Here is a 57,671-nt window from a genome sequence, read left to right on the forward strand (position 1 = left end):
ATTAAACCTTGACAATCCACCCAAAAACCACTATGATATCATAATATATAGGAAAATGCTGTGAAGAAGAGGAGTACATGCATAACCCCAACAGAGAGGACAGCCCACTGGTTGAGAGGCTGTTCAGGGAAAGTGTGGATGGAAGGTAGCTTCGGAGCGGGATTCCCCAAAGCGGAACGCAAGTAGGGAGTCACGGCCGGTCACCGTTAAAAGACTCAACGAGATTGCCGGAGTTCTATGGGATACGGCAGAAGCCAGGTGGTACCGCGGAAGATATTTCGCCCTTTGCATAATGATTGTGCAGAGGGCTTTTTTGATTGACAGTAAAAAGTTCGTGAAACGTGCTTTTTGTTGTCATTCACACTCACGCGAGGCGCTTCAAAAAGGAGGTGGAGGTTTGAAAAAACAGGGAGGACCGCAGAACTGCGAATCCTGCGGTAATTATATTTACGATGAGGATTATGGTTATTACGTCTGTGAGGCGGATCTGGATGAAGATGAAATGGCTTCATTTCTCGGAAATCACCGTTTTGAATGTCCTTACTACCAGACAGACGATGAATACCGCATTGTGAGGAAACAGATGTAACACCAGGCGAGGAGGCATCAGATGGCAGAAAAACGCCGGATGGCTGAAAACAGCAATACAGCAGGAAGAAAAACAGTGACAGCAGGCAGGATGGCCGTTGCTGCTGTAGTTTTCATGGTAATAACAGCCATGCTGCTGGCGGCATGCCGCAAAACCGGCGCCGCTACAGAGATGGCTGCTGCGCAGACGCCGGGAACGCTGGAAAACGGAGTATATCTGAGCGGAGACGGCAGGTTTACCGTTAAGGCCGATGAAGCAAAATGGCAGTCTACGGGAAGCGGAGAGTTATGGGAACTCAGTCTCCTGGAAGACAGAAGCGTCCATATTTCATTTTCTCCTGCAGAGGGCCTTAATAAGGAGATGATCGCTGACTTTGAGACATCTTTTGCAGACGGTTATGTGGAGGCCTTAAAAGAAGAATATCCCGATATTAAAAAGACGGATATCCGTGAAGTCAGCGAAGAGCTGGCGGGACTCGGCATGACAATGACAGGGCCGGGAGGCGGAGACAGAATGTATCAGCTTCTTTATCTGGCCTCGGACGGAGAAAACGGATATCTCATCACTGCGGCTTTTCCTGCAGAACAGGAGACGGTTCTGAAACAGGAAGTGATGCAGGTGATAGAATCGATTTCATTTATAGATAAAGAGCAGACGTAATCGCCGATATAAAACAAAATAATGATTTAAGAAAAAGAACAGAAAAGAGAAAAGGAGACACATATGAAAGAACTCGAAAAAACCTATAATCCGGCGGACATTGAAGAACGCCTCTACCAGAAATGGCTGGACAGCAAATACTTCCATGCAAAAGTAAATAAGGACAAAAAGCCGTTTACCATCGTAATGCCGCCGCCAAACATCACGGGACAGCTCCATATGGGACACGCCCTGGACAACACGATGCAGGATATCCTGATCCGTTACAAGAGAATGCAGGGATATGAGGCATTATGGCAGCCGGGAACCGACCATGCCGCGATCGCCACAGAGGTTAAGGTGATCGATAAGCTGAAAAGCGAGGGTATTGACAAGCATGATCTGGGCCGTGATAAATTCCTGGAGAAAGCCTGGGAGTGGAAAGAAGAGTATGGCAGCCGCATCGTAAACCAGCTCCATAAATTAGGTTCCTCCGCCGACTGGGACAGAGAGCGTTTCACCATGGATGAGGGCTGCTCCGACGCGGTTTTAGAGGTATTCACAAAACTTTATGAGAAAGGCTATATTTATAAAGGTTCCCGAATCATCAACTGGTGCCCAATCTGCCAGACTTCGATTTCCGATGCCGAGGTAGAGCATGAGGAGCAGGACGGCTTCTTCTGGCATATCAATTATCCGATCGTAGGCGAAGAGGGCCGTTTTGTGGAAATTGCCACCACACGTCCCGAGACGATGTTAGGTGACACGGCGGTGGCTGTAAACCCGGAAGACGACAGATATAAAGACCTGATCGGCAAGATGCTGACACTGCCTCTGACCGGCCGTGAAATTCCGGTTGTTGCGGACGAATATGTTGACAGGGAGTTTGGTACGGGCTGTGTAAAGATTACGCCTGCCCATGACCCGAACGACTTTGAAGTAGGAAAACGCCACAACCTGGAGGAAATCTGCATCATGAACGACGATGCTACGATCAGCGCTCCGGGTAAATATAAGGGAATGGATCGTTACGCAGCCAGAAAGGCAATCGTAGCCGATCTTAAGGAGCAGGGACTCCTTGTAAAAGTAGTGCCGCATTCCCATAATGTCGGAACCCATGACCGCTGCGGCACGACCGTAGAACCGATGGTAAAACCACAGTGGTTCGTAAAGATGGATGAAATGGCAAAACCGGCGATTGAGGCATTGCAGTCCGGACGTCTTAAATTCGTTCCGGAGAGCTTTGGAAAGACCTATCTCCACTGGCTGGAGGGAATCCGCGACTGGTGCATTTCCAGACAGCTTTGGTGGGGACACAGAATCCCTGCATATTACTGTGAGGAATGCGGTGAGATGGTAGTGGCGAAAGAAGCGCCTCACGCCTGCCCGAAATGCGGCAGCGCCCATCTGCGTCAGGATGAGGATACGCTGGACACCTGGTTTTCCTCCGCGCTCTGGCCGTTTTCAACTCTGGGCTGGCCGGAGAAAACACCGGAATATGAGTATTTCTATCCGACGGATGTGCTGGTAACGGGATACGATATCATTTTCTTCTGGGTTATCCGTATGGTATTTTCAGGAATTGAGCAGACGGGAAAAGAGCCGTTCCACACCGTACTGATTCACGGCCTGGTAAGAGACTCCCAGGGACGCAAGATGAGCAAATCCCTTGGAAACGGCATCGATCCGCTGGAGGTAATCGAGAAGTACGGCGCCGATGCCCTGCGTATGACCCTGATGACGGGTAATGCACCAGGCAACGATATGCGTTTCTACTGGGAAAAAGTGGAGGCAAGCCGTAACTTTGCAAATAAGATATGGAATGCAACGCGTTTCATCATGATGAATATTGAAAAAGCTCCGGCAGCCGATGTGAGCTTAAGCGACCTTACAATGGCTGACCGCTGGATACTGTCGAAGGTAAACACCCTTTCTAAGGATGTCACCGAAAACATGGATAAATACGAGCTTGGTATCGCGCTCCAGAAGGTATACGACTTTGTCTGGGAGGAATTCTGCGACTGGTATATTGAGATGGTAAAACCGAGGCTTTGGAATGACAATGATACGACGAAAGCGGCGGCGCTGTGGACGCTCAAGACCGTATTAATCAACTCCCTGAAGCTGCTTCACCCATACATGCCGTTTATCACGGAAGAGATTTTCTGCAACCTCCAGGATGAGGAACCGTCCATCATGATTTCCGCCTGGCCGGTTTATAAAGAAGAATGGAATTTCGCCGGTGAGGAGAAGGCCGTGGAGGTAATCAAGGAAGCGGTACGCGCAATCAGAAACGTACGTACTTCGATGAACGTTCCGCCGAGCAAAAAGGCAAAGGTATACGTTGTGTCCGACAGCGATGAAATTCTGGGCATTTTCGAACACAGCAGGGTATTCTTTGCAACACTCGGCTATGCGGGCGAGGTAGTCCTCCAGAAGGATAAGACAGGCATTGCGGATGACGCGGTATCGGCTGTAACGGCCCAGGCAACGATTTATATGCCGTTTGCAGAACTTGTGGATCTGGATAAGGAAATCGAAAGACTGGAAAAAGAGGAAGAGAAGCTTGGAAAAGAGCTGGCACGCGTTACCGGGATGCTGAATAACGAAAAGTTTGTCAGCAAGGCGCCAGAGGCGAAGATTGCGGAAGAGCGTGAGAAGCTTGAAAAGTACACCCAGATGATGGCTCAGGTGAAAGAAAGACTGGATCATTTCAGAAAGTAAGAATCAGAAAAGGCTCCGGAGCGGAGGATGCGGAAAAATTTCCATCTGACGGTCCGGAGCCTTTTTTCTGCGGACCGGCGGTGAAAGCTAAGAGCATGTTTTAACTTATTTTTCCGGCAGGAAAGATGTTAAGACACGCTCTGGCCGGACGTACTTTTTTTCGGTGAGGATTCCTGCGCCTCTTTGTTCTCCGGCGTCTCCTTGCGCTCCGGCGGCGAACAGAGTACCTGGTGCGCATCGATGGTAGCCAGGGTGTCCCCCAATTGGGAGAAAAGGGCGGCATACAGGGCGATTTCCTCCGAAGTTTTACCCTTGGCGATATTGCAGGCCAGGGCGGTTACAGTCATGGCGAATTCACAAGATTGCATAAATGACACCTCAATTCAGGATATGAACGGAGGAGAAAAAATAGAATGAGCCGGGCTGTTTTTGTGATATACTATCGATAGCAATACTACAGAAGGTGATATTTTCCGCATACAAAGGAGAAATGAAAATGTATATAGCAGATCTTCACATCCATTCCCGTTATTCAAGGGCCACCAGCCATGACTGCACGCCGGAAGCGCTTGAGCTGTGGGCGAGAAAAAAAGGAATACAGCTTCTGGGAACCGGAGATTTTACGCACCCGTCCTGGCGCGAGGAATTGAAAGAAAAACTGGTTCCGGCGGAAGAGGGGCTGTACACTTTAAAAGAGGAATACAGAATTCATGATAACAGTACGGATGACTCGCAGGCAGTAAGATTTGTTGTGACGGGGGAGATAAGCTCGATTTATAAACAGGGAGAGCGGGTGAGAAAGGTGCACAGCCTTCTGCTGCTGCCAAACCTGGAGACGGCAGAGCTTTTGTCCGCGAGGCTTGAACAAATCGGAAACATCCATTCCGACGGACGCCCGATCCTTGGGCTGCCCTGCCGCGATCTCCTGGAAATCATGCTGGAAGTGTGCCCGGATGCGGTCTATGTGCCGGCCCATATCTGGACGCCTCATTTTTCGCTGTTCGGGGCGTTTTCCGGCTTTGATACAATCGAAGAGTGTTTCGGAGATCTGACGCCCCATATCCATGCGCTGGAGACGGGGCTGTCCTCCGATCCGCCGATGAACTGGAGGTTATCGGCTCTCGATTCCTATCAGCTTATATCTAACTCGGACGCCCACTCGCCTGCCAAGCTGGGGCGGGAGGCCAATTTACTTGATACGCAGCTGTCATACCCGGCGCTCAAAAAGGCGCTTGATACAGGAGACGGCCTTCGGGGAACGATTGAATTCTTTCCAGAGGAAGGGAAATACCATCTGGACGGGCATCGGAAATGCCATCTGTGCTTAAGCCCGGCAGAGACCATTAAGTATGGGGGGAAGTGCCCAGTGTGCGGGAAAAAACTGACCATCGGCGTTTCGCACAGAGTGGAGGAGCTGGCCGACCGGGCGGAGGGCTATGTGCGGCCGGACGGAAAAGTTTTTGAAAGCCTGGTACCCCTGCCTGAGGTAATAGCGGCATCCACAGGAAAAACAGCAGCCAGTGTCAAAGTGCAGAGACAGTATCAGGATATTCTGTCCAAACTGGGAAATGAATTTTCTATTTTAAGGGAAGTACCGCAGGAAGACATCAAATTGGCGGCCGGAACCATGATTGCCGAGGGAATCAGCCGTTTGCGCCGCGGAAGTGTCTTGCGGAACCCGGGATTTGATGGAGAATACGGAACGATCCGGCTGTTCGAACCGTGGGAACTGGAGAATGTGGACGGGCAGATCAGCTTATTCCTGCCGTCCCGGGAAAGCTTGGCTGCAGCACCTAAGGGCGCAGGAGCAGATTCGGATACAGATAATGCTGTAAAAGAGACGGCAGCGTCGGTTGAATTGGAGTGTCCGCAGGAGGCAGGGAGTTCTGATAATGTGGAAAACAGGGACAACGGCCCGGCCGGCTCTTCCATACCCAATAAAAATTCCTTCCTGGCTCATCTGAATGAAAAGCAGAGAGAAGCCGCCGCCATACCGGCCCGCGCTATTGCGGTTACGGCCGGTCCGGGAACCGGAAAGACGGGAACCCTGACGTCCAGAATCGGTTATCTTCTGGAGGAACGCGGTGTAAAACCGTCCGAGATTACGGCTGTTACATTTACCAATAAGGCGGCGACGGAGCTCAGGGAGCGTCTGGAAAAACAGGTTGGAGGAAAAAGAATTACCCGCCTGCTGAGTGTGGGGACATTTCATGGCCTCTGCCTGGAACTCCTGAAAAAACATGGCTTTGACCGTATTCCGGCTCCGGAAGAGATGCTTTTAGAGACGGCTGCGGATATTGTAAGAGAATATAATTTAAATTTCTCGCCATCCGGCTTTTTAAGACAGCTGTCCCTGAAAAAGTCGCGAATGGAACTGTTCGATCCCGCCGGAAGAAGAACGCCGGCCTCCACGGCGGAAGGAGTTAGGAGTACCGCGGCTACAGAGGAAAACAGCAGTGAAGTGACCTTTCATGAAGCTGCACAGGAGTATCAGAAGCGGTTGATAGCAGAGGGGGCGTGCGATTTTGACGATCTGCTCCTTGAGACGTTAAAACTTCTTAAAACAGAGCAAAAGAATGAAATCAGAAAACAGCGTTTTAATTACCTCCTGGTGGATGAGTTCCAGGATGTTAATCCGGTTCAGTTTGAGCTCATCAGAGTATGGAACCGGGGCGGCAGGGAGCTTTTTGTAATCGGTGATCCGGATCAGTCCATCTATGGATTCAGGGGAACAGATGCCGCCTGCTTCGGGTATTTGAAAAAAGAGCATCCCTCTTTAATTCATATTGTCCTGAATGTAAATTACCGTTCAGTCCCTGCCATACTGGAAGGGGCGCAGGCCGTTATTTCGGAAAATCCCGGGCCGGAAAGAAGACTGGAGCCCGTATGCGGGGAGGGAGCGAAGATACGCCTTGTCACAGCGGAAAGTGCGATGTCTGAGGCTATTTTCATTGCAAAGGAGATCAACCGTCTCGTCGGCGGAATTGATATGCTGGATGCCCAGGAAAAGAGAATAACGGGACGCCTCACCGGTTTTTCCGATATCGCGGTCCTTTATCGGACCCACCGCCAGGCGGCGCTTCTGGAAAAATGTCTGCGAAAGGAAGGAATCCCTTACCGGGTGGCGGGAAGAGACGCATTTTTAGCGGATCCTGAGGTCAGGGGCAGTATCAGTTTTTTCAGGAGTCTTCTAAATCCGGAAGACCGGTTCTCGGCCAGACTCAGCCGCCGTCTTTTGTGGAACGATCTGGGAGATGGAGAGCGGGAAGAAAGGTTTGCCAGAGAAGCGGAACACTACCTTCCGCTTTTGAAAAAAGGAAAACCGTCGGATATCCTGGAACACTGGATCACTGCAGCAAAGGCCGATGACCGGGGGAAGAGACGGAGCGCCGATAAGAAGGGAATACAGAAATCAGGCGGGGAGGCAGAAGGCAATCCGAATGGAGATACGTCCGGCAGCCAGAATATGGAAAAATTATGGCAGCTGTCATTCATGTACCATAATATGAGGGAGTTTATGGAGGCGCTGGCTTTTGGCACGGAGGGTGAATTGATCCGACCGGGAAAAAAACAGTACCGGTCCGACGCAGTTACACTGATGTCTCTTCATGCCTCAAAAGGCCTGGAATTTCCGGCTGTGATTCTGTGCGGAGTCAGAAAGGGACTGATTCCGCTGGAACGGCAGCCGGCAGGAAAAGCGGACGAGACAGATGAAGAGGAGGAACGCCGTCTCTTTTATGTGGGAATGACCAGGGCGAAAGAGCAGTTGATTCTGGTAACGGGAAAGGAGCAGTCGGAGTTCCTGAATGCCCTGCCGGAGACCTGTCTTAAACGGGAAGAGGCAGGAAAAACGAAACGGGCGGAATCCGGTTTCGGACAGCAGCTCAGTCTGTTTGACTGGATGAAGGAGAAATAATAACCTGGGAAAGGTAGGCGCCGTACCCCTCGGATTCCATCTTGTCTTTGGGAATAAAACGGAGAGAGGCGCTGTTGATACAGTAGCGGAGTCCGCCTTTTTCCAGGGGACCGTCCGGAAAAACATGGCCCAGATGGGAATCGCCCTCCCGGCTGCGTATCTCAACGCGTTTCATACCATGGCTGGTGTCCGTAAGTTCCGTAACCGCCGAAGAATCGACCGGTTTTGTAAAGCTTGGCCAGCCGCAGCCGGAATCAAACTGATCGGAAGAGACAAAAAGCGGTTCACCGGTGACAATATCCACGTAGAGGCCAGGTTCATGATTGTCATAGTATTGTCCGGTGAACGGTCTTTCGGTGGCGGAATTTTGGGTCACTTCGTATTGCTCCACGGTCAGCTTTTCTTTCAGGGCCGCTTCCGAAAGACGGACTCTTACTTTGCCGTCGGAGCCTACGGTCAAATCGTCAAGTGTATTGAAATGGATGTGGCAATATCCGTTTGGATTTACCTTCAGGTAGTCCTGATGATAACTTTCAGCAGGATAAAAATGATTCAGGGGAGCAAGTTCTACGGCCATAGGGGCAGGCAGGCCCTTTTGTACGGTGTCCATGACGGTCCGCAGGGTTACGGTATCCTTCTCGTCGGTATAGAAAATACCTGTCCTGTACTGGCTTCCAATGTCGTTTCCCTGCCGGTTCAGACTGAGCGGATCGATAATCTTGAAATACTGTTCTGTCAGAATGCGGAGTGTGACAATGTCGGGATTATACCGGACAAGGACCGTTTCCGCAAACCCCGTCATGCCGGAGCAGACATCCTCATAGGAGGGATTAGCGCCATATCCGTTGGCATAACCGGAAACACAGTCTTGGACGCCGGGAATGCGGGAAAAATATTCTTCGACGCCCCAAAAACAGCCGCCTGCAAAGTAGATTTCCCTGAAATTTTTGTTTTGTTCTGGATTCATGAGAAGAACCTCACTTTCTTTTCGATATCGATTCTATTTTAATGATAGAATACCCATTTTATTTGTTACTATTTTATTAATATACAATGAGAGACAGACGGACCTTTTCTCTGACCGGTGAATCAATCTGAGAAAAAGTCCGCCCCTGTTTTAGAATCCGTGGAAATCATTCGGAAAAGAATTATTTAATTTATTCAGTTTCAGTTTCAGTTTCACTTTCCGGTGCCAGTATCTTTATCGCTTCGGCTTCAGTAAACCCTGAAGCCGTCAAAAACTCTAAACGTTTACCAACTACGATAATAGCATAGTTCTGGGAATTTTCTATGCAGGCTTTTGCATCGGATAAATCATCCATATTCTGTTTATCAATATATTTCTTTACCGATGAAGCGATCAGCTGCATATTTGTAATATAATTCTGGGCGGAATCCTTATAGTCCTTTATGTTGTCGCATTTTACAGAGTTGATGTTGCTCCAGTAAATCCTAAAGTTATTCTCGGCAGTTTTTGCAGTGTCATACAGGTCTACCAAGGAAACTCCCTCGGTTCCCATAACAGTGGTGAGAGTGGCATAATCGGCTTCGGCGGCTGTGATGATATCAAACAGTTCCTTGTCTGCCTCCAGAGCGGCGTCCCGGTTGTCGGCAACGGTGCTTTCCTCAGATGCAGCAGATCCGGTCTTAACGGCGTCGGTATCTTCCGTTCTGGAAGTTTTAGATTCCTGAGCTTCTGTGCCGGCCGGTTCAGAGGCGGTTCCGGAAGCATTTGGGCCATTCACAACGCCTATGATAAAAGCTATGGCAAAGAATATGGTCAGGGCGATTCTCACGGGCTTGCTGAACTTCTTATATTTCCACATTAGAAACAGCCCCACAGGGAAACAGCAGCAGAACATCATCAGGACAACAAACCAGCTCTGTGCATAAAAAGGTTCTTTTAAAGGCGGGGCGGCCTGCGGCCCGCTCATATCTACTCCGTTTAAAATAGGCGCTCTGTTCTCCTGTTTGGCAGTTTTGTTCTCCTGACCGCCCGTTTTGTTCTCTTGCCCAGCAGTTCTGTCCTCCGGCTCGGCCACTTTTTCCTTTTGTTCGGCAGATTGGACGGCTCCGGCCGGTTCTCCGCAATTTGGACAAAATTTTCCCTGGAATTCCTCTCCACATTTTCTACAGTACATACTTTTTCCCCCTATAACATAAATTTTTTACCACAGTTTAAACAGGTGACACGGACTTTTTTTGCTCCGATGTTGCCTGCAACTAATCCAAGCGGGCCGACTAAAGCTGCGCCGACAACCGCTTTCCCGATTCCAAATCCCTTTTTGTTGCCGGACAGGGACGTGGAACCACATTTCGGACATTTTGCCATTGAGGCATACTGCTGCTGTTGCAGCTCAAGCTGTTCCTGCTGGGCTTTCAGAGACATTGCCTGCATTTTGAGCTGGGCGCTCCGGGCCTGCAGTTCGTTTTGCTGGCTTTGCTTTTGCAGGGCGTATTCCGAAAGCGGAGACCGGCAGTTCGTACAGAAATTTGATCCCTTTTGATTTTCGCTTCCGCAGACCGGACATAAAATTATATTATCCTGTACTAGCTCTGTGACTTCCTGCTGAAGCCGTTTTCCGCATTCAGAACAGAAAACGCTGTCATCCGGCATCATGTTGTTACAATATGGACAAATCATACTTATCCCCCTTTATGTATTTTATTAAAAAGCCAAAGGCTGTTCTAATCATAGTCGATTCGTTTGATTTGAGGCTTAAAAAATACGATACCCGGTTATATAGGCCATGCGGACCGTTGGATACTTTCACGCTTACTTCACCGGTAGTCTCATATAAAATTCTACCGCAATTCGACAGAAAAGTCCAACAATATATTGCATATTCCAACAAAAAACATATAATAAATGGAAGAAATTGCTAAAACCACATCAATAGGGTGATAAACCACATTTTAAATCAGATAATTAAAAATGAAACAAAAACAGAAAATAGTAGAAACGGTTGGAGGCGGCAGATGAAAATCAGTGTCCACAAAATTTCAGGTACCCCCTTGTAAAAAATAGTCAATGAAGTACAATTAAATTGACCAAGTCAGTCAAATGACATATCGTCCTATCCTTTATAGAAAGGAAGCCTGAAATGAATGAACAGTTCTATGATCTTTCCGAAAAGCAATCTCATCCACAGGACTGGAAGAGAGCCGCTGCCAGGTGGAGCTGGTTCCCAAAGAGCCTGACGCTATAGCCCTGATGGAACGGTTCGGAGCCGGGCAGCAGGCAGATTTGACGTTTCAGATAATAAAAGCAGAGAATGTTCTGACCGTCCCCGTATCGCGGTGGTGCCGGACGGAACGGATGTGGTTATCTCGGATCCGTACGATTCCGGGATCAGGGACGGCAGCAGAGTAAAAACGGAGTTTTAAAGAAAAGGGCAGGGCCGGTAATGGCCTCGCCCTTTTGAAGTATCTGGACTGCTGCTTTATTTCCCGGCCGTCTGTTCCCGCTTCCGGCCTTGTCTGTTACATAAGATTCTCTCTTGCATACTTCATAAGTTCTTCCCTGAAATCGGGATGCGCTATCGCAGTCATTGCCTCGGCCCGCTCCCGCAGGGATAAGCCGGACAGCTTTGCTACGCCATATTCCGTCGCCACGTACTGAATCATGCTCCTGGGCGCCGATACCACGCTGCCGCCGGGGACGAAGGGGACAATATTGGATTTGAGGGTCCCGTCCTTCTTTTTATGTGTGGAGGCAAGGCAGATGAATCCTTTGCCGCCTTCGGAGCGGAAAGCGCCCTCCAGAAAGTCGAGCTGCCCGCCTGTGCCGGAGAGCTGGCGGCTGCCTGCCGATTCCGCATTTTCCTGGCCCATCAGGTCGAGTTCCACGCCGCCGTTGATGCTGATTACATTCTTCATCCGGCTGATGCGCTCAGGGGAATGGACGTAGTCCACGTCGCCCGGGTGGAAGAGCTCCGGTTCCTCATCAAGCCAGTTATACAGCTCCTGTGAACCCATCGCAAGATTCCAGGTAGAGTAACCCGCATCAAATTCCTTCCTTTTATTAGTCAGCTTGCCGGCTTTGTACAGCGCCAGGAAGGCATCGCTGATGGTTCCCGTATGGCAGCCCAGATCCTTCAGATCCGATTCGGCAAGCATCCTGGCAACCGTAAACGGCACGCCGCCTACGCCGAGCGAGAGAACGGCTCCGTCCGGAATTTCCTTCACGACATTCCTGGCAATTTCAATGTCGGTGGGAGACGGTTCCCGGTAGGTTCGCAGAGGAAGAGGCTCATGTTCTCCCTCAACAATAAAATCCGCTTCGGACAGATGGACACGGTGGGAGCCGTCCACGCCCTGAAGTCTCGGAAGGTGTTCGTTAATCTCAAACACGACGGTCCGGGCCTTCTCAAAAATGGTCCTCCAGGCATAGTTTGAAATGCCAAGTCCGCAGTAACCGTTGTCATCGGGCGCTGAAACAGGCACAAAAGCCACGTCGACGCGGATGTGATTGCGGTAAAGCTCGGGCAGTGAACGCAGGATCATCGGGATAAAACGGCATAAACCGCGGCTCTGCAGCTTTCTCTCATAATCGCCGATATGCCAGCTGTAATATGTAAATGCACTCTGTTCCGGATCGCATTCCACGACCTCAATGCGGGGGCGGATCACCAGGCCGCCGCGGATCTTTACATCCTTTAATTCTTCTTTCCGTCCGGCCAGCGCTTTGTCCAAAAGCTCCGGAAATCCGGCGCCAAAACCGTAATCCACCCAATCACCGGAGCGGACCGCTTTCGCCACGGCAGCTTCCGGAGTTACAAATTTGTTCCTGTAATCATTTAACATAGTCTGGTTTCCTTCCCTTATCTCTCTTGCGCATAACGTTATCCAATAAAAACGCCAGTCCGCAAAAAGCTTTGCGGCTGGCGCTGCGGGTTCAAGATTGCCGCCCGTTTATTATAACTTAGAACAATATTTTTTTCAAGATATGAAACATAGCACAGGAGGGAACATATCACTTGTGTTGATACTGTTCGTCCTGCAGCATCAGTCCTTCTCCAGGACACGTATTCCATTCAGAATTACTTCCTCCGTCATAAAAGCAAGCTCCTCGGAGGTCTCCTTCATACCGGTGCCCAGCCAATACTGGACCATTCCGATACAGCCCGACACGATAAAGGAATAATAGGCGTCAAAGGCATCAGCGTTGCGCAGAGACTTCAGGGCCTTCCAGTCATTGAGGCATTTCTCACGCACGATATGTTTGAGGCGGTTTACAAAATTCAGGTCCCCGTTTTCTCCGATTAGGATCGAGACAATATCCGCATTCTCCTGCACAAGGGGATAGAGCTCCGCAAAGATCAGCGAAGGGCGGGACAGGAGATCCTGGGCCTGGTGATGGTTCAGCATATCCTCAAGATCTTTCAGCAGTTCATTTTCAATCTGTTCCATCAAATCGAATACATCTTTATAGTGTAAATAAAAAGTGCCTCGGTTGATGTCCGCCATATCGGCGATTTCTCTTACCGTAATATCCTGGACCCGTTTCTCTTTAAGCAGGGCGGTCAGGCATTCTCTCAGCATACGGCGGGTCTTCCTGATTCGCCGGTCAACGATCTCCTCTTTTTTGTCTTCTTTCATGACGTTTCTCCTTTTACAGCAGTCCGGGATATCCAGCCCGGCATTTTAACAAATGTCTGTTTTTGTCTATTTTGCACAAAAATCATTCATAATGAACATATTTAATAAAAGTGTCGTTTAATAGATTAGGCGTAAAAAAATGATTATTGTATAAATCTCCATGAGTTAGTATAATGCATTATAGCTTAGAAATAAACAAATGTCAATTATCATATTTGATGTTGCTTAGGAGGAACAAAGATGAAAAAAATCGTTATTTCCATAGGAAGGGAATTCGGCAGCGGCGGAAGGCGGATCGGGGAACTGCTGGCGGAAGAACTGGAGATTCCGTGCTATGACAGACATTTAATAGAGGAGGCGGCCAGCTGCAGCGGAATTGAGACAAAGGAGCTGGAGGACGCCGACGAGATGAAGGCCAACCGCTTACTGTTCAAGGTGCCTGCCAAGGCCAATCCGTTTACGGGTTATGGAAAACCGATGAATGACACACTCTTTGCGATACAGTCCAGGCTGATTAAAAAATATGCAGACAAAGGCTCCTGCGTCATTGTGGGACGATGTGCGGATAAGGTGCTGGAGGATTGTGACGGGCTGATATCCGTATTTATTTACGCTCCGCTTCAATCACGCGTCCAGGAAGTCGGAAAACGCTATGAGACCGATGACGAGGAGGCGCTCTATCTGGTTCGTCAGGCAGACAAAATCAGACGGAATTATTACAACTACTATACAAAGAAGAAATGGGGAGACAGGAGCAGCTACGATCTGATGATCGACAGCAGCCATTTCTCGGAACGGGAAGTGGCTGCGATGATCCGGGCTCTGGTGGAGGAAAGAAAAGCCGTCTGGGAGGAAGAGAAATTTTCTTCACCGGATACGGCAGAACCGCAGGAACAATGCAGAAAGAGTGGGAGAGCAGATGGATAAGAACAGGATATTAAATCGTGATAATCAAACAGATTCAGGGAAAATAAAAAAAAGAAAGATGTTTGCACAAGCGGCTTTCTGCCTGGCGTTCACCCTTGGAACCGCAATGACTGCGCTGGCGGATGGCGGAAGCTTTCAGCAGAACGGCGAGGGCCGGTGGATGTACATAACGCAGGACGGCGCGGCAGCGGCTCCGGGTTGGATTCAGTCCGACGGAAACTGGTATAGAATCGGAGACGACGGATTCAGGCAGACCGGCTGGATCATGGAAGGCGACGCCTGGTATTACCTGGATGAGACAGGAGTGATGGCAACGGGCTGGAGAAGCATTGACGGAAAACATTATTATTTCCGCGACAACGGCACGATGCAGAACAGCACGCTCAGGAAAGACGATACACAGTATACCTTTAATGCGGACGGAAGTTTTTCAAGCGCCAGAAAAGAGAAAAATACAGGCGGCGGAGCCTATCCGGTGGCCTTTTACAATACCGAGCTTCAGGCGCTTGCGGATAATTTAAACGAGCTGAAAGAGGATTCGTTCGAAGGCGATGAGGAAGAGGACTATTACGAGGATGATAAAAAGAATTACGACAAGGATGCAAGTTACATCATAAACGGAAAGCTCCAGGAGATTGCGGAGCACCGTCTCGCTATGGCAAGGACGAAGGGCTATGGAAGCGGGAAAATACCGGATGAGGGAACCCTGGCCGATTATCTGAAATCGATTGGATATAACAGCGGCAGACGGATTATGGAAGTTTATCTGATGAATTGCGACGGGGCCGATGCGGCGGAAGAAAAGCTTTTGAGGAGCCATGACAGCGATGAAAAAAAGAGGTCTGATCGGGCTGTCTACTATAAAGAGATGGGCATTGCCCATGAAAAGGTCAATGGAAAAGATTATTTTATGGTCGTTTTCATGAGGTGACGGACAGGAGCAGGTAAACATGAGACTGAAATTTTTACATGATAAAAGAAAACAGCTTGAAGAAAAAAAGGGTTCCTTCTCTCTTCCTGTATTTATCATCGAGAGAAGCCGGATGATAGAGATAGTATTTGTGGTGGCCGTGCTCCTTTCCATGCTGGCCGCGCCCTTTGTCAATATCAATTATGACCTGACCAGATATCTTCCGAAGACGGTCCAGTCCAAAGCCGGCCTGGATCTGATGGAAGAAAAATTCGGATATCCGGGCACAGGAAGAGTCATGATAGATGACGTGACGCTTTACGAGGCAAAGCAGTACAAGGATAAGCTGGAAAAGGTGGACGGGGTCGACCAGATTATGTGGCTGGACACCGGCACAGACGTCTTTTCCGCAGACGCCTTTATCAATTTCAGCAGTATCGATGATTATTACAAAGACGGTTCGGCGGTTATGGATATCGTGTTTGATAAGGGAGATACCAGCCGCAAGACGTCGAAGGCTATCGACGCAATGAAAGAAATAACCGGGGAAAAGGGACATTATGTAGGCATGGCGGTACAGAACAAGTCGCTTGCCGAGAATGTGACGAGGGAGATGAAGATGATTCTCTCGCTGGGCGTGCTGATGATTTTCATTATCCTCTGCCTGACCACAAACTCCTGGTTTGAACCGGTGCTGTATCTGATTGTCATGGGAGTGGCGATTCTGATTAATAAGGGCACCAATATTTTTCTGGGAGAGATATCATTCCTGACGAACAGCGTGTCGGCTGTACTTCAGCTGGCGGTATCCATGGACTACTCGATTTTCCTGATCCATGCATTTACCAGGGAGAAAAACAAGGGACTCGATCAGATGAAGGCCCTGACCAATGCCATCAACGAAGCGCTGAACTCCATTTTCGCCAGCAGCCTTACAACCATTGTGGGATTTATCGTGCTTACCTTTATGAAGTTCAACATCGGCTTTGATATGGGCATTGTACTGGCGAAGGGAATTGTATTCAGCCTTCTGACCGTTGTATTCTTTATGCCGGCCATGATTCTGAGGCTGACGCCGATGATCGAGAAGACCGGCCACCGTTCTTTTATGCCGGGTTTTGATAAACTCAGCCGCGGGATTTACCGCATACGGTACGGAGTCCTGATCTTTGTGGCAATCTTCGTCATCCCTGCCTACACGGCCCAGAATATGAACAGTTTCCTGTTCGGCAACGACGCCGTAGGCGCCAGCGAGGGTACACAGGTATACGACGATGAACAGCTGATCAATTCGAAGTTCGGGCGCAGCAATATGATGATGGCGCTGGTGCCAAATACCTCGCTGATCGATGAAAAAGCGTTTACCAATGATGTGGAAGCGCTGCCCTATACAAAATCCGTGACTTCCATGGCCGGGTCTCTCCCGGACGGCGTTCCGGAAGAATTCCTTCCTGCGAGCATCACGGAGCAGTTACATAAGAACGACTATTCCAGAATCCTGATTTACGTCAGAAGCAAAGGTGAAAGTAAACTGGCTTACCAGTGCTCCGACGAAATCCAGGGTCTGCTTAAAAAATATTACCCGGAAGATTCCTACCTGGTGGGAACGACGCCGTCGACACAGGATATTGAGACGACAATTACAAAGGATTACAGCAGAGTCAATATTTTATCCCTGCTGGGCGTTTTTTTCGTCGTCATGTTCAGCTTTAAATCGGTTATCATCCCGGTTATCATCATGATTCCCATCGAGGTGGCGATTTTCATCAATATGGCGGTTCCTTATATTAAGGGAGATACGATGATATTTATGGGATACATCATCGTGAGCTGTATCCAGCTGGGAGCCACGGTCGACTATGCGATTCTGACGACGAACAACTACCTGGAATGCAGAAAAGAGGCGGAAAAAAAGGAGGCGGCCATCCTGGCGCTGAACAGGAGTATTCCAGCCATTCTGACATCCGGCTCCATTCTGACGATTGTGGGATATATACTCTATAACATTTCATCCGTGGCCGCCATCGGCGACCTGGGGCATCTGATAGGAAGAGGCGCCTGGATGAGTATGATTCTTGTATGTACGCTGATGCCGGCGTTCCTCGTTCTGTTTGACCATGTCCTGATGGATAATGAGTTTGAAAGAATCAGGAAATTCTTTGAACGCAGACGGATGAGACGGCGTGAGCGGTTTAAAATGCTGGCGGGAAAAGTGACGAAAACCAGAAAAAATGACAGAGATGATGAAGATGGTAAGGAGGCCCGAAAGTCATGAGACATAGAAGAAAAACAGCAGTATTGATGGTGGCGGCCACGCTTTCCATGAGTGTGGCGTCACCTGTCAGGGCGGCGGCTCCCCGTGTTCAGGTCGATGAGACAATGTATGTCAATATGGACTACTATGGAAAAACAACAACGGTCAACGTTGTGAAGGGCTGCAGCACAAACGGTGTGGAGCAGTACACGGATTACGGCATTTATGACAAGGTTGTCAATATGACGGATAAGACGGAACCAAAGCTCGGGGACGGCAGCGTCACATGGCAGCTTCCGGAAGGAAACAAACGGTTTTATTATCAGTGTACAATGCCGGAGGGTTCGGTGGATCTTCCGTGGACCTTTGACATTTCCTACAAATTAAACGGTGTGGAGGCTGAAGCCTCCAAGCTGGCCGGGGCATCGGGACTGGTAGAGATTAATGTGAAGGCATTTGCCAACAAAAATGCCAGAGCCTACTATAAAAACAATATGGTTCTGACCGTGGTGGTCCCGGTCGATATGGAGAAATGCTACAGCGTGGATGCCCCGGGCTCCCAGCTTCAGTCAATCGGCAATAATACGGTGGTTATGTTTGCTGCGCTGCCGGGTGAAGACGGGGACTATACGGTGCGTATCGGAACCGATAACTATGAGAGCGTCGGCGTTGTCATGATGATGGTTCCTGGTACGGTGGATGCGCTTAATAACATTAAGGATTTAAAAGAGGCCAAGGATACCTGGCGCGAAGATGGGGATAAAATGTACGACAGCATGAATGAGCTGCTGCGTTCGATGGAGGCCATGAAGACCGATGTAACCCAGGTCAGGGGCGGACTGAACTCCCTCGACAATGCCAGAGGACAGATAAACGGAAACAGAAAGCAGATTGAGGCCCTTTCCACCCAGGCACTGAATGATTTGGCCTCGGTGACGGAACAGACGTCGAAGGTGATTCCATACCTGGAAACAGCCAGAAGCGCGGTAACCGATATCAATGCAAATATGGATGCCATTTATAATACGATGGAAGACACCCAGGATGAACTGGACCGTCTGTACGACCGCCTGGGCGGGCTTAAGAGCTCCTTAAACTCCATATCGGATCGGATCAGCCAGGGAATTACGCCGGAAGAGCAGAAGCAGCTGGCGGACGCAATCACCCAGCAGACGGCGGAAATCCAGCAGATACTTGAAATCCTGGGCGGACAGCTGGGAGGAAGCGGAAGCGCTTACAATCTGGCGGCCGCGGACCTTGAGGAGCTGGAAGAAAGCCTGGAATCGGCGGATTCCTTCCGTTATAACAGAAAGAAAAAGGCAGAAGACGCTTCTGACAGTTCCGGTGCAGTAGATAACTCCGGCGCTGCCAATAATGCAGGGACAGCCGACAAAAACAGCGCGGCGGATGACTCCGGTTCCGCCAATAATACAGGAACAGCCGACAAAAACGGAGCCGCGGATAACTCCGGTTCCGCCAATAATACAGGAACAGCCGACAAAAACGATGCTGCGGATAACCCCGGCTCTGCAAATAACGCAGATGCATCCGATCTTCCCAATTCTGCCAATGAGGCTGATACAGCTGATAAAACGGAGTCGTCCGGCACATCCAATACGGCTGATAAATCAAGTACGGCCGATAAATCAAGTACGGCCGACAAGCCGGGTTTTGCAGACGGCGCAGATTCGGCAGCCGATCCAAAAGATACAAAAACTCCGGAAGCCGGTTCCGGCGGGGACGCAGATGTTCAGGCTTTTGGCGCGGCGGCGGACATTCAGGCTTTTGGAACGGAAGCGGATATGAATGCGCTTTCGGGCGGCCCTTCCGGCCTTCCGGGAAGCGGCGGTGTAAGTGACGATGATTTTGAGACATGGAGCGAAGAACTGGATCCTTACGCAGACAACGTGGAGGAAGTTCTCCAGTCACTTTCGGGAACGTCTTATCCGGCCGAGGCCGGAGCTATTCTCCAGAAAATCCAGGCCATGATTGGCGACGGCACGGCAGTACAGCAGTCGGCGGGCCAGGTAATTGGAAAGATTAATGCAGTGTGCAGCGACGTGGGGAATGTCGGTTCCAAGACGGCATCCACCGTATCAGCTCTCAGAAGCGTTACGGATGAACTGATCAATCTTTTAGACGACACCAGAGTCCTGATCGACACTACGGACAGTTATGTTCCCTCCATGCTGGATGCGCTTTCGGACACGCAGGAACTGATGAACCGCCTGACCAGGGCAATGGGCAGCACGCATGATATGCTGAGCCTTGTCAACTCCACGATGATAGCCGCAGGCGATTCTCTCGACGCAGGCACGAAGAACAGCCTGGAAGGCCTTCAGGGGCTGCTTGATAAGAGCCTGGCCACGCTCGACAGCATCACATCGGTGAGGACGGCAAGCGAGGGAATGAAGGATACTCTGGACGAACAGCTGGATAAGTATGAGGATGAAAATAACTTCCTGAACATGGATCCGGAGGCCGATAAGATTTCCTTTACCTCTTCTAAAAACCCGTCACCCCACAGTCTGCAGATCATACTCAGGACAGACGAAATAAACGATGACGACGAAGCCACCGACATTTCCGATATGGAAGATGCGGAGAACGAGGAAGCAGGCCCGTTTACCAGGATGTGGAGAGTGATTACAAAAATATTCCATGCAGTGATCGATATTTTTACAAACAGATAATAGAAGATGCGCGGGAGGCAGCCGGAAAACGGATGCCTCCTGTTGGTTTTTAAGCAGAATTTGCTGTGGCCTGACTAATATTCATATGTCGATATTTCAAAAAAAATACCGAAATAAACTCCTTGCATAAAAACGGATGTATATTATAATAGTAAAGTAAAATGTAATTATCCGGCGGAGAAGAATTATGCCCCTCGCAGGATTCTTTCTTACAAGTACGGGCGGCTTTGCCGCATAAAGATAAAGGCCTTTCTGGCAGAAAGATGGTAAATAGGATGAAGGAACGGAATATAGCTGTCAATGAGGCGGCGGAATATCTGGATCAGATACCGAAGTTTTCCAAAGAGAAGCACACTGTTGAGATGGTCAGGGAAATGCTGAGAATTCTGGGAAGTCCCCAGGATGATATGAAGATCGTGCACATAGCCGGAACGAATGGAAAAGGTTCCGTCTGCGCTTTTCTCTCCTCTGTTTTCAGGGAGGCCGGATATACGGCGGCCGTATTCACATCGCCTCATCTGCTTTCCATCACGGAGAGATTTGCCTTTAACGGTAAGGATGTGGACGACGAACTGTTCTTATATGCATACCGGAAAGTCCGGGACGCACAGGAAGAGTTTGAGAAGATAGGAGCGGGACATCCGTCCTACTTTGAGTTCCTGTTTTTGATGTTTATGGTGATGGTGAAGAAGTCACCCTGCGATTACGTAGTATTGGAAACCGGGCTTGGCGGCCGTCTGGATGCCACAAACTGTGTGGAGCATCCCCTGGCAACCGTGATTACGTCGATCAGCCTGGATCACATGGAATACCTGGGAGACACGGTGGAAAAGATTGCCGGGGAAAAGGCCGGAATCATCAAACCGGGTGTCCCCGTAGTATACGATAATACATCGGCGGAGGCGTCTGCGGTGATAAGAGCCAAAGCGGAGGAGATGGGCAGCAGGACCTGGCCGGTGGACAATACGTCCTACAGCGGCCTGGAGCTTGACGGCGGCCATCTGAAACTGATGGCAAAGCAGGCGGACGGCGGGACGGAGCATGCCCTCGATATCCCGTTTGCAGCGGAATACCAGGCGGTTAATTCCATGCTGGCCTTCCGTACGGCCGAGATCCTTGGAATTGACGCGGAAGTAATCAGCCGGGGTATTGGACATGCCGTATGGCCGGGGCGCATGGAACAGATTATGGAAAATGTATATCTCGACGGAGCCCACAACGAGGGCGGAATCCGCGAGTTTGCCAAAGCGGCCAGGGCGATCGCGGCGAAGCGCGGAGGCGGCAGAAGAATTCTTTTATTTGCCGTGGTTTCGGACAAAGAGTACCGTGAGATGGCCGAGATCCTCTGCCGGGAATTTATGCCGGACGTGCTGATCCTGACCCAGATCGAGTATGGACGCGGTCTGGATATCAGAAAGCTTAACGAGGCCGCCCATGACGCATGGAAGAAAGTGGACAGCCTGCTCGGACGGACGGAAGGCGCGGACAGGGCCGGCGGAGAGAGCGGCCATGATATACGCGTAATCCAGACCGTAGCGGAGGCGCTTAAGGAAGCATTAAGGGAGAAAAAACCGGAAGACACTGTTTTCTGTGCGGGTTCTCTTTACTTAATCGGAGAAATAAAAGATGTGCTGAGGAGGAATGAAGCATGAGTGACGAAGCGTTGACAATTGATTTTGATGAAGAAATAGAGCGTTTTAAACCCAGCCTTGAAGTGGAAGATATCGGCGAGGCAATTGTAAAAAGTGATTTAACAGACATGTCTGATATTATGATAGAACTTTTAAAGAGAATGAGAGAATAGGCGGTAAGAATGGATCAGATGAAAAAAATCCGCCTTGTTTCCAACAGCTTTTATAATGCAGGGCTGGAACTGGCGGGAAAAAGGGACTTATCAGGCGCGGTGCAGTATCTGCAGAAGTGCCTGAACCTGAATAAATACCATATTGAAGCAAGAAATCTGCTGGGATTAATCTACTACGAGATGGGCGAAGTGTCGGAAGCGCTTGTGCAGTGGGTTATCAGTATGAATTTCCAGGAGAATGACAACAGGGCGGACTATTACCTTGAACAGATACAGAGGAAGCCGGAACGCCTTGAACTGGCAAGCCAGAATGTAAAGAAATACAATCAGGCGCTGTTACAGGCACAGAGCGGCAGCGACGACCTTGCGGTGCTGCAGCTGACACGCGTCGTTGAAGCCAATCCCCGGTTTGTCAAAGCCCATCTGCTCCTGGCTCTTCTTTATATCAGCCATGAGGATTATACAAAAGCGGGCAAGTCACTCTACAAGGTGTTAAAGATTGACAAGAATAACCCCAAGGCATCCTGGTACATGTCCATTGTCAAGGCAAGGACCGGCAAGGCCGAGATAGAGCGCAGGAAGATCAAGAATGCGTTTTCCCACAGGCAGATGCAGGATGACGACGTTATTATCCCGCCCAGCTATAAGGAGAATACGGGATGGCAGTCTGTCCTCAACATCGGAGCTGGACTTCTTCTGGGAGCGGCCGTTATCTTTTTCCTCGTTATGCCTGCGGCTGCAAAAAAACTGAACAACGAGCATAATCAGGAAATTCTTCAGTATAATGAGCAGCTCAACCAGAAGAATGAAGAAATTTCCAACTTAAACAACAGCATCGTGACCTATAAAAGTGATAAAGATTCGGCGGAAGAACAGCTAAATAACTTCTTAAACAGCAATGAAAGCGTTGTCAATCAGTACAGTATCCTGGTAAAAATACTGCAGGCATACAGGAGCAACAATTTAACGGAGGCAGTTTCCCTCTATGCCGGATTTAACCCGTCCCTGTTTACCGATGAGACGGATCTGGCCATCGCTAATGCGATCAAACAGGATATTGAGACTAACGGCTATCAGACGCTGGAGGATTTGGCCTATACGATGTGGTCGGCCGGAAGAATGAGCGAGGCCCTGAATTATTATCAGACCTGCCTGAACATCAGGCCGGACAATCCCAAGGTTATCTTTAACATGGGTATGATCAACCGTTCCCAGGGACAGGCCGAGACGGCCATCCAGCTGTTCACCCAGATTGTGACCCAGTTTGCAGATTCGGAATATGCAGGCAGGGCGAGAACCCAGCTTGCCGAACTGGCGCCGCAGAGTGAGGCGGCGGGAGCTCCGGGACAGACTGCGCCGAACCAGACGCCGGCTGCCACGGAACCGCAGGGCCAGCAGGGAACAGGCGGAACTGCCGGTACGGACGGAGCAGGAACCACCGCTCCCGAAACACAGCCGGAAACCGCGGCCGGAAATGCCGGAGAAACCCAAGCCGGCAGTGAAGCCCCGGGTAACGGCGGAGCCAGTGGGGAGAGCAGCGCTGCCGGTGAGGGGCAGGATTAAGAAAGACCCGGAACCGATTAAATCAAATCATATAAATAAAAACGATAGAAAGACACTACGGAAGATAAGAAATTACGCCCGTAGTGTCTTTTTTTATATCATCGGACTCATTCTTGTTCCGATAGGGATTTTTTATCATTTAAGCAGTCGAAAGGAGCATAAAAATGCAGAATGAACTTTTTACCTATGAGGCGGATGGACAGGCGCTCATTATCCATCTGCCCAAGGAACTTGATCATCACAACTGCCGTAATCTGAAATATGAAACGGATCTTCTGTTGGAGGAGAACTATATTAATAAAATTGTTTTTGATTTCTCGCAGACGGAATTTATGGACAGTTCAGGGATTGGCGTTCTTTTAAGCCGGTATAAGCAAATGGAAGGCAGCCGGGGAACGGTGAGAATTTATGGGGCAGGCCCGAGAATTACGAGGATCCTGACAATCGGAGGAATTATGCGGCTGGTAAAAAAATGTGATACAAGGGAAGACGCAATTAATGGATAGGGAGGAGAATAACGTGAAGACGGGACAAAACATGCAGGAGATTCAGGAAAATATGGAGATAAAGGAACAGGAAACGAAAAAAACGCTCAGAAAAGAATGGATGAAAATGCAGATCGAAAGCCGGTCGGAGAATGAGGAATTTGCCAGGGTGACTGTGGCCGTATTTATGAGCCGCATGGACCCGACCCTGGAGGAAATCAATGATGTAAAAACCGCCGTGTCGGAGGCGGTGACGAACTGCGTGATTCACGGATACGGAAACGGGGAAGGAATCATTTACATAGAAACCGGCATCGAGGAGGACGAACTTTCAGTCTGGATCAGGGATGAAGGCAGGGGGATCGACAACATTGAAAAAGCAATGGAACCCATGTACACCAGCGATACCAGCGGAGAACGGTCCGGAATGGGATTTTCCTTTATGGAGGCATTCATGGATCGGGTGGAAGTGGAGTCGGAACCGGGCCGGGGAACTATGGTAAAAATGAAAAAGAAAATCGGCAGGTGACTCTATGGATGAGACCATGAAACTAATCGAGATGGCTCACAACGGGGATAAAGCAGCCAGAGAACGGCTGGTAATGGACAACGTAGGGCTTGTCTGGAGTATCGTCAGACGCTTTACGGGAAGAGGATGTGAGACAGAAGATTTGTTTCAGATAGGGAGCATTGGGCTTATCAAGGCGATTGATAAATTCGACACTTCCTACGAGGTGCGTTTTTCCACTTACGCGGTTCCGATGATCACCGGGGAGATTAAACGTTTTCTCCGGGACGACGGCATGATCAAGGTCAGCCGTTCTATTAAGGAACTGGGGATCAAGGTCAGCGTAGTGCGGGAGAGCTTGTCCGGCTCCCTGGGCCGGGAACCGACCCTGGAGGAAATTTCCGACGCCCTCGGGGCCAGCAAAGAGGAGGTGGCCGCATCCCTGGAAGCCGGATGCCAGGTAGAATCCCTCTATGCTCCATCCGGATCGGGCGAGGACAATACCTTGTCCCTGATCGACAAAGTGGCCGAAGAGCGGGAAGAAAACGAGATGCTCTTAGACCGCATGGTGTTGGGAGAACTCTTAAAATCCCTGGAAAAAAAGCAGCGTGAAATCATCGTTAGAAGATATTTTTACAACCAGACCCAGACGCAGATAGCAGAAATCCTGGGAATCTCCCAGGTTCAGGTATCACGGATGGAGCGGAAGATACTGAAGGAGATGAGGGAGAAGCTATGAAGTTAGTTGAGAGGCGAGGACGCCTCTGAAAGACGGCGGACGGGGAAGTGGGTTGGATGGATGAGTCTTCAGTCCCGGATTCCCCACCCGCGACAAAACTAAATCCGGGACTGAAGACTCACAACCTCTTTCTCACCATCCCGAACCCCGACCGTCCCGGCGGCGTTCTCATTTCTCAAATTTCCCCCACTTGTTTATAAATTATTGAACAGAAATTTTTGATTCCGACAGGAATAAAAATTTCTGTTTGAACCATACTATCCGTAAACAGTTCATAGGAAAAGGATGTGAAGTGACATGAATCTTAGAAAAAAGACAGGGATTATTATATTGCTTTGCTGTATGGCTGCCATTGTGGCGGTAGTGTGGTATTGTCTTCTGACTGTTGGCCGTAATTCTTCCCATATTGACGGGACTTTTGTTAAGAATATTGAGATACGGGAAGAAATGGAGATGGCGGCATGACACAGACAGTATATGTTAAACTCAGCCAGATTACCCAGGTCCATAAGAAGGATATTTTTCTGAGCGATATTGCAGAGGTTTACTGCAGTGATAAGAGCACGGCCAGCCGGTGCAAAGCGGTGAAGGTGCAGACGATCCATTCCGATCAGGAAAAGCGGTATATGGGGAGTATTGTGGATGTTGTCCAGAAGATATCAGAGAACGTTCCGGAAGCGGAAGTAAACAATGTGGGGGAAACTGATTTTATCATCGATTACCAGCCGTCTAAGAAACCCATGTATGCATGGCAGTGGATTAAAACGATTTTTGTCTGCCTCGTATGTTTTGCAGGAGCGGCTTTTGCAATTATGACGTTTAATAACGACGCGAGTGTGCTGGATGTGTTTAAGGAATTGTACCGTCTTGTTATGGGAAAAGAGTCAGACGGGATTACGATTTTAGAGACCTCTTACTCGATTGGTCTGGCGCTTGGTATTGTCGTTTTCTTTAACCATTTTGCAAAAATCAAGTTGAACACAGATCCGACGCCGCTGGAGGTGGAGATGCGTCTTTACGAGGATAATATCAATAAAACCCTGATTCAGAATGACGGAAGAAAGGAGTCTGGCATTGATGTTTCTTAGACAGTCCCTTCTGGCTTTTATCGGTCTTTGCGCCGGCGGCGTCATAGCGGCCGGCGTTTTTGCTTTTTTGGCTATCATTGGAGTGTTTCCGCGTGTGATAGGAAAGACGGGGACAAACAGGCATATTCTGCTCTATGAGACGGTGATTATTATCGGAGGTATATTCGGCAATGTGCTGGATATCTTTGAATTTCCAATGCTGTTTGGAGCCAGAGGACTTGGGATTCCCCTGCTGGGCCATCTCGTTCTGGGACTGTTCGGACTTGGCAGCGGCATCTTTGTCGGGTGTCTTGTCATGTCCCTGGCGGAGACTCTGAAGGCCCTGCCGGTAATCAGCAGGAGAATCAGGCTGGCCGTCGGGCTTCAGTATGTAATTTTGTCTGTTGCCCTCGGAAAACTCTTTGGCTGCCTCGTATATTTTCTCGGAGGCATGGGAAATTAAATCATGGGGACAAAACTAAATTGGCCGGAGAGAAAAAGTGAACAGATAAGACAGGAGGCATAACAGATGGAAGTAGATAAAAAACAATATGGGGATTACGTAAAACAGATAACACCTGTCCACAGCACCTTTAAAAATGTGCTGACGGCATTCGTAACGGGAGGTGCTATCTGTACGATTGGGCAGATTCTTCTGAACCTTTTTAAAGAAAACGGGCTGGAGAAAGATGCTGCCGCAGCATGGACGCTGCTCATTCTGATACTATTAAGCGTCACCCTGACGGGCTTAAACATATTCCAGAAAATCGCAAAGTTCGGCGGAGCCGGGGCTCTTGTTCCAATCACCGGCTTTGCCAACTCGGTGGCGGCTCCGGCAATCGAGTACAAGGCCGAGGGACAGGTATTCGGAGTAGGCTGTAAGATATTTACGATTGCCGGCCCTGTTATTCTCTACGGCGTTCTGGTATCATGGGCGCTTGGAGTGATCAGCATGATATTCGGCTTTGGGCTTTAAAAGTGAAAGGAAAGGAGCAGTTGAGATGCAGAAGGGAAAAGCCAGTGTAAAATTTGAAAACCAGCCGGTGATACTGGGAGCGGCTTCAATCGTCGGTGAGAAGGAGGGGGATGGCCCGCTGGCCGCCTGCTTCGACAGGATAGAGCCGGATCCCATGTACGGTCAGGATAACTGGGAAGCGGCAGAGAGTGAATTTCAGAGGCAGACAGCTCTCAAATGTCTGGAAAAATCGGGGCTTCGCGAAAGCGAAATCAGATATCTTTTTGCAGGCGATTTGTTAGGCCAGATTGTGGCCACCTCCTTTGGAGTCCAGGATCTCGGAATACCGATGTTTGGTCTCTACGGCGCCTGTTCAACAATGGGGGAGGCCATGATGCTGGGCTCCATGATTGTTAACGCAGGCTATGCCGACCGCGTTATGTCGCTGGCATCCAGCCATTTTGCATCCGCCGAGCGTCAATTCCGCTTTCCGCTTGCCTACGGAAACCAGAGGCCGTTTTCCACAACATGGACCGTCACAGGCTGTGGCTCCGTCATCATAGGAAAGGACGGAAAAGGAAGTCCGGCGGCACAGGAAAAGGCATATGCCAAGATAGCGGGAGCCACGGCGGGAAAGATTGTGGATATGCAGTCCAGGGACTCCATGAACATGGGGGCTGCGATGGCAATGGCCGCAGTAGACACAATCCTGCAGAATTTCCGTGATTTCAATGTAGATCAGAACTATTACGACAAGATTATTACCGGAGACCTGGGTGCCGTGGGACAGAATATCCTGTTTGATTTCATGGATCAGGCCGGATACGATGTGAAGGGAATCCACATGGACTGCGGTATGACAATCTTTGATTCGGCCACCCAGGACACCCATTCGGGCGGAAGCGGCTGCGGCTGTTCGGCTGTGACGCTGTGCGGTTATATCCTGCCGAAGATCAGGAGCGGAGAGTGGAAGCGGGTGCTCTTTGTGCCTACCGGAGCCCTCCTTTCGCAGATCAGCTTCAACGAGGGGCAGAATGTCCCGGGAATTGCCCATGGGGTGATTTTGGAGCATATAGGAGGCTGAACATCGAATCCGGGAAGAAGATCCGAAATGGAGGAATAAATTTATGGATTATGTAAAGGCGTTTATCGTGGGCGGACTGATTTGCGCGGCGGTGCAGATTCTGATGGATAAAACAAAACTTCTGCCGGGCCGCATTATGGTGCTGCTCGTAGTGACAGGCTCCATCCTGGGCTGGATTGGAATCTACGAACCATTTGCCGAGTGGGCCGGAGCGGGAGCCACAATACCGCTTCTGGGCTTTGGAAACAGCCTTTGGAAGGGCGTCAGCGAAGCTATCGGCAAGGATGGCCTGCTGGGTCTTTTTAAGGGTGGTTTTACGGCAGGTTCCGCAGGAATATCCGGGGCGCTGATCTTCGGGTATTTTGCATCCCTGATTTTTAAGCCCAAACTAAAGGATTAAAAGAGAGACGGGTCCCGTTAGGGAGCCGGTTAGAACTGGACAGAGAGACAGAGCTCAGGAAAGCCCATGTGCTGCGGCACAGACGGCGCTGCGGTCTGTCTCTTTTTGAGCGTCTGCGGAGCCGCCGCGGTCTGCCGATTACTGTACGGCACTCCACGTTTTGAGGGCAGATAAAAATACTTGACAAAATCATGTAATTGGCTATACTTGATATTATCAAATAAAAAACAAATCAATTGTAGTAAAAACAGATCAAACGGATGAAACAAATCAAATATGGCAATCAAATCAAACGGAGGTTATCATGTACCAGACATTTGCCTATTACACTTCGATTTTCAGGGAAGATTTTACAACATTTTGTAAGGGGGAACTTCAGAAGGAGGGAATTTCCCTGGGACTATTATATTTTCTGATTTACATTGGGAAGAAACCGGGCTGTTCACAGCGGGAGATGGCGGCGGCCGTCCGCTCGGATGAAGGATATGCGGCCAGATCGGTGGAGAAACTTCTGCAGGACGGCTTTATAGGGCGCAGACGTCATGAGAAGGACAGGAGGATGGTTCTTCTGACACTTACGGAAAAAGGGGAGCAGACCTTTGAAAAGGCCCATTCATTATTTAAAGAGTGGGACAAAAAAGTGCTGTCCGCCTTGGATGAGAAGGAAAAAGAGCAGCTTTTTGCCATGCTTAAAAAGATAAAGGAAGCAGGGGAGGGAACGGGATGTACGAAATGATCAATTCTCCATTTACGCTCCGCGGTCTGACGCTCAAAAACAGGATTATATTTGCTCCGACCACGATGGGACTGAAGGAGGAGGAGTATCTGGAACGGATGGGCCGGATAGCCGCAGGAGGCGCGGCAATGCTGACAGTAGGGGATGTTCCCGTCCTGAGGCACAGTCTGTTTGAAAAATCGCTGTACAGCAGGAAGGGATTTGAATTCTACAGCAGGCTGACGGATATCATACATAGAAACGGGGCAAAAGCCTGTGCCCAGCTTCATGTGTCGGATTCCGACTTAAAAGGAATGCTCCGCTATATACCGGGAGTCCTGACGAAGAAAATTACGCCCGACCGGCTGAGGTTTTTGATGAATGAGAGAACCGGCCCATATATCAGCCGAATCCCCGAAAAAAGGGTGAAGGAGATTACGTCATCCTTTTCGGAGGCGGCAAAACTGGCTGAAAAGGCCGGTTTCGACATGATACAGATTCACGGAGACAGAATGTGCGGAAGCTTCAGCTCCGCCGTTTTTAATCGCAGGAAGGACTGCTACGGCGGCTCTGCCGAAAACCGCGCCAGATTCGCGTCTGAGGCCGTCGCGGCCGTGAGACGGGCGCTTCCGGACATGCCTATAGAGTATAAGCTGGCTGTGCGCCAGGAGAATCCCCACTACGGCAATGCGGGAATCCTGCTGGAGGAACTGCCGGTCTTTCTGCCAATTCTTCAGGATGCCGGTGTGGACTGCTATCATGTAGCCCTGGCGGATCACACTTTACTGTCGGATACGATACCGCCGAAATCCCATCCGTATTTTTCGGATGAAGGCTGTTTCCTGAAATACTGCGACGAGGTGAGGAAATATACCTCCCTTCCGGTCTGTGGGGTAGGCGGGCTGACCAGTCCGGACTTTATAGAAGAACAGCTTCAAAAATCCAGAATCGATTATGCCGCCATGAGCCGCCAGTTGATCGCCGATCCGCAGTGGCCGGCAAAGACGGCAGGAGAGAACCAGGAGAAAATAAGAACCTGCGTCCGGTGTAACAGGGAATGCCTGGGAGGAATGATGGAACACAGGGGAGTTCATTGTATTTACGACGGAAGACAGGAGGAAAAAAAATGAAATATACAATCGTATACAGCAGCAGGACGGGAAATACAAAAATGCTGGCGGATCAGGCGCTGGCGGTATTCAGAAATACAGGAGAGGGAGAATGTCTCTTTTACGGGGACGCGGCCGCCGCTTTGCAGGAAGGACAGAAGAGAGGGGAAATCGCAGAACGGGCCGATATTCTCTGCGTCGGTTTCTGGACCGACAAGGGGAATGCGGACGCCGATGCCCTTGCCTTTCTAAAGACGCTGGGAGAAATGGTTTCAGTTCCGGGAAAGCTGATTCTCTTCGGTACGGCCGGCTTTGGTTCCGACCAGTCCTATTATGACAGAGTGATCGGAAACATCGCTCAGGTACTGCCTAAAGCCGTGAATCCGGCCGCGTATTTCATGTGCCAGGGCAGGATGGCCTCCACCGTGCTGGAACGCTACCAGGCTATGCTGGAGGCCGATCCCGGGGACGGCAGGGCCAGTCGGATGATAGAAAATTACCATGCGGCCTTGTCCCATCCGGGACAGGAAGATTTCACCGCATTTAAGCAATTTTTGGAGAAAATAATTGGAACCAAGTGAAAACCAGCCCGGGCCGCGAAAGACAAATGTATTTATCTGTCTTTCGCGGCCCGGGCTGATTTTATGCCGCCTTTAACCGTTTGGTCCCGCCGGGACGATCGGGATAGTATTGCCGTCCCCGGAGGAATGCGGATAAGTATAATATTCATTGGCCGGCCGCGAGTACGGGGCCGTAGTTTCAGGAATATAACCGGGGCCGTAGGGGATGTCGCTTCCTTCCGCTCCCGAAGGATCGATAATCGTGGAAGAGCCGTTATGTACGGTACAGTAATCCGGCATTGCGTAGTAAGAGTCGTCGGTAATACCCTCATCCGCCGGTACAGCCATAAAGGTGCGCGCCTCCTGCTGGTCCTCCGGACAGAATGCGGTAGGACGTCCGCCTGACGCCGTGCAGACAGTGACTCTCACATGATGGTCACAGGCCTCGGTTGGGACGGTTCCCTTGGCAAAATACTCGGTGTAGACGGCATTGCCTCTCGGGTCACTGCTGCAGACGCCGGATACGGCCAGCTTGCCTGATTTCCTGCACACTTGGGCAGTCTCAATACTGTCGGGTACGGGGAAGCCGGGATCGGAGAGCCCTTCGTGGACCCTGGTCATAATCTTGCGCCAGATACGTTTCGTAAAGCTGGTGCCGCCGTTTATGTTGCCGCGTGAATCCTTCAGTTTCTGGTTGTTGTCGCATCCGCCCCAGATACCTGCGGTATAGTACGGGGAATAGCCGACAAACCAGATATCTTTATTATCTGTTGTGGTTCCGCTCTTTCCGGCGGTCGTCATGCCCGGGACTGCAGCCGCGGTTCCGGTTGCATTGACACCGGCGCCGGGTCTTGAATAGAGGACATTACTCTGCATAACGTCCGTCATCGCGTCGGTCAGCAGGAAAGCGGTGGAGTCCTTTAATACTTGTCTTGTCTCAGGCACATTTTCAATCAGTACCTTGCCGTTGCGGTCCAGAATTCTAGTAAAGAAAATCGGTTTTGTATAGGTGCCGTTGTTTGCAATGGAAGCAAACGCATTAGTCAGTTCCAGGTTTGTAACACCCTTTGTAATACCGCCGAGGGCGGTCGACAGGTTCAAATCAGAGGAGACGAGGGTGGTAATGCCGAGCTTCTCCGCATATTCCACACCGAGCTGGGGCGTTACCGTCTCAGCCATGCACCGCAGGGCGATAATGTTCATAGAATAAACGATACCGTCACGGATGGAGTGATATCCTTTGTAGTCGCTTCCCCACCAGTTCCTGAATGTTTTGGTGCCTACCGTATAAGAGGCATCGTAGTATACGGAGGCAAGCGTCGCTCCGCAGGTGTCGATGGCCGGCGCAAAGGATGTAATTACCTTGAAGGTCGATCCCGGCTGTCTCGGCGTGTTGGTGGCCCTGTTTAAGGTACGGTTCGCCGTCTTCTCGCCGCGTCCGCCGCTGATAGCCTTGACATAGCCGGTGGACTGCTCGATCAGGACAAAGGATGCCTGAGGCTGAAGCGTGATATGGGAGGATTCTCCAATCACCTGATCGCCTTCCTTCAGCAGATACGCCTTGTATTCATCGATCGCCGCCTGTATCTCGGCCTCACTGTCAAACAGGCCTTCATAGCTTGTCTGTCCCTTGACCTGACGGAAATAGGTCTTCATTGTCTCCTGGGAGAAATGCTCCGTTGTCCCGTCCGCATGTGTGACGGAGAGACGGTATTCCACGGAAAGACGGGCTGCGTCGTAGTTTTCCGGATTATTGATTTCCTCGTCCACGATGGCCTGTATGGCCGGATCCTGAGGCGTTTCAATCTGGAGCCCGCCGCTGTACAGCAGATTGTAGGCCTGGGTGTTCGTATAGCCGAACTCCTCTTTCAGGGCTTCCGTCACCTGCTCGATGAGCTCGTCCGTATAGTAGGAGTAAGGGGTGGTATTCTCCTTAATTGCGAGATCCACGTTCTGGATACGGGAATAAACGTCGTCGGCCAGAGCCTCCTCCTGTTCTTCCTTTGTAATATATCCCTGGTTGTACATCTCCTGGAGGATGACTTCCCTGCGCTCCGCATTGTCCTCGGGGCCGGATACCGGATTTAAACGGGCCGGGTTCTTCGTGATGCCTGCGATAACGGCGCATTCGGAAAGTGTCAGTTCCGATACATCCTTATTGAAATACCGCAGGGCCGCGGCCTTGACGCCGAGGGTGTTCTTTCCGAGGTTAATCGTGTTTAAGTAGTTGGTAAGAATAATTTTCCGGTCTACATTCTTTGTGAGCTGTAGGGCCAGGTACTGTTCCTGTATCTTTCGTTCAATCTTTGCGCCGTCGCTGGTCTCCATACCGCCGTTAAACACGGTGTTCTTGATGAGCTGCTGGGTCAGGGTGCTGGCTCCGCCGCTGTAATTATGGGTCAGGACGCCGACTGCTGCCCTGGTGATGGAGCGGAGGTCGATTCCGTTGTGCTGCCAGAAACGGGAGTCCTCAATTGCCACAAAGGCGTCGATGAGATCCTGCGGCAACTCGTCATAGGTAGCTTCAATACGGTTGGAATCGGTGCCTATCAGAGTATCGGTTACCTCGCCGTTCGCGTTATAAATAGTGGAAAAATAACCGCTGGGTGCGAAGCTGTCCGGATTAAAGTCCGGCGAACTGTCGATAATTCCTTTCAGCATACCGATCCCTGTGCTGATTCCCGCTGCTGTAATAAAGAGAAACAGGACAAAAACCGTTTTAAAAAAAGATAAGAATACCTTATTTGTATATTTTTTCTTCCGGGAGCTGGCTGCCTTTATTCTTCGTTTAGTTGATTTTCTGCCATAATTCATAGGAGCCTCCTTTATAAGCTATCATTATAGCAAAAGTTACCTGATAAATAAATACTATTGTCATGAAATTTTTTTTACGTTATTATGAACAGAGAGGCTTTTACGTTACTGTCCTCAGGCGGAATTCCGTGCACCGCAAAGTATGCTGCCGGGCATGCAGGGGGACAGTGACGAAGACAGGGAAGGGAGCAAAAAATGTGAAAGCTGCATATTTTCAGTGTGGAAAAAGGGCCGGTTCCCATAGTGTAAAGCCGGGATGCAGGAGGTAACAGATGAAAGAAAATTACAGAATCCTTTATGAGGGGGGAGAGGGAGAGATTGTGGAGAAAAAGTCGCGTTTTATTGCCACAATCCGCCCGGTGGAATCCGAGGGCGAGACCGTCTCCTTCATAGCGGAAATGAAGAAAAAATATTGGGACGCGACCCACAACTGCTCTGCTTTTACGGTGGGGGAGAACTTTGAGATTTCCAGGTGCAGCGACGACGGGGAACCTGCCCAGACGGCGGGAAGGCCGATGCTCGACGTGCTTCTTGGGGAGGAGATCCATAATGTCTGCGCCGTCGTAACGCGTTATTTCGGCGGAACACTCCTGGGGACGGGCGGCCTGGTCCGGGCCTACTCCGGGGCGGTCCAGGAAGGGCTTAAAAACTGCGTGATCCTGGAGAAAAAACTGGCCGAGAAACTGGAGCTTAAGACAGATTACAGCGATCTTGGGAAAATACAGTATATCCTTGCGGAACAGGGTATTACGGTACTTGGAAGCGATTATAGCGATAAGGTGGTCCTCACCGTGCTGGCGCCGCTTTCCGAGGCGCAGGGACTTAAGAAAAAGCTGACGGAAGGAACAGGTGGCCGATGCCTTATCGAGCTTCTCGACAAGGTGTACTTTGGGGTAACCGGCGGTGAGACCGTCATCTTTTAGATGGGCTCACCCTCCCGTACAGCAGTCCGTATGGCCGGATATGATAAGGAGGGCTATAGCCCATAGCATCAGGGTTGCAAGAATCAGAAGAAGAGTCACGGGGCCGTTCCATTCATACGTAATTTTCTTTCTCCGGCTGCGCAGCAGATACACGCCGCACAGGAGCAGCACCGATAGGAAACAGAGAGCGGTGATAAACAGCAGCGCCATGGGAATAAAGACCTGCATATCATTATGCATGGCGGCCAGATCGGGTGCAATCCACTTTGCATAGATGACGGCCGTAACAATTTCACATAGTATGATGAAAAGATAACACTTATTTTCGTTATTGATATGACCCATATGCCGCCTCCTGTAAGAACGATTTTTTTGCCATAACTGAATTATATTGCAAAGCCGCCGGAATGGCAATGCGAAAAGACCCCAGGAGCGCGGCATCCCGCTCTTGGCAGGCTTTAAACTGCAGCCGTAACTGTCGAATGCAGGTATAACCTTAACAAATATGGTGTTTTTGTAAAAAAAACGTTCAGATTCCCCTTGAACTCTTCTATATTTAATGTTACAATGAGTAACTGTGTAAAAATATGTAAAATTAGCACAGTTACTGTTTGGCAGGAAAGAGAGATAGATTATAATATGAAAACAAAGCGTGAAGATGTCAGAAACATTGCAATAATAGCACACGTCGATCATGGTAAAACAACACTGGTTGACCAGCTTTTGAGACAGAGCGGAATATTCCGCGCCAATCAGGAGATGGTAGACCGCGTTATGGACTCCAATGATATTGAGCGGGAGCGCGGTATTACGATTTTGTCCAAGAACACGGCCGTCAACTATAACGGCACGAAGATTAATATCATCGATACCCCAGGCCACGCCGATTTCGGCGGCGAAGTGGAGCGTGTGTTAAAGATGGTGAACGGAGTTGTCCTGGTGGTGGATGCCTACGAAGGCGCCATGCCGCAGACCAAATTCGTTCTGAGAAAGGCACTGGATCTGGATCTTCCGGTTATTGTCTGCATCAATAAAATTGACCGTCCGGAGGCAAGACCGGATGATGTTGTGGATGAGATCCTAGAACTGTTCATGGATCTGGACGCATCCGATGAGCAGCTTGAGTGTCCGTTCATCTATGCATCGGCCAGAGCCGGATTTGCCAAGAAGGACGTGAACGATCCGGAAGTGGATATGTCCCCGCTTTTTGAGACAATCCTTGAGTACATCCCGGCGCCGGAAGGAGATCCGGAGGCGGAGACCCAGGTTCTTATCAGCACCATTGATTACAATGAATACGTGGGCAGAATCGGTGTCGGCAAGATTGACAACGGCTCCCTGAAGGTAAACCAGGACTGCGTGATTGTAAACCATCATGAACCTGATAAATTCCGCAAGGTGAAAATTGGAAAACTCTATGAGTTTGAAGGCCTTAACAAGGTTGAGGTGACGGAGGCGCAGATCGGTTCCATCGTTGCGATTTCCGGTATTTCTGATATCCATATCGGAGATACGATCTGTTCCCCTGAGAACCCGGAGGCCATCCCGTTCCAGAAGATTTCAGAGCCGACTATTGCCATGGATTTCATGGTAAATGACAGCCCGCTGGCAGGCCAGGAGGGCAAATTCATCACCTCCCGCCATATCAGGGAGAGACTGTTCAGAGAGCTTAATACGGATGTCAGCCTCAGGGTGGAGGAGACGGATTCCCCGGACTGCTTCAAAGTATCCGGACGAGGAGAGCTTCATCTGTCCGTCCTGATTGAGAATATGAGAAGAGAAGGTTTTGAATTCGCCGTCAGCAAAGCAGAGGTTCTCTATCATTACGACGAGAGAAACAGGAAACTGGAGCCGATGGAGGTTGCCTATATCGATGTGCCGGAGGAATTCACGGGCGCGGTAATCCAGAAACTGACCAGCAGGAAGGGAGAACTTCAGGGCATGAGCCCGATTGGAGGCGGATATACACGCCTTGAGTTTGCCATCCCGTCCAGAGGACTGATCGGATACCGCGGCGAATTTATGACGGACACAAAGGGGAACGGAATCCTGAACACCAGCTTTGACGGATACGGACCTTTTAAAGGAGAGCTAAACTACCGCAAGCAAGGCTCCCTGATCGCATTTGAGGCCGGAGAGTCTATCACCTACGGACTTTACAACGCCCAGGAGAGGGGATCACTCTTTATCGGTGCAGGCGTAAAGGTATATTCCGGAATGATTATCGGCCAGAGCGCCAAACCTGAGGATATCGAGCTGAATGTCTGCAAGACGAAGAAACTGACCAACACACGTTCTTCCAGCGCCGACGAAGCGTTAAGATTGACCACCCCGAAGGAAATGAGCCTGGAGCAGTGCCTTGATTTCATCGATACCGATGAACTTTTAGAGGTAACGCCTACAAGCCTCAGAATCCGCAAAAAGATTCTGGATCCGACCATGAGAAAGAGAGCTGCAATCAGCAGAAAAGACAAGGGACAGTAGAAAAGACAGGAACCGGTAAATGACAGGAACAAACAGGGTTAACCGGTAAGGATATATCATTTAAACATTAAAGACGCTCCAGGAAGCTGTTAGACGGCCTCCGGGGTGTCTTTTTGTGTATGGATAAAAATTCACTGGACATAATTTCAAAAAGGGCGTTGACAGCCTGTGCATATGACATGAGAATGAGCGTTATACCTCAATTTTTGTACCGGCAATTTCCACAAAACAGCCTGTCGTATACAGGCGCATTTACTAAAAAAACCACGTTTATCCGACAGGGGGCATCATATTGCAAAAGAGATGTATTTTTACTCTTTGATTCGACAGCCGCGCTGTCTTTTCCTGTAGAAATTTTACTTCTTCTTTTTCTTCTAAAAAAGAAATATCCGCATAAACATAATATTAGCAATTGGATTAGCTCTGTTTTTAAACAGAGGATTGCAAGATAAAAGAATAGAAAAGAAATATAGTGGAAAGAAAGAGGAGAGAAGTACTATGTCAGAAAAAGTGATTGAAAACAACAGGGTAAGCGTAATTGGTGAAGTGGTTTCAGAGTTCAAGTTCAGCCATGAGGTATTCGGGGAAGGTTTCTATGTAGTTGACATGGCTGTCAGCAGGCTGAGTGATCAGGTGGATATCATTCCTCTGATGATATCGGAACGCCTTATGGATATAACAAAGGATTACCAGGGCTGTACGGTGGAAGCCATCGGACAGTTTCGCTCCTATAACCGCCATGAGGGTACTAAAAACAGGCTGGTGCTTTCCATTTTCGTTCGTGAGGTAAACTTCCTGGAAGAGTTCACGGATTATACAAAAACAAATCAGATTTTCCTGGACGGCTATATCTGCAAAGAGCCGATTTACAGGAAAACACCGCTGGGCAGGGAAATTGCGGACCTTCTTCTGGCCGTCAACCGTCCTTACGGAAAATCAGATTACATACCCTGCATCGCGTGGGGAAGAAATGCCAGATATGCTTCGGGATTTGAGGTTGGCAGCAGGGTCTGCGTATGGGGCCGTGTGCAGAGCAGGGAGTATACGAAGAAGCTGAGCGACGTGGATTGTGAGAAGAGAGTGGCATATGAAGTATCTGTAAGCAAACTGGAATGTGTGGAGCAGGAATAGGTAACATACTTGCAAAACCGGTAAAAATGTGCTAGAATAAGTCGGCCTGGTAAAAGTAACGGTAAAACACATATAAAGAGGTGCTGAATATGGATAAAGGAATTGTTCAGATAATCTGCGGCGATGGGAACGGTAAGACATCCATGGCTCTGGGTAAGGGTATCGGAGCGATGACAAAGAATAAAAGGGTCATTATGATCCAGTTCTTAAAAGGAGCCTTGAGTCCTGAAACATCAGAGTGGCTTAAACGGCTGGAACCGGATATGAAGGTGTTCCGTTTTGAAAAACAGAGCTGCCATTTTTGCACGCTGAACGAAGCCCAGAAGCAGGAAGAGCGGGTTAATATCTGTAACGGCATCAATTTCGCGAAGAAAGTCCTTACCACCGGCGAATGCGATTTGCTGATACTGGATGAATTCCTCGGCATCCTGGATTTGGGCCTGATGGCAATGGAAGACTTTGCGGGTATGCTTGCCCTCAGGGAAGAGAACGTAAGTCTGATATTGACGGGAAAGGTGTGCCCGCCGGATTTGTGCGGATACGCCGATACAGTTACACGCATTGACAACGACGTAGACTGCTGAGCAATTACCGTCCCGCTGTGAGGCGGAATTTATAAACGTCACGGTTGACAAGAATAGAAAGTAATGATAATATAGGAACAAATATATTGAGGTAGAGGTTGCGTCAATCATCAGTAAGCGGCCGGATGTGGCAGACACAGTAGATGACCGTTGAAAGGGAAAGACGCCGAAGAGCAGCACCACTGTGAGTGCGGTTCTGGGCATATGGTGAATAATCATATGACTGTCATCAGGAACGATGGGGAGCTACGGGATAATTTGTGTACATTATGAGCTGGCCGACGTGCCAGCTTTATTTTTACTGATTAGCAATGAAAAGCTCGCAGAACGTATTTTTTCGTTGCTTTTGGAGTCCCGGATAAACCAGGAAGTCTGAATACAGATTGAAGGAGGATATCAGAATGTCAATTTTCGAAGGTGCAGGAGTTGCGTTAGTAACGCCGTTTAAGGAGAGCGGGGAAATCAATTATTCCAAGCTTGAAGAACTGGTGGAGGAGCAGATAGCGGGCGGAACCGACAGTATTATTGTCTGCGGAACAACGGGAGAGGCGGCGACGCTGACCCATGATGAACATATCAGGGAGATCAAATTTGTCTGTGACATAGTAAATAACCGGATTCCGGTAATCGCGGGCACAGGTTCCAACTGTACGGCTACATCGGTTTATCTTTCCAAATGTGCGGAAGAAGCCGGAGCCGACGGACTTCTTCTCGTATCTCCATATTACAATAAGTCTACTCAGAAAGGCATCCGGATCCACTTCACCGATGTGGCGGAAGCGGTGAAAATCCCGATCCTGCTTTATAATATTCCGGGAAGAACAGGAGTAAACATAAATCCTGAGACAATCGTTGATCTGTGTAAGAATGTTGAGAACATCGTCGGCGTCAAAGAGGCAAGCGGCAATTTCTCTTCTATTGCAAAGATTGCAAGCCTGTCGAACGGCTGGGTTGACATCTACTCGGGTAATGACGACCAGATCGTGCCCCTTCTCTCCCTGGGAGGCAAGGGCGTTATTTCCGTATTATCCAATGTGGCGCCGCGTCAGGTCCATGACATGTGCGAGCTTTATTTCAAAGGGGAAGTGGAGAAGAGTTCCCGGATGCAACTGGATGCAATCCCGCTGATCGAAGCCCTGTTCTGTGAAGTGAACCCAATTCCGGTAAAAGAGGCGATGAACATGATGGGCAAGGGAGTCGGCCCGTTCCGCAAGCCGCTCGTGGAGATGGAGCCGCAGAACAGAGAGAGACTGAGAAGAGAAATGGTGAATTACGGTCTTCTTTAAACGTCAAACCGGAGGTACATATAAATGATAAGAGCGATTATGCATGGCTGCAACGGAGCCATGGGACAGGTGATAGCAGGAATTGCCCAGAACGACGGAGAAATTACCATTGTAGCCGGTATCGATATTGCAGATAATAAGAACAATTCATTTCCGGTCTTCCCGTCACTTCGGGAGTGTACGGTGGAAGCCGACGTGGTGATTGACTTTTCAATTGCAAAAGCAGCGGACGCAATGCTCGACTGGTGTGAGGAGACGGGAATGCCTGTGGTAGTGTGCACAACCGGGCTATCCGATGAGCAGATTAAACGGGTGTCTGAGGTTTCCGAAAAGACGGCGGTTCTCCGCTCGGCCAACATGTCCCTGGGAGTAAACGTGCTTTTAAAGCTGGTGAAAGAAGCGGCCCAGGTTCTGGCCGCGGCAGACTTTGATATGGAGATTGTGGAAAAACACCATAACCAGAAGGTGGATGCGCCGAGCGGCACGGCTATTGCCCTGGCGGATTCCATCAACGAGGCCATGGATCACGCATACCACTATAAGTATGACAGATCCGCGGAGCGCGTGAAACGTGACAAGAAAGAGATTGGAATCCAGGCGGTCCGAGGCGGTTCTATCGTCGGTGAGCACGATGTTATTTTCGCGGGCAGGGATGAAGTGGTGACATTCTCACATACGGCATATTCGAAAGCAATTTTTGCAAAAGGAGCGGTTCAGGCCGCCAAATTCCTGGCAGGCAAAGAACCGGGGTTGTATACAATGGCGGACGTGATAGGCTGACAAAGGCTTTTTGTTCATGATTTTATCCAGTTTTTGCCAAAATAAAACCTTTCTTCACTGTACATACTATGTGGTAGAAAGGAGATATTATTATGAAAAAAACTAGACAGATTGTTTTAGGCATTATGTTAATTTTTGCCATGGCTTTAGCATCAGGCTGCGGTGACGGACGTGATAATACGAAGGCCACAGAATCCACAAGGCAGTCTCAGTCTGCTGTCAGTGCAGAAAGTACTGAAGGCGGAACTGCAAACGGACCTACGAATGATATTGACGCAAGAGAGAGCACGGGTGTGCTTGACGGACTTGCAGACGATATCAAAGACGGTGCAGAGGACATAAAGGACGGAGTGGAGAATGCAGTTGATGACGGTACTGTTTCCTCCACAATGGAAAGTTCGGTGGGTGATTAAAACTTCCGTAAGAAGGCGGTCGGATCGGAAACATTTTTCTGATCCGGCTGTTTTTTTATGCTTTATTTTATTGTTAAAAGAATCTTTTGATGTTAAAATGGATAAAGCATCGGATATGAAAACAGGGGATATTATCATGGTAGATATGAAAGACGAGAAATGGATACGAGAGCGCTACGAAGAAATTTGCAGGACTAATCCGGAAGAGTACATGCTGATCAGTCTTAAAATTAAGCGGTTCAGAGTTTTTAACCGTCTTTTTGGAAGAGAGGCGGGAGACAAGCTGATAGTTAAGGTATATCATGCAATATCCGAATTTCTGAGTGAGGGGGAGTATCTGGCCAGGATTAGCGGAGACTACTATAACCTTCTGATTAAAGTACCGGGGGATTATGATGATATTTTTCATCATATGATTCACCTGAATGCTCAAATCAGGGATATGCCGGATGAAGAAGGCTTTGGGAAGATTTATACGGGAATGGGGTTGTATCTCCTGACAAAAGAACCAGTTGATTTTCTGACAGCACAGTACAATGCGGATATATGCCGGGCGGAGTCCAAGGAAAGTCTTTACAGAAACACGCATTTTGAAATATACGGAATGACATACTGGGATAAGAATCTGCTTGGCTACGATCTTGAGCAGACAATACGGCCGGCAATGGAAAACGGGGATTTCAAATTATATCTGCAGCCTAAAGTAGATTTAAAAACAGGCAGAGTAACCGAGGCCGAAGCGCTGGTGCGCTGGATCGATCCGGAGCGGGGAATGATTCCGGTCAGCGAATTTCTGCCTGAACTTGAAAAAAACGGGCTGATAGATGAACTGGATTTATACACCTTCGAAAAGGTATGCCGGACAATCAGCCGATGGATTGACCAATATGGGAAGAAAATACGGATCAGTGTTAATCTCTCCAGCAGTATGTTTAATTACCGTTATTTTTTCAAGGAATACATAAACGCATATGAAAAAAATCCATGTCCCAAGGAGTGTATTGAATTTGAGTTTCTTGAGAGCATCGTATTAAACCAGGTCGAGCTTGTGAGCAATGTTGTGGATCAGGTGAAAGAATTTGGATTTGGTTGTTCTCTCGATGATTTTGGAAGCGGCTATTCTTCTTTCAGTGTGCTCACGAATACAAAGCTGGACACACTTAAAATTGACAGATCCCTTTTCCGGAATGAGTCGGATCCGCGGGAGAAAGCGATTGTCAGGCATGTGATAGAGACGGCAAAAGAGCTTAATATGAGAGTGATTGCGGAGGGCGTCGAGACAAGAGGTTATGTGGAGTTCCTGAAAGAACTTCATTGTGACGCTATCCAGGGTTATGTTTTTTATAAACCGATGCCGGTGGAAGAATTTGAAGAAAAATTTGTGAAAAACGGTGAATGTGCAGAGGTCTAGACCCTGCACATTTCTTCTTTACAATTGGGAGCAAATCCGCTATAGTTGAAAAAGGAGACATAAGGAGACTTAGAGAGGCAGCAGCAAAGGAGACGATGCAGTTGCCGGAACTTAGAAAGATAGAAAGAGAACGGAAACTTTTTGGCAGGCGGCGGGGAAGGAGTTGCCCCGGGACCGGCCGGATGGAGCGGAACCGTGAGAGAGACAGAATAAAAAGGCGCAGAAGTCTCATGAATTTTTTCAGAAAACTCCGCCTTAGAAGAAACCGCAAGAAAAGAGCGGTGTGCCTTCTGGTTTTGTCTATGGCTGTGATTTATCTGATGCTGATTGGCGCTTACAGTGAATTATTCCTGTCCGTGAAAGAGATTAAGGAGGCGGAAACTGTTTTAGAGCACAGCAGGGAGACGGACCGTGTTCAGGATCTATTCCGTATTTCCGTCCGTTTGAAAAACGGTGAGATTGTATTTTACCGTGAGAGGACAAAGAGAGAAGAAGCCGGGAGAGAAGAGGCGGAAAATGATTGATAACAACCGCCCCTGAATGCTTATTAATTATTTTAATAAAACACGCTATTGATTTTACCCAGACAGTGTATTATAATTTCTACTGAAACAAAGCTCGTTTATATTAATAACTTATAAATAAAAAGGACAGGTGGATGCAGATGAAAAAAGTAGATTTGTTATACGAAGGAAAAGCAAAGAAAGTTTACACAACGGAAGACCCGGACATCTTAATTGTAGATTACAAAGATGATGCAACCGCATTCAATGGACTGAAAAAGGGAACAATCGTAGGCAAAGGCGCAATCAACAACCGTATGACAAATCATATTTTCAGGCTGCTTGAAGCCGAAGGCGTACCGACCCATTTAGTAGAAGAGCTGAGCGACAGAGAGACCGCTGTAAAGAAGGTTGAGATCGTACCGCTTGAGGTTATCATCAGAAACTTCTCCGCAGGCAGCTTTGCAAAGAAGATGGGTATGGAAGAAGGAATCGAATTCAAATGCCCGACCCTGGAATTCAGCTACAAGAACGACGACTTAGGAGATCCCTTTATCAATAAATACTATGCACTGTCCCTTGAACTGGCTACAGAGGAAGAGATTGATGCCATCACAAAATATGCATTTAAGGTAAATGAAGTAATGCGCAGCTATTTCGGCAGCCTTGGAATCGAATTGATCGACTTCAAGATCGAATTCGGCCGTTACCATGGACAGATTATCCTGGCTGATGAGGTATCTCCTGATACATGCCGTCTCTGGGATAAAGAAACCCACGAAAAACTTGACAAAGACCGTTTCAGACGCGATATGGGCAATGTAGAGGACGCATACAACGAAGTGTTCAGACGTCTTGGAATTGCCGACAGAAAGTAATATCCGCTGACGATTGAGAAAACTTACGGCTTCCGCTATAATGAATGGTGGAAGCCGGTTTTTAACTTATTACAGAAAAAAAGAAATCGAGGTAAAATCATGTACGACAGATATGTTAGCCCCCTTTCAGAGCGTTATGCCAGTAAAGAAATGCAGTATATTTTCTCACCGGAGAAAAAGTTCAGGACCTGGAGAAAACTCTGGATCGCACTTGCCGAGACAGAGAAGGAGCTGGGCCTTTCGATTACCCAGGAGCAGATCGACGAATTAAAAGCACATCAGGACGAGATTAATTTTGAGGTGGCAAAAGAGCGCGAGAAGCTGGTGCGCCACGATGTCATGTCCCATGTATATGCATACGGCGTTCAGTGTCCCAAGGCAAAAGGCATTATCCATCTCGGTGCAACCTCCTGTTATGTGGGGGATAATACGGACATTATCATCATGGCCGAGGCTCTTTTGCTGGTACGGAAAAAGCTGATTAACGTACTGGATGAGATGGCGAAGTTTGCTGAGCGGTACAAAGCCCAGCCGACTCTTGCATTTACCCATTTCCAGCCGGCTCAGCCGACGACGGTGGGTAAAAGGGCCACTCTTTGGATGATGGAGCTGAAGCTGGATCTGGATGATCTTGATTACCTCATTCACTCCCTGCGCCTTTTAGGCTCCAAGGGAACGACAGGGACCCAGGCCAGTTTCCTGGAACTGTTCGACGGAGACCATGCAAAGTGCAGAAAACTGGATCAGATGATTGCGGAGAAGATGGGATTTGAGGGCTGTTATCCTGTATCGGGCCAGACCTATTCTAGAAAAATTGACAGCCGCGTGATGAGCGTCCTTGCCGGAATCGCTCAGAGCGCCCATAAATTCTCCAATGATATCCGCCTTCTTCAGCATCTGAAGGAAGTGGAAGAGCCTTTTGAGAAGAACCAGATTGGTTCCTCCGCTATGGCATACAAGAGAAACCCGATGAGAAGCGAGCGCATGGCGTCTCTGGCTAACTACGTGATGGCCGATATGATGAATCCCATGATGGTTGCTTCCACTCAGTGGTTCGAGAGGACGCTGGACGACTCTGCTAATAAGCGCTTAAGCATTCCTGAGGGATTTCTGGCGATCGACGGAATTCTGGATCTCTATCTGAATGTGGTGGATGGACTTGTGGTATACCCAAAAGTAATCGAGAAACGCCTGATGTCCGAGCTTCCGTTCATGGCGACGGAGAACATCATGATGGATGCCGTAAAAGCAGGCGGGGACAGACAGGAGCTGCATGAGAAGATCCGCACGCTCTCGATGGAAGCAGGCCGCAATGTAAAGGAAAAGGGCCTCGACAACAATCTTCTGGAGCTGATTGCAGCCGATCCTGCATTCAATCTGACGATTGACGAACTGAAACAGGCTATGGATCCGTCCAGGTATACGGGCCGCGCTAAAGAGCAGGTGGAGGAATTCCTGGAGGAAGTGATTCAGCCGGTGCTGGATGCCAATAAAGAAGAACTGGGCGTGAAAGCCGAGATTAACGTGTAAGCGGAAAGCTATGTATAAGCCGAGAACAACGTATAAGAGACGGCTCAAACCATGTTTGTTAATGTATTGCATATAAAGAATGACATATAAAGAATGACATATAAAGAATCATATATGGCATTGCATTTATAATGAGATTCCCCTTCCCTGCACTTCCAGTGCAGGTGTAAAAGGAATCTCATTTTTTTCGTCTGACGTCGGTGATCGCCGGGCCGGAACCGGAAGAAACCATGATTGACGAAAGGCGCAGAATCGAATACACTGAAATAGTCAAAAATAAAGGCGTATCGAAAAAGGCGTATCAAAAAAGACATACCGATAAAGACGTACCGAAGGGAATCATGTCATGGATAAACACGGAAAAATCAATCTGGAGTATTATAAAGTATTTTATTATGTTTGCAGAAGCGGAGGAATTACGGCTGCCGCGGAGGAACTCTGTATTTCCCAGCCTGCCGTAAGCCAGGCGGTGCACCAGCTGGAGGCGGCCCTCGGATGCAGCCTGTTCCTGCGCACCTCAAAGGGCGTGAAACTCACCAGAGAGGGAGAAGTGCTCCATTCTTATATAAAAAGAGGTATTGAATCAATCTATGATGGGGAAGATACTCTAAAAAGGATACAGGATCTGGATACGGGAGAGATTCGGATCGGAGCCAGCGATATGACCCTTCAATTCTATCTGCTGCCATATCTGGAAAAATTTCATGAACGATATCCGAAGATTAAGGTGAACGTGTCAAACGGGCCGACACCTGAGACACTGGAGTTTTTAAACGAGGGAAAAATTGACTTCGGAATTGTCAGTACACCGTTCGAAGCGCGGCCGGGCGTAGAAAGCACCCCCGTAAAAGAGGTGGAAAATATCTTTATTGCCGGTCCGAAGTTTAGAAAAGAGCTTCAGGGGCGCCGGTTGAAATACAGTGAACTTTTGGATTATCCATGCATCTTCCTCGAAAAGAAGACAAGCACCAGGCGGTTTATGGATTTGTTCCTGGAAGAAAAAGGAATAACGCTGGAACCGGAATTCGAATTGGCCACCAGTGATATGATTGTCCAGTTTGCCAAAAGAAACCTGGGAATCGGGTGCCTGATGTCCGATTTTGCAAAAGAGGCCCTTGAGCTGGGGGAAGTTTTCAGGCTGGAATTCGGAGAGAAGATGCCCCACAGGCAGTTTTGCCTGGTAACATCGAAAAAATCTTATATCTCTCCGGCTGCGGCAAGGCTTTTGACTGAACTCAGATAAGCGTGGGTTATGACAAGTATAAATAATATTGATTTTACTTATGAAAAGAATTCGTGTATCCTAAGCATGTAAACAACAGGCTAAAGATCAGCCGCAGGCTGATTGATAAAAAACGACAACAACGATTCCTGGGAGGAAAATATTCATGGTAAGAGCAATAGTAGGAGCAAACTGGGGAGACGAAGGCAAGGGTAAAATTACGGATATGCTGGCCGAAGAGTCGGATATCATTATCCGATTCCAGGGAGGAAGCAATGCGGGCCATACAATTATCAACGACTACGGCCGTTTCGCCCTTCATCTGCTGCCATCCGGCGTATTTTACAATCACACAACCAGCATTATCGGCAACGGTGTAGCATTAAATATCCCCTATCTTGTCAATGAGATAAGCGACCTTGTCTCAAAAGGCGTGCCGAAACCAAGGATTCTGGTGTCCGACCGAGCCCAGATTCTGATGCCTTACCATGTTCAGTTCGACGAATACGAGGAGGAACGTCTTGGAGGAAAGTCCTTCGGTTCCACAAAATCCGGTATTGCGCCGTTTTACTCAGATAAATATGCAAAAATCGGTTTCCAGGTCAGCGAGCTTTTTGACGCGGCGGGCCTGAAGGAGAAAATTTACCGGGTATGCGAGACAAAGAATGTGCTTCTCGAACATCTGTACCACAAACCTCTCCTTGATCCGGAACAGCTTTTTGAAGAAATGATGAAATATAAAGAGATGGTGGAGCCGTATGTCTGCGATGTTTCTTCCTATCTCTACCATGCAATCAGGGAAGGGAAGAACATCCTGCTGGAAGGCCAGTTAGGCTCCTTAAAGGATCCGGACCACGGCATTTACCCGATGGTTACCTCATCCTCCACCCTGGCGGCTTACGGCGCCATCGGAGCAGGCATTCCTCCCTATGAGATTAAAAATATTACGACGGTCGTAAAGGCATATTCAAGCGCAGTCGGCGGCGGAGCATTTGTAAGCGAAATCTTCGGTGAGGAAGCCGACGAACTGAGACGCCGCGGCGGAGACAAGGGAGAATTCGGCGCAACAACAGGCCGCCCGAGACGCGTGGGCTGGTTCGACGCCGTTGCCAGCAGATACGGCTGCCGTATCCAGGGAACAACAGAAGTCGCCCTGACCGTATTAGACGTGCTCGGCTATCTGGACGAACTCACAATCTGTACCGGTTATGAGATAGACGGAGAAATCGTCAAAGACTTCCCTGTAACCTATAAACTGGAGAAAGCAAAACCGGTCTATAAAAAAATGCCGGGCTGGAAATGCGATATCAGGGGAATCCGTGAATACAGCGAACTTCCGGCAGAGTGCCGTGCATACATCGAAGAGATCCAGAAGGAAATCGGGGTACCGATTACGATGGTGTCAAATGGGCCCGGAAGAAACGAGATTATAAAAGTGAAGTAGTGAGAACGCCGCCGGGACTGAAGACGCGAAGGTTTTCACCATCCCGAATCCCCGGCCTGCGGCCGCTGATTTGTTCTCCTCCTTCAGGAGGAGGGGATTTGTCGCGACCACTACGTGCTATCGGAGGCAGAGAGACTGCCTCCTTTTTTGGTTTTAAAGTTAAAATGTTTTATCTGAGCATTAAAGATATATATAGCGTTAAGCCAGGGAGTAAATTTCTATTCTAAATTCAGTATTAGATGCAATCAGACTATCAAAATATCACATCCACATAGTGGGCAGCGGCAATCCTCCCATCCGCACTTGACGAAAGAGACAATCGGCCTCTGAAGATGCCGGACGGGGCGATATCTTCTCAGTCTTCAGTCCCGGCCGATAAATTGCCGGGGGGAGGAGGGAGAAAACTTTCCGAAGGGGACCTTGGAATCCGCCGGTGCTTGCTGAGGTTTTTTCGAAGCTAGCATCCGCTGCGCATTCCACAAGCGGGAGCGAGTCCCCGTAGGAATTTTTTCTCCCTCCTCCCCCTCACCACACCCTAACCCCCCGGGACTGAAGACTCACCACACAACCACTCCCCCGTCCGTCATCTCCCAGAGGCGTCCTCGCATCTCAACTAAATCCTACTTCCGATCTTTCATATATTTAATAATCACATAATACCCATAAAGAACCGCAGGCACCACAACAGTGCAGAAGAGGGAGGCCATTAATAGGCTCTGCGCAAGAGGGCTGTCGATTAAGGCGAATACGATGGTTGACACATAAAGCAGGAGTATTATGACGACTCCGGCAATCGCCAGGGGACGTTTGTATTTCATGGTGGTATCTCTCTTTCTCCGGTCCGGCATCCCTTAAAAATGGCGGGCGGCCCGTTTGTCCGGCTGATTATTCTGGTACCAAGTATACTACAGGAAAGACGGTAAGACAACGGAAAAAACAGGGACGGCGAAAGAATTCTTTACGATATTTCCATCGCTTTTTATAAATGCTGTAAGAATTTTTCACTATACTTTTGATCGGCGGTGCGGTAAAATAACTAAAACGGAGTTTAGTTTGAGCAGGAAAGGGGCGCTGTGTTTTGAAGAAATATGGGGTTCTGTTTTTTTCTGTCTGCCTGATACTGTTTCTGCTTACAGGCACCGCCCTGGCTGAGGAAGACCCATCCGTCAAAGGAGACTGGACCGGGGACGGGGAGGACTGGCAGTACATGCTGCCTGACGGTATGTACCTGGAAAAAAGCTGGCTGTACGACGACGGACGCTGGTATTACTTCAGCAGCAGCGGTTACATGCAGACGGGGCTTAGAAAAATAGGGTCAAATTATTACTTTTTCCGTGAGAACGGGGAGATGGCCACGGGCTGGGCTTACGATGCGGAGGAAGAACAGTGGCACTACATGGATGAGGACGGTGTCGTGACAAAAGGCTGGCTCCAAAAGGGCGGGGCCTGGTACTGGTTTGATTCCAAGGGTGTGATGTATAATAGGGGATTCCGTATGGTTGACGGTCATAAATACTATTTTTATGAAGACGGGCAGATGGCGGCCAACCAGTTTGTCGGCATGAACTATTACGATGAGAACGGGCTGCGGGACAACCGCTACGACATGACGATACAGGGTAAAAGAAAACCGACAAACGAGGAGCGGGACAAGATTACCCAGGCTCTTTCTGGTGTTCCGAGAGAGTGGATTAAGAAGTTTGTGGAGTCGGGCTGGGAGTTTATGTACTACACGGATAAGAAATATTTTTCCGCCCCCAAGACCGATCAGGGAATTTACTTTGTCTATCACAAGACGGATAAAAATTATAAAAAACTGAAATTTACCAACCCGGAAACCCTGGCAATGGCTTTTGGTGAATATATTGCCTATGCAACGGGGAATGATAAAGAAGATAATGATTTTATGGCTGATTTCTACCAGTATCTGTCGGAGAGCAGCATGGCACAGTCACTGCCGTCCTATTTTGACAGTGAGCCGGCGATGTGGTTCGGCTGGCTGATCCAGTGCTACGGCAATACGGAGATCCGGATTGACATGAAGCGCAACAGCCCGGATCTTGTAAAAAACCTGGAGAAAGCTCTGGGGCTAGATACGGCGGGCAGAAAACCGGATTCGGAAGAACTGATGATGGATGAGGACCCCGGAATTGTTTCAAATGGGAACGGCCCTGCCAATGACGAAGAACTGGGGAATGAGCCTGGACCGGCGTCCTCCTGATCGGGATTTTCACGCAAAATGCGCGCAAAAACGACTCGCGGGACACTGCTTATGAATAGTAATGTCGATATAATACGATGTAGATTTAATAACTACATGTAGTGACATTTGTGAACCAAGGTGGTATAATATGGAAACAGGGTGCCTGTTTTTGCCGCTTACGGACAGGCAGGCACAGGACGTATACCGTATTGGAAAGTAAAAGAAAGAAGGTCTGTTATTATGGGAAAGAAAAGATGGGGTCGCATCCTGACCACCGGAGCGGCCGCCGCAGTTGCGGGCGTAGCTGCAAAAAAGATTTACGACCAGAAGAAAAAGAGCGATGAAGTGAAAAAAGACGCAGTGGAAGAGGCTGTTATGAGCCGCCGCAGTTATGAGGGCAGAACCGCTCACTTTGTAGGCGGAGGTCTGGCCAGCCTGGCGGGCGCGGCTTATCTGATCCGCGACTGTAAATTTCCGGGAGAGCAGATTACCATCTATGAGGGAATGCATATTCTGGGCGGCAGCAATGACGGAATCGGAACGCCGGAAGGCGGGTTTGTATGCCGCGGCGGCCGTATGCTGAATGAGGAGACCTACGAGAACTTCTGGGAGCTGTTCAGGACGATTCCTTCCCTTACACAGCCGAACAGAAGCGTGACGGAGGAGATTCTGAACTTTGACCATGCCCATCCGACCTGTGCTAAAGCGCGTCTGGTGGACAAGGACGGCAATATCCTGGATGTACGCAGCATGGGCTTTACCCAGGCGGAGAGAATGAGAATCCTTAAACTTCTGCGCGCCGACGAGAAGGATCTGGATGAGGTGACAATCCAGGAGTGGTTTGACGATATGCCCCATTTCTTTACAACGAATTTCTGGCACATGTGGCAGACGACATTTGCATTCCAGACATGGAGCAGCGTATTTGAATTCCGCCGCTACATGAACAGGATGATATTCGAGTTCAGCCGTATCGAGACGCTGGAAGGCGTTACGAGAAGCCCGCTCAATCAGTACGACAGCATCATCCGCCCGATCGAGGAATACCTGAGAAAAGAGGGCGTTGTATTTAAAGAAAACTGCACCGTGGAGGATATTGATTTCGCTGAAGGAGACGATATCACAGTTACGAAACTTCATCTGGACGACAATGGTGAGGCAAAGACCGTAGAGCTTAAGGCGGACGACCTCTGCTTTATGATCAATGCCTGTATGACGGACAGCGCCACACTTGGCGATCTGCATACACCGGCGCCCGTTCCGGAGCGCAAACCGATTTCGGGAGAACTGTGGGCCAAGATTGCGGCGAAGAAACCGGGACGTCTCGGCAACCCGGAGCCGTTCTTTACGAAAGAGCATGAATCTAACTGGCTGAGTTTTACCGTCACCTGCCGAGGCGACAGGATTTTGAAGAAAATCGAGGCGTTTACCGGCAACATTCCGGGCAGCGGCGCCCTGATGACGTTCAAGGATTCCGGATGGAAGATGAGCAGCGTAGTGGCTGCCCAGCCTCATTTCCCGAATCAGCCGGCAGATGTGACAATCTTCTGGGGATACGGCCTTTACACCGACAGGGAAGGCGACTATGTGAAGAAAGCCATGAAGGACTGCACCGGTGAGGAGATGCTGAATGAATATCTGCATCAGCTCCATATTCCGGAGGAGGAGATCGCAGAGCTGATGGAGACGGTCATCAATGTAATCCCATGCTATATGCCTTATGTTGACGCACAGTTCCAGCCGCGCAAGATGAGCGACCGTCCGCAGGTTGTGCCGGAGGGTTCCACTAACTTCGCTATGATGAGCCAGTTTGTGGAAATACCGGATGATATGGTATTTACCGAAGAATATTCTGTGAGAGCCGCCAGAATCGCCGTATACACATTGATGAATGTTAATAAGACGATTTGTCCGGTTACACCGTATAACAAGATGCCGAAGATTCTCTTAAAGGCAGTGAAAAAAGCTTATTTATAAGTAACAACCTGAGATGGAATCCAGAATATAACAGTAATCTGGACAAAAGGGAATTTAGAATATAACAGAACTTTGAATAAAGCAAAAGAATAAAGTCCGGGCGGGAACAGGAAATCAGACTGTTCCCGCCCGGACTTTATTCTTTTACCTTAACAATTTTTAATCTGTCCGTACCCGGATGAACAAAAAACGCTATTTTAACAAAAATATCCCATGATTTCCCCTGCGGGAAAAGAATTGAAAATATACAACCGCCCTGTTCCCTGTTAAGCTGTCACTATCAAATTTCAGATGCGGATACATTTCACGCGGCGATGGATATTTACGCGGACATCCGCACGGACAATAATAAGGAGGCAGGGAATGAAAATTGGAACAACGGAATTGATCCTGATCCTGGTGGTGGCGCTGGTTGTCTTCGGCCCGTCAAAACTGCCGGAGCTTGGAAAACTTGCAGGCCAGGCGGTCGGATCCTTCAAGAGGTATGTGAATTCCTTTGAGGGAGAATGGAAAGAGAGCGCAGAGCCGGCTGCTCCCCAGACGCATCAGGCCGCCGTGCAGCCGGAATGCCGGGATGCCGGGACGGTCCGGGAGGAGGACGCACCGGCGCAGACTCAGGACAGGAGCCGGGAAGCTGCGGTGATGTAAACAATCGGAGAGAAGACGGCAATGAGCAGAAGGAAGAAAAATAGAAAAGGAGAACAGAATGAGACTGGGAACAACAGAACTGTTAATTATAATGGGAATTGCAATTTTAATTTTTGGCCCGAAAAAGCTGCCCCAGCTTGGGAAGGCGATGGGACAGACGATAGGTAACTTTAAGAGGAGCAGTAAGAGAGCTGAGGACGAGACGTTTCCGGCGGCGGAGGAACAGGCGGAAAGCTGAGATAATAGGCGGACTGCAGGTGCAAACGAAGTTTCCGGGTTTTGCGGTGGGGAGGCCCGGAGCAGAAGTGAGGTGATGGAATTTGGAGAAAGAATTGGGCGGGAAACGCTCCGCTATTCTGAAACGCCTGAAACTGAAAAAAGAAGCCGGAGAGTGCAGGATGTCCCTGGTATCCCATCTGGAGGAATTCAGAAAACGGCTGATGGCCTGCATCATTTGCTTTTTCGGAGCCGTATTTCTCTGCCTGGGGCAGGCAGCCTGGCTGACGGAGCGGCTGATAGAGAAGGCGGAGGGATTTCAGTTTGTATATATTGCCCCCACGGAACTGGTGCTGTCGTATATCCGTCTGGCGCTGATTGGCGGCGCAGCCTTTGCCTGTCCGGTCATTATCTACCAGATATGGGGATTCGTAAGGCCCGGGCTGACGCGCGGGGAACGCAGGTCGTGTTTTGTAATCCTGACCTTTGGTATGGTGCAGTTTTTTATAGGAGCGGCATTTGCGTTTGAAATTGTCCTTCCCATCACGCTGCTGTTTTTTGCAGGAATGAATGCCGGGCAGACGATTTCCCCGATGGTATCGATCGAGAGCTATATCAGCTTTGTTGCAACAACCCTGGTGACATTTGGTATTGTCTTTGAACTGCCGGTCGTTGTGATCATGCTTACAAAAACAGGAATCCTTAACCCCAAAGTGCTGAGTAAAAACAGGAAATATGTGATTCTTGCGGTCTTTATCATAGCCGCCCTGATCACGCCGCCGGATGTGACATCACAGATACTGGTGGCATTTCCCATGCTGCTTTTATTTGAACTCAGCCTGCTTCTTTGCCGGATTCTCTTTCGGAAGAAGCTGAATAAGAGGAAGACAGAGCAAGAAAATTAATTTGATTATTGAGGAGGGAACGCATATGAGAGAAACATTGGAAAAGCCAGAAACACGGGAGGAACGGCCGTCGGGAACGATCAGCAGACGCCAGTTTGTGAAGGGAATGGCATGGGGGGCCGCAGCCATCAGCCTGTCCTCGATTCTGCCGGGATGTGCCGCGGCCGCGGCCACCTCGGGCACGGAAGGAACGGAAAAAGGGGAAAGTTCCGCACCTGTTCCGGAAAAGAAGAAAGCTCCCGAGGGCGGTATCTACATACAGGGCGGTGACGTGAATATGAACGGCCAGACCTATGCGCTCGAATTTATCCAGCCGGTGAAACTGGTGGCTGTCGTAGATGGGGAAGAAAAGACGGAAGGCACCTGGAGAACAGGCAATAAGCACCTCGTATCCGTGGATCCGGACGGGACTATTGTCATGCGGGACGGCGTAGGCGGATATGATGTGGAGATAACCTGGTCCTTGGAAGGAACGGTATATTCCGTGAATTTCCATACAGGACAGACATCGGGCGCCCATTCTATCGAGGTAGACAGGCCGATGACAAGAGGAGACTTTATGATCCGTCTGGCCGGTTATTTCGGCTGGTATCACTATAACGGAGTCATGGACGACGGAACCGATATCGACGGTGACGGCAATGTCCTGAAAGAGGAGCGTGTAAGAAATTATTTTGATGTGACCGGAAGGAACGACTATGTAAAACCGGTGGAAGCGGCCCTTGATATGGGAATTTTGTCCGCGGCATCCCCGGATGACTGTTTCTACCCGATGTCAGCTATGACCCGCGAGGATGCGGCGGTGATTCTGTGCAGCGCCTTCCGCCTCGGGGATCTGGAAACGGATTACCTGTCTGAATTTGAGGATGCGGCTAAAATAAGCCCGGACTGCAGGAATGCGCTGAATACGCTGGCGGGGTATAATTATATGAGGGGAAGAACGGATCGGACAATCAACCCGACCGATGGAATTACCGATACGGAGGCGCGGATTATCATTGAAACCATCGGCAGACGAATGGTTTCCCCTGTGTGGGCGATGCCGGTATCCCACCGGAAATTTGTACGCTGCCGCCCTATTTGGTTTACGCCGACCCCAAATGCGACGGTGCATTGGCGCTGCCGTGCTTTTAACATCTCCCATCCGGAAATGAAAGGACTGTTTATCGGGGACCGCGGCAACGGCGTCACCTTGAGCGATGAGTGGGGAGAGTGGATTGACTATATTCCGGGATACTCCACCGATCCCATGTTCGGCCTGAATAATAACTGGGATTTTCCCTATGACAATGTTTATTTCTGTGTGGAGGTGGAGGCCTATGCCACCAGGGACGGACTGGCCGACAGCCCCGTAAGCCGGTTTATATGGCGGATCGACCGTCCTGCCTGGCACGATTTTGCCACGGATAAGCTCCATGAAGGTTCGGAGGATTACCCGGCCGTTTACCGCTTCTTCGACAACTTCCAGGCGGCGGCCTATTACATTGAGGGCAGCCGGATGGGAATCCTCTACGACGGCCTGATGCCGACCAACACCACGACCAGCCTGATTGACCGGGTAAATGAGATTGCCACCAAACCCTATGTCTTTGTGCTGGGCCATAACCATCCGGACCATAAGGGGGCTCTGGCGGTTGCCTACCACAACGGCCTGGATGTATATTTCTGCGACAGGGTCGGCCCAATGGGAGGAGAATGGAGCATTGAGACGTATGCCAAAGATTACACAAGCGGTAATCCGGTAATTGACGGCACGGTATCGGGCACCTATGAAGGCGCTAAAGTGCATCCCGTTTCGGAGGGGGATACCCTGGATCTGGGAAACTGCAAATTTGAGTTTTACCAGCTTCCCGGCCATGAGGATGCCTCCATTCTGATATATGACCGTGAACACGGACTTTTGTTCTCCTCCGATATTTACGGCGTCAACCGTTACTGGGTGGCGGACCAGTTCGGAGCCAAAGGCGTTCGCCAGGATCTGCTTCTCTCGCTGCACCAGCAGTTGATGGCGGCCTATACCAGGGAGGGGAAATCGGTCAAAGAGCTGTATACAGGCCACAACCGGATCGGAGTCGGCTCCGACTATCTGATGGTCTGGGAGCAGTGTCTTCAGAACCTGGTCAATTACGGCCCGGACGGAGTCAGCGACGACAGGCGCGGCGACGGCGCCCTTCTGGCAAAGGACGGAAACAGCTTTAACACCCTGAACTGGACCGGCTTTTCCATCGCAGGAAAACAAGTTCTGGCAGAGTATAAGGGAAAATACGACGGCAATGTGTTTACCCGCCTGGAGGTTGACAATACGGGGGCGAGCGAGCGGGTGGAGGAAAACCTCTACTTCGACTACAGGACGAATGCACAGCTCAGCAGCGTCACCTTCCTGGACGCGGAACTCATCGGCCACGACTTCAAGTACAAAGCAGGACAGGAGACGGAAAATGAAATGCTGGAAGACGGGCGGTTAAAATATGCTGTTTCCAACAAATTTGTTCCGTTTGAATATGAGTATGAGGTGATTGTTTCACCGCTTCAGGGAACCGTGACCATGACGCCGGTGGCCATGTCGGAACGCATCACCGGTCTTACGGTCAACGGCGCCCCTGCATCCAGCCGCTGCCCGGTTACCGTACCGGTGTCAGGACCGGCCGTCGTCACAGTGACGGGACCGGACGGAAAAACGCAACGGACCTATACCTTTACCTTTAAAACGGCATAATAAGCAGAAATCCCCCGGGAAGTGATTTATCACCCCGGGGAATTTCCGTGGAGTGACGCGGCCGCCTTGTCCGGGGAAATGATTTATGGTACGATAGAGCGGGGGTAAAATGGATGAAACGGATCAGGTTTAAATTCCGGTTTTCCGGAATGTTTGGACAAACACTGCTGGTGCTTATGACGGTAACTATCGTAATCGGTACTTTTTTTGCTTATTTTCTCGGAAATTTATATGAAGAGCAATATCTGGAGAAACAGTCAGACGTCTGTTTTGCCAATATGAAAGAACGGAGCCTGGAGGCGGACAAGGCGGCTGCCTCGCTGACTGCAAAGATGGAGAGCCTTCTGCAGGCGCAGGACTG

General features: G+C 49.4%; 53 protein-coding genes, 1 riboswitch and 1 other annotated feature (1 of these 55 running past the window's edge). Of the genes, 44 read left to right on the forward strand and 9 right to left on the reverse strand.

The genetic code is table 11. From position 1 onward, the window contains the following. The first annotated feature begins 51 nt into the window (after positions 1–51). Positions 52–289, forward strand: a binding site (T-box leader). A 108-nt stretch (positions 290–397) separates the two neighbouring features. From EJL91_RS00005 to EJL91_RS00015, 3 genes are all read left to right on the forward strand, one after another. Further along, positions 398–589: a DUF6472 family protein gene (locus EJL91_RS00005; RefSeq protein ID WP_125139928.1), complete on the forward strand. Its 192-nt coding sequence runs from the start codon at positions 398–400 to the stop codon at positions 587–589. Positions 590–610: 21 nt separating this feature from the next. Then, positions 611–1,249, forward strand: a complete 639-nt coding sequence (locus EJL91_RS00010; RefSeq protein WP_243125187.1) for a hypothetical protein — start codon at positions 611–613, stop codon at positions 1,247–1,249. Between the two features lie 63 nt (positions 1,250–1,312). Beyond that, positions 1,313–3,952 (forward strand): valine--tRNA ligase, encoded by a 2,640-nt coding sequence (locus tag EJL91_RS00015; protein WP_125139929.1) that lies wholly within the window; start codon positions 1,313–1,315, stop codon positions 3,950–3,952. Positions 3,953–4,080: 128 nt separating this feature from the next. Here EJL91_RS00015 and EJL91_RS00020 read toward each other — a convergent pair whose 3' ends face one another. Beyond that, positions 4,081–4,320 (reverse strand): DUF6774 domain-containing protein, encoded by a 240-nt coding sequence (locus EJL91_RS00020; protein WP_125139930.1) that lies wholly within the window; start codon positions 4,318–4,320, stop codon positions 4,081–4,083. 128 nt (positions 4,321–4,448) lie between these two features. Here EJL91_RS00020 and EJL91_RS00025 point away from each other — a divergent pair, with 128 nt between their 5' ends. Further along, positions 4,449–7,868, forward strand: coding sequence for a UvrD-helicase domain-containing protein (locus EJL91_RS00025; RefSeq protein WP_125139931.1), 3,420 nt, complete (start codon positions 4,449–4,451; stop codon positions 7,866–7,868). Here the strand turns inward: EJL91_RS00025 and msrB are convergent. The 3 genes from msrB to EJL91_RS00040 all read right to left on the reverse strand — a co-directional run bounded on the left by msrB (position 7,837) and on the right by EJL91_RS00040 (position 10,512). After that, positions 7,837–8,835, reverse strand: coding sequence for a peptide-methionine (R)-S-oxide reductase MsrB (gene msrB / locus EJL91_RS00030; RefSeq protein WP_125139932.1), 999 nt, complete (start codon positions 8,833–8,835; stop codon positions 7,837–7,839). The genes EJL91_RS00025 and msrB overlap by 32 nt on opposite strands. Positions 8,836–9,025: 190 nt before the next feature. After that, positions 9,026–10,009: a hypothetical protein gene (locus EJL91_RS00035; RefSeq protein ID WP_125139933.1), complete on the reverse strand. Its 984-nt coding sequence runs from the start codon at positions 10,007–10,009 to the stop codon at positions 9,026–9,028. A gap of 11 nt (positions 10,010–10,020) precedes the next feature. Beyond that, a complete protein-coding gene (locus tag EJL91_RS00040) occupies positions 10,021–10,512 on the reverse strand; it encodes a zinc ribbon domain-containing protein (RefSeq protein WP_125139934.1) in 492 nt (163 codons plus the stop codon). Positions 10,513–11,043: 531 nt separating this feature from the next. Here EJL91_RS00040 and EJL91_RS00045 point away from each other — a divergent pair. Next, on the forward strand, positions 11,044–11,241 hold the full coding sequence (locus EJL91_RS00045; protein ID WP_125139935.1) for a hypothetical protein: 198 nt from the start codon (positions 11,044–11,046) through the stop codon (positions 11,239–11,241). Positions 11,242–11,351: 110 nt separating this feature from the next. Here EJL91_RS00045 and EJL91_RS00050 read toward each other — a convergent pair whose 3' ends face one another. After that, positions 11,352–12,674 carry an acetyl-CoA hydrolase/transferase family protein gene (locus tag EJL91_RS00050; RefSeq protein WP_125139936.1) on the reverse strand — a complete coding sequence of 441 codons (1,323 nt, stop codon included), beginning with the start codon at positions 12,672–12,674 and terminating at the stop codon, positions 11,352–11,354. A gap of 201 nt (positions 12,675–12,875) precedes the next feature. After that, complete coding sequence (locus tag EJL91_RS00055) at positions 12,876–13,469, reverse strand: TetR/AcrR family transcriptional regulator (protein WP_125139937.1); 594 nt, start codon at positions 13,467–13,469, stop codon at positions 12,876–12,878. A gap of 240 nt (positions 13,470–13,709) precedes the next feature. On the opposite strand from EJL91_RS00055, the gene EJL91_RS00060 reads away from it, so the two are divergent. From EJL91_RS00060 to bilS, 19 genes are all read left to right on the forward strand, one after another. Then, positions 13,710–14,396, forward strand: coding sequence for a cytidylate kinase-like family protein (locus tag EJL91_RS00060; protein ID WP_125139938.1), 687 nt, complete (start codon positions 13,710–13,712; stop codon positions 14,394–14,396). Then, positions 14,389–15,327 carry a cell surface protein gene (locus EJL91_RS00065; protein ID WP_125139939.1) on the forward strand — a complete coding sequence of 313 codons (939 nt, stop codon included), beginning with the start codon at positions 14,389–14,391 and terminating at the stop codon, positions 15,325–15,327. The genes EJL91_RS00060 and EJL91_RS00065 overlap by 8 nt, the downstream gene beginning before the upstream one ends. A gap of 19 nt (positions 15,328–15,346) precedes the next feature. After that, positions 15,347–17,581 carry an efflux RND transporter permease subunit gene (locus EJL91_RS00070; RefSeq protein ID WP_125139940.1) on the forward strand — a complete coding sequence of 745 codons (2,235 nt, stop codon included), beginning with the start codon at positions 15,347–15,349 and terminating at the stop codon, positions 17,579–17,581. After that, entirely contained in the window at positions 17,578–20,253 is a 2,676-nt protein-coding gene (locus EJL91_RS00075; RefSeq protein ID WP_125139941.1) for a coiled-coil domain-containing protein, read from the forward strand. Before EJL91_RS00070 ends, EJL91_RS00075 begins: the two co-directional genes overlap by 4 nt. A gap of 275 nt (positions 20,254–20,528) precedes the next feature. Then, positions 20,529–21,905 carry a bifunctional folylpolyglutamate synthase/dihydrofolate synthase gene (locus tag EJL91_RS00080; protein WP_243125188.1) on the forward strand — a complete coding sequence of 459 codons (1,377 nt, stop codon included), beginning with the start codon at positions 20,529–20,531 and terminating at the stop codon, positions 21,903–21,905. Next, a complete protein-coding gene (locus EJL91_RS24430) occupies positions 21,902–22,057 on the forward strand; it encodes a hypothetical protein (protein WP_164516715.1) in 156 nt (51 codons plus the stop codon). The genes EJL91_RS00080 and EJL91_RS24430 overlap by 4 nt, the downstream gene beginning before the upstream one ends. A gap of 9 nt (positions 22,058–22,066) precedes the next feature. After that, the gene (locus tag EJL91_RS00085; protein ID WP_125139943.1) at positions 22,067–23,620 is read left to right on the forward strand and encodes a tetratricopeptide repeat protein; all 1,554 of its coding nucleotides are present in this window, start codon (positions 22,067–22,069) and stop codon (positions 23,618–23,620) included. 164 nt (positions 23,621–23,784) lie between these two features. Next, positions 23,785–24,126: an STAS domain-containing protein gene (locus tag EJL91_RS00090; RefSeq protein WP_125139944.1), complete on the forward strand. Its 342-nt coding sequence runs from the start codon at positions 23,785–23,787 to the stop codon at positions 24,124–24,126. 100 nt (positions 24,127–24,226) lie between these two features. After that, positions 24,227–24,634: an anti-sigma F factor gene (spoIIAB, locus tag EJL91_RS00095; RefSeq protein WP_366925922.1), complete on the forward strand. Its 408-nt coding sequence runs from the start codon at positions 24,227–24,229 to the stop codon at positions 24,632–24,634. A gap of 4 nt (positions 24,635–24,638) precedes the next feature. Next, positions 24,639–25,352 (forward strand): SigB/SigF/SigG family RNA polymerase sigma factor, encoded by a 714-nt coding sequence (locus EJL91_RS00100; RefSeq protein WP_125139946.1) that lies wholly within the window; start codon positions 24,639–24,641, stop codon positions 25,350–25,352. Between the two features lie 297 nt (positions 25,353–25,649). Continuing rightward, positions 25,650–25,817 carry a hypothetical protein gene (locus EJL91_RS24435; RefSeq protein WP_164516716.1) on the forward strand — a complete coding sequence of 56 codons (168 nt, stop codon included), beginning with the start codon at positions 25,650–25,652 and terminating at the stop codon, positions 25,815–25,817. Next, positions 25,814–26,440, forward strand: coding sequence for a stage V sporulation protein AA (locus EJL91_RS00105; protein WP_125139947.1), 627 nt, complete (start codon positions 25,814–25,816; stop codon positions 26,438–26,440). Before EJL91_RS24435 ends, EJL91_RS00105 begins: the two co-directional genes overlap by 4 nt. Then, on the forward strand, positions 26,430–26,882 hold the full coding sequence (locus EJL91_RS00110) for a stage V sporulation protein AB (protein WP_125139948.1): 453 nt from the start codon (positions 26,430–26,432) through the stop codon (positions 26,880–26,882). Before EJL91_RS00105 ends, EJL91_RS00110 begins: the two co-directional genes overlap by 11 nt. 66 nt (positions 26,883–26,948) lie before the next feature. Further along, entirely contained in the window at positions 26,949–27,395 is a 447-nt protein-coding gene (locus tag EJL91_RS00115; protein ID WP_125139949.1) for a SpoVA/SpoVAEb family sporulation membrane protein, read from the forward strand. 25 nt (positions 27,396–27,420) lie between these two features. Beyond that, positions 27,421–28,458, forward strand: a complete 1,038-nt coding sequence (locus EJL91_RS00120) for a stage V sporulation protein AD (RefSeq protein WP_125139950.1) — start codon at positions 27,421–27,423, stop codon at positions 28,456–28,458. A 43-nt stretch (positions 28,459–28,501) separates the two neighbouring features. After that, entirely contained in the window at positions 28,502–28,858 is a 357-nt protein-coding gene (gene spoVAE / locus EJL91_RS00125; RefSeq protein ID WP_125139951.1) for a stage V sporulation protein AE, read from the forward strand. A 304-nt stretch (positions 28,859–29,162) separates the two neighbouring features. Next, positions 29,163–29,594, forward strand: a complete 432-nt coding sequence (gene bilQ / locus EJL91_RS00130) for a bilirubin utilization transcriptional regulator BilQ (RefSeq protein WP_125139952.1) — start codon at positions 29,163–29,165, stop codon at positions 29,592–29,594. Beyond that, positions 29,582–30,703: a bilirubin reductase gene (gene bilR / locus EJL91_RS00135; protein WP_125139953.1), complete on the forward strand. Its 1,122-nt coding sequence runs from the start codon at positions 29,582–29,584 to the stop codon at positions 30,701–30,703. The genes bilQ and bilR overlap by 13 nt, the downstream gene beginning before the upstream one ends. After that, the gene (gene bilS, locus EJL91_RS00140) at positions 30,700–31,263 is read left to right on the forward strand and encodes a flavodoxin family protein BilS (RefSeq protein ID WP_125139954.1); all 564 of its coding nucleotides are present in this window, start codon (positions 30,700–30,702) and stop codon (positions 31,261–31,263) included. The genes bilR and bilS overlap by 4 nt, the downstream gene beginning before the upstream one ends. A gap of 72 nt (positions 31,264–31,335) precedes the next feature. Here the strand turns inward: bilS and EJL91_RS00145 are convergent, their stop codons facing one another. Beyond that, a complete protein-coding gene (locus EJL91_RS00145) occupies positions 31,336–34,056 on the reverse strand; it encodes a transglycosylase domain-containing protein (protein ID WP_125139955.1) in 2,721 nt (906 codons plus the stop codon). A 272-nt stretch (positions 34,057–34,328) separates the two neighbouring features. Between EJL91_RS00145 and EJL91_RS00150 the strand changes: the two genes are divergently transcribed. Then, on the forward strand, positions 34,329–34,979 hold the full coding sequence (locus EJL91_RS00150; protein WP_125139956.1) for a YigZ family protein: 651 nt from the start codon (positions 34,329–34,331) through the stop codon (positions 34,977–34,979). Positions 34,980–34,985: 6 nt separating this feature from the next. Here the strand turns inward: EJL91_RS00150 and EJL91_RS00155 are convergent, their stop codons facing one another. Next, positions 34,986–35,324: a hypothetical protein gene (locus EJL91_RS00155; protein WP_125139957.1), complete on the reverse strand. Its 339-nt coding sequence runs from the start codon at positions 35,322–35,324 to the stop codon at positions 34,986–34,988. A gap of 294 nt (positions 35,325–35,618) precedes the next feature. Here EJL91_RS00155 and typA point away from each other — a divergent pair, with 294 nt between their 5' ends. The 12 genes from typA (at position 35,619) to EJL91_RS00215 (ending at position 48,645) form a co-directional block, all read left to right on the forward strand. Further along, positions 35,619–37,463 (forward strand): translational GTPase TypA, encoded by a 1,845-nt coding sequence (gene typA, locus EJL91_RS00160; RefSeq protein ID WP_125139958.1) that lies wholly within the window; start codon positions 35,619–35,621, stop codon positions 37,461–37,463. Positions 37,464–37,961: 498 nt separating this feature from the next. After that, positions 37,962–38,594 (forward strand): single-stranded DNA-binding protein, encoded by a 633-nt coding sequence (locus EJL91_RS00165; RefSeq protein ID WP_125139959.1) that lies wholly within the window; start codon positions 37,962–37,964, stop codon positions 38,592–38,594. A gap of 89 nt (positions 38,595–38,683) precedes the next feature. Next, positions 38,684–39,178 (forward strand): cob(I)yrinic acid a,c-diamide adenosyltransferase, encoded by a 495-nt coding sequence (locus EJL91_RS00170; RefSeq protein ID WP_125139960.1) that lies wholly within the window; start codon positions 38,684–38,686, stop codon positions 39,176–39,178. A gap of 84 nt (positions 39,179–39,262) precedes the next feature. Beyond that, positions 39,263–39,435: riboswitch (Lysine riboswitch) on the forward strand. Between the two features lie 144 nt (positions 39,436–39,579). Then, positions 39,580–40,464, forward strand: a complete 885-nt coding sequence (gene dapA / locus EJL91_RS00175; RefSeq protein WP_125139961.1) for a 4-hydroxy-tetrahydrodipicolinate synthase — start codon at positions 39,580–39,582, stop codon at positions 40,462–40,464. A gap of 24 nt (positions 40,465–40,488) precedes the next feature. Next, entirely contained in the window at positions 40,489–41,244 is a 756-nt protein-coding gene (gene dapB, locus EJL91_RS00180; RefSeq protein WP_125139962.1) for a 4-hydroxy-tetrahydrodipicolinate reductase, read from the forward strand. Positions 41,245–41,336: 92 nt separating this feature from the next. After that, entirely contained in the window at positions 41,337–41,657 is a 321-nt protein-coding gene (locus tag EJL91_RS00185) for a hypothetical protein (protein ID WP_125139963.1), read from the forward strand. Positions 41,658–41,793: 136 nt separating this feature from the next. Continuing rightward, positions 41,794–43,068: an EAL domain-containing protein gene (locus EJL91_RS00190; protein WP_125139964.1), complete on the forward strand. Its 1,275-nt coding sequence runs from the start codon at positions 41,794–41,796 to the stop codon at positions 43,066–43,068. Positions 43,069–43,298: 230 nt separating this feature from the next. Next, positions 43,299–43,592 (forward strand): hypothetical protein, encoded by a 294-nt coding sequence (locus tag EJL91_RS00195; protein WP_243125189.1) that lies wholly within the window; start codon positions 43,299–43,301, stop codon positions 43,590–43,592. A 140-nt stretch (positions 43,593–43,732) separates the two neighbouring features. Further along, the gene (gene purC / locus EJL91_RS00200) at positions 43,733–44,449 is read left to right on the forward strand and encodes a phosphoribosylaminoimidazolesuccinocarboxamide synthase (RefSeq protein ID WP_125139965.1); all 717 of its coding nucleotides are present in this window, start codon (positions 43,733–43,735) and stop codon (positions 44,447–44,449) included. 99 nt (positions 44,450–44,548) lie between these two features. After that, entirely contained in the window at positions 44,549–45,979 is a 1,431-nt protein-coding gene (gene purB, locus EJL91_RS00205) for an adenylosuccinate lyase (RefSeq protein ID WP_125139966.1), read from the forward strand. 346 nt (positions 45,980–46,325) lie between these two features. Continuing rightward, positions 46,326–47,222: a LysR family transcriptional regulator gene (locus tag EJL91_RS00210; RefSeq protein ID WP_125139967.1), complete on the forward strand. Its 897-nt coding sequence runs from the start codon at positions 46,326–46,328 to the stop codon at positions 47,220–47,222. A gap of 145 nt (positions 47,223–47,367) precedes the next feature. Continuing rightward, positions 47,368–48,645, forward strand: coding sequence for an adenylosuccinate synthase (locus EJL91_RS00215; protein WP_125139968.1), 1,278 nt, complete (start codon positions 47,368–47,370; stop codon positions 48,643–48,645). Between the two features lie 620 nt (positions 48,646–49,265). Here the strand turns inward: EJL91_RS00215 and EJL91_RS00220 are convergent. Further along, on the reverse strand, positions 49,266–49,463 hold the full coding sequence (locus EJL91_RS00220) for a hypothetical protein (RefSeq protein WP_125139969.1): 198 nt from the start codon (positions 49,461–49,463) through the stop codon (positions 49,266–49,268). A 260-nt stretch (positions 49,464–49,723) separates the two neighbouring features. Here EJL91_RS00220 and EJL91_RS00225 point away from each other — a divergent pair, with 260 nt between their 5' ends. The 7 genes from EJL91_RS00225 to EJL91_RS00255 all read left to right on the forward strand — a co-directional run. Beyond that, on the forward strand, positions 49,724–50,866 hold the full coding sequence (locus tag EJL91_RS00225) for an N-acetylmuramoyl-L-alanine amidase family protein (RefSeq protein WP_243125190.1): 1,143 nt from the start codon (positions 49,724–49,726) through the stop codon (positions 50,864–50,866). A gap of 222 nt (positions 50,867–51,088) precedes the next feature. Then, on the forward strand, positions 51,089–52,825 hold the full coding sequence (locus tag EJL91_RS00230) for an oleate hydratase (RefSeq protein ID WP_125139970.1): 1,737 nt from the start codon (positions 51,089–51,091) through the stop codon (positions 52,823–52,825). 363 nt (positions 52,826–53,188) lie between these two features. Then, a complete protein-coding gene (locus EJL91_RS25075) occupies positions 53,189–53,473 on the forward strand; it encodes a Sec-independent protein translocase subunit TatA/TatB (protein ID WP_125139971.1) in 285 nt (94 codons plus the stop codon). Positions 53,474–53,531: 58 nt separating this feature from the next. Further along, positions 53,532–53,711 carry a twin-arginine translocase TatA/TatE family subunit gene (gene tatA, locus EJL91_RS00240; RefSeq protein WP_125139972.1) on the forward strand — a complete coding sequence of 60 codons (180 nt, stop codon included), beginning with the start codon at positions 53,532–53,534 and terminating at the stop codon, positions 53,709–53,711. Positions 53,712–53,793: 82 nt separating this feature from the next. Beyond that, on the forward strand, positions 53,794–54,594 hold the full coding sequence (gene tatC / locus EJL91_RS00245) for a twin-arginine translocase subunit TatC (RefSeq protein ID WP_125139973.1): 801 nt from the start codon (positions 53,794–53,796) through the stop codon (positions 54,592–54,594). Between the two features lie 25 nt (positions 54,595–54,619). Next, positions 54,620–57,310 carry a cadherin-like beta sandwich domain-containing protein gene (locus tag EJL91_RS00250; protein ID WP_125139974.1) on the forward strand — a complete coding sequence of 897 codons (2,691 nt, stop codon included), beginning with the start codon at positions 54,620–54,622 and terminating at the stop codon, positions 57,308–57,310. Positions 57,311–57,423: 113 nt separating this feature from the next. Then, a protein-coding gene (locus tag EJL91_RS00255) for a helix-turn-helix transcriptional regulator (RefSeq protein ID WP_243125191.1) crosses the window boundary here: on the forward strand, positions 57,424–57,671 show its 5' end (the start). 1,777 nt of this gene lie beyond the right edge of the window; the window shows 248 of its 2,025 coding nt (coding positions 1–248); the start codon lies at positions 57,424–57,426; the stop codon falls past the right edge of the window.

This window comes from Clostridium transplantifaecale, from assembly GCF_900626075.1.
Taxonomy (GTDB): domain Bacteria; phylum Bacillota; class Clostridia; order Lachnospirales; family Lachnospiraceae; genus Otoolea; species Otoolea transplantifaecalis.

Coding starts and splice junctions, on each gene's coding strand:
- EJL91_RS00020 (WP_125139930.1), bottom strand. CDS start 4,320: ATGCAATCTTGTGAATTCGCCATGACTGTAACCGCCCTGGCCTGCAAT.
- msrB (WP_125139932.1), bottom strand. CDS start 8,835: ATGAATCCAGAACAAAACAAAAATTTCAGGGAAATCTACTTTGCAGGC.
- purC (WP_125139965.1), top strand. CDS start 43,733: ATGAAAAAAGTAGATTTGTTATACGAAGGAAAAGCAAAGAAAGTTTAC.
- EJL91_RS00040 (WP_125139934.1), bottom strand. CDS start 10,512: ATGATTTGTCCATATTGTAACAACATGATGCCGGATGACAGCGTTTTC.
- EJL91_RS00035 (WP_125139933.1), bottom strand. CDS start 10,009: ATGTACTGTAGAAAATGTGGAGAGGAATTCCAGGGAAAATTTTGTCCA.
- EJL91_RS00080 (WP_243125188.1), top strand. CDS start 20,529: ATGAAGGAACGGAATATAGCTGTCAATGAGGCGGCGGAATATCTGGAT.
- EJL91_RS00115 (WP_125139949.1), top strand. CDS start 26,949: ATGGAAGTAGATAAAAAACAATATGGGGATTACGTAAAACAGATAACA.
- EJL91_RS00230 (WP_125139970.1), top strand. CDS start 51,089: ATGGGAAAGAAAAGATGGGGTCGCATCCTGACCACCGGAGCGGCCGCC.
- dapB (WP_125139962.1), top strand. CDS start 40,489: ATGATAAGAGCGATTATGCATGGCTGCAACGGAGCCATGGGACAGGTG.
- EJL91_RS00070 (WP_125139940.1), top strand. CDS start 15,347: ATGAGACTGAAATTTTTACATGATAAAAGAAAACAGCTTGAAGAAAAA.
- EJL91_RS00165 (WP_125139959.1), top strand. CDS start 37,962: ATGTCAGAAAAAGTGATTGAAAACAACAGGGTAAGCGTAATTGGTGAA.
- EJL91_RS00110 (WP_125139948.1), top strand. CDS start 26,430: ATGTTTCTTAGACAGTCCCTTCTGGCTTTTATCGGTCTTTGCGCCGGC.
- EJL91_RS00170 (WP_125139960.1), top strand. CDS start 38,684: ATGGATAAAGGAATTGTTCAGATAATCTGCGGCGATGGGAACGGTAAG.
- EJL91_RS00010 (WP_243125187.1), top strand. CDS start 611: ATGGCAGAAAAACGCCGGATGGCTGAAAACAGCAATACAGCAGGAAGA.
- bilR (WP_125139953.1), top strand. CDS start 29,582: ATGTACGAAATGATCAATTCTCCATTTACGCTCCGCGGTCTGACGCTC.
- purB (WP_125139966.1), top strand. CDS start 44,549: ATGTACGACAGATATGTTAGCCCCCTTTCAGAGCGTTATGCCAGTAAA.
- typA (WP_125139958.1), top strand. CDS start 35,619: ATGAAAACAAAGCGTGAAGATGTCAGAAACATTGCAATAATAGCACAC.
- EJL91_RS00100 (WP_125139946.1), top strand. CDS start 24,639: ATGGATGAGACCATGAAACTAATCGAGATGGCTCACAACGGGGATAAA.
- EJL91_RS24435 (WP_164516716.1), top strand. CDS start 25,650: ATGAATCTTAGAAAAAAGACAGGGATTATTATATTGCTTTGCTGTATG.
- EJL91_RS00065 (WP_125139939.1), top strand. CDS start 14,389: ATGGATAAGAACAGGATATTAAATCGTGATAATCAAACAGATTCAGGG.
- EJL91_RS00055 (WP_125139937.1), bottom strand. CDS start 13,469: ATGAAAGAAGACAAAAAAGAGGAGATCGTTGACCGGCGAATCAGGAAG.
- EJL91_RS00120 (WP_125139950.1), top strand. CDS start 27,421: ATGCAGAAGGGAAAAGCCAGTGTAAAATTTGAAAACCAGCCGGTGATA.
- EJL91_RS00145 (WP_125139955.1), bottom strand. CDS start 34,056: ATGAATTATGGCAGAAAATCAACTAAACGAAGAATAAAGGCAGCCAGC.
- EJL91_RS00105 (WP_125139947.1), top strand. CDS start 25,814: ATGACACAGACAGTATATGTTAAACTCAGCCAGATTACCCAGGTCCAT.
- EJL91_RS00195 (WP_243125189.1), top strand. CDS start 43,299: ATGAATTTTTTCAGAAAACTCCGCCTTAGAAGAAACCGCAAGAAAAGA.
- spoIIAB (WP_366925922.1), top strand. CDS start 24,227: ATGAAAATGCAGATCGAAAGCCGGTCGGAGAATGAGGAATTTGCCAGG.
- bilS (WP_125139954.1), top strand. CDS start 30,700: ATGAAATATACAATCGTATACAGCAGCAGGACGGGAAATACAAAAATG.
- EJL91_RS00190 (WP_125139964.1), top strand. CDS start 41,794: ATGGTAGATATGAAAGACGAGAAATGGATACGAGAGCGCTACGAAGAA.
- EJL91_RS00050 (WP_125139936.1), bottom strand. CDS start 12,674: ATGTTAAATGATTACAGGAACAAATTTGTAACTCCGGAAGCTGCCGTG.
- spoVAE (WP_125139951.1), top strand. CDS start 28,502: ATGGATTATGTAAAGGCGTTTATCGTGGGCGGACTGATTTGCGCGGCG.
- EJL91_RS00060 (WP_125139938.1), top strand. CDS start 13,710: ATGAAAAAAATCGTTATTTCCATAGGAAGGGAATTCGGCAGCGGCGGA.
- EJL91_RS00015 (WP_125139929.1), top strand. CDS start 1,313: ATGAAAGAACTCGAAAAAACCTATAATCCGGCGGACATTGAAGAACGC.
- EJL91_RS00150 (WP_125139956.1), top strand. CDS start 34,329: ATGAAAGAAAATTACAGAATCCTTTATGAGGGGGGAGAGGGAGAGATT.
- EJL91_RS00155 (WP_125139957.1), bottom strand. CDS start 35,324: ATGGGTCATATCAATAACGAAAATAAGTGTTATCTTTTCATCATACTA.
- bilQ (WP_125139952.1), top strand. CDS start 29,163: ATGTACCAGACATTTGCCTATTACACTTCGATTTTCAGGGAAGATTTT.
- EJL91_RS00090 (WP_125139944.1), top strand. CDS start 23,785: ATGCAGAATGAACTTTTTACCTATGAGGCGGATGGACAGGCGCTCATT.
- tatA (WP_125139972.1), top strand. CDS start 53,532: ATGAGACTGGGAACAACAGAACTGTTAATTATAATGGGAATTGCAATT.
- dapA (WP_125139961.1), top strand. CDS start 39,580: ATGTCAATTTTCGAAGGTGCAGGAGTTGCGTTAGTAACGCCGTTTAAG.
- EJL91_RS24430 (WP_164516715.1), top strand. CDS start 21,902: ATGAGTGACGAAGCGTTGACAATTGATTTTGATGAAGAAATAGAGCGT.
- EJL91_RS00210 (WP_125139967.1), top strand. CDS start 46,326: ATGGATAAACACGGAAAAATCAATCTGGAGTATTATAAAGTATTTTAT.
- EJL91_RS00185 (WP_125139963.1), top strand. CDS start 41,337: ATGAAAAAAACTAGACAGATTGTTTTAGGCATTATGTTAATTTTTGCC.
- EJL91_RS00215 (WP_125139968.1), top strand. CDS start 47,368: ATGGTAAGAGCAATAGTAGGAGCAAACTGGGGAGACGAAGGCAAGGGT.
- EJL91_RS25075 (WP_125139971.1), top strand. CDS start 53,189: ATGAAAATTGGAACAACGGAATTGATCCTGATCCTGGTGGTGGCGCTG.
- EJL91_RS00250 (WP_125139974.1), top strand. CDS start 54,620: ATGAGAGAAACATTGGAAAAGCCAGAAACACGGGAGGAACGGCCGTCG.
- EJL91_RS00025 (WP_125139931.1), top strand. CDS start 4,449: ATGTATATAGCAGATCTTCACATCCATTCCCGTTATTCAAGGGCCACC.
- EJL91_RS00220 (WP_125139969.1), bottom strand. CDS start 49,463: ATGAAATACAAACGTCCCCTGGCGATTGCCGGAGTCGTCATAATACTC.
- EJL91_RS00075 (WP_125139941.1), top strand. CDS start 17,578: ATGAGACATAGAAGAAAAACAGCAGTATTGATGGTGGCGGCCACGCTT.
- EJL91_RS00085 (WP_125139943.1), top strand. CDS start 22,067: ATGGATCAGATGAAAAAAATCCGCCTTGTTTCCAACAGCTTTTATAAT.